The organism is Kitasatospora sp. NPDC127116 (genome assembly GCF_042677365.1).
Classification (GTDB): domain Bacteria; phylum Actinomycetota; class Actinomycetes; order Streptomycetales; family Streptomycetaceae; genus Kitasatospora; species Kitasatospora lactacystinica.
Window position 1 is genome coordinate 1 of sequence record NZ_JBHXTL010000031.1, and the last position, 55,323, is coordinate 55,323.

Sequence of the window (55,323 nt, forward strand, 5' to 3'; positions counted from 1 at the left end):
GGCCCGGCTCGGGGCCGGGCCCGAAGGGTCCCCGGGAGGGAACGCCTCGGTGGAGACCGGTGTGACCGTGCGACCGGTGTGCTCAGCGGGTGCCGAGGCGGTCCGGGGCCGGGCGCGGGGCGGCCACCGGGGCCGCGCCGGTGTCCGGGGCCGTCGTGTCCGGGCCCGTCGTGGTCGGGGCCGTCGTGATCGGAGCGGCCGGGGTGGGGCGCAGGGGCCACCAGAGGGAGCGGCCGAGGAGAGCGGCCAGGGCCGGGACCACGCCGAGCGAGAGGACCAGGGCGGAGAGCAGGATGCCGAGGGTCAGCGAGAAGGCGATCTGCTCGCTGCCCGGGGTGGTCGCCAGGGTGGCGAAGGAACCGGCCAGGACGAGACCGGCCGTGGCGACGGTCGGGGCGGTGTGCCGGACGGCGCGGGCCACGGCGGCGCGGGGCGCACCGGGCCGCCGCATCTCCTCACGGATGCGGTCGGTGACGAGGATGTTGTAGTCGGTGCCCAGGGCGACGACGAACAGGAACAGCACCAGCGGGAGCGTGAAGGCGACGCCCGGCTCGCCCAGGCCGTGCTGGAACAGCAGCGTGGCGGCGCCCAGGGTGGCGGCGAACCCGAGGCCGACGGCGAGCATCAGGACCACCGGGGCCAGCAGGCTGCGCAGGAGCAGCAGCAGGATCAGGGCGATCAGGGCGGCCGCGACCGGGAAGACCACGGTCAGGTCGTGGTCGACGGCGGTGGAGATGTCGGCGAAGACCGCCGCCGTGCCGCCGACGTGGGCGCTGGTCCCGGGCGGGGTGTGCGCGGCGACCGCGGCACGGACCGGGCCGGAGGCCAGGTCGCGGGCCCGCTGGCTCTGCGGGTCGGCGTTCAGGTAGACCTCGATCCGGGCGGCGCGGTGGTCCTCGTTGAGGACGGTCCGGCCCACCTGGCCGACGCCCTCGACCCCGGTCAGGGCCCGGGAGAGGCCGTCGAACCGGCCGGCGTCGAGGGTGCCGCCGTCCTGGGCGACGAGGTAGACGGCCGTCGGGTCGGAGACGCCGGCCGGCAGGGCGCGGGAGATCTCCGCGGCGGTGGCCGCGGCCGCCGTCGTGGAGCCGTCCGCCAGGCTGTAGTCCATCCGCAGCCCGGCCGTGCCGGCGGCCAGCGCGCCGAGCAGGGCGACGGAGGCCGCCAGCAGCGCCAGCGGCCGGCGGGCGACGAGGCCGCCGAAACGGGCGGCGACGCCCTCACGCGGAACCTGCCGCAGACCGCGCGAGGGCCAGAACATCCCGCGGCCGCAGGCGGCGAGCAGGGCGGGCATCAGGGTGAGGCTGCCCAGCAGCATGACCAGCACCGCGACGGCGATGGCCGGGCCGAGCGAACGGAACTGGCCGAAGGTCGCGACGCCCAGGGTGGCGAAGGCGGCGACGATGGTCAGCGCCGCGGAGGTGATCGCGGTGCCCACCCGGCCCGCCACCTCGGCGGCCGCCTCCCGGGCGGGCTGGTCGGGCCGCGCCCGCAGGTGCTCGCGGAACCGGAAGAGCAGGAACAGCAGGTAGTCGACGCCGATGCCGAGCAGGACCACGGAGATCAGGCCCGGGGTGGAGGCATCCAGCTTCAGACCGGCGAGCGCCGCCGCGCCCGCCACGGCTCCGCCGGCCACGCCGCCGATCACGGCGACCGCGAGCAGCGGCAGCACGGCCGCGAGCACGCTGCGGAACACCAGCACGTTGAGCAGGACGATCAGCACCGTCACGAGGGCGCTGCCGATCATCGCGGCGGTCCGGTTGGCGTCGGCGCTGTCGGCGGCCTGGGCCAGGCCGCCGGTGAACCCGGTGCGCATCCCGAGCTCGGCGAAGCGCGCGCGGGCGTCGTCCCGGAAGGCCTTGTAGACGCCCTGCACCCCCTCCTCCGTCGCGTTGCCGGTCAGCTCGACCGAGAGCAGCTCGAAGGTCCGGTCGGGCGCCAGCATGGCGGGCGCGATCCGGGGCGTCTGGGAGTGGTCGGGCACGAGGAACTTCGGCTCGTCCTCCTTCCTCGGCATGACGACCCGGCGCCCGGCGAGCTTCGCCGCCGCGGCCTCGACCTGCTGCTGGTCGGCGGCGGTGAGCGCCCCGCCGTCGGTCCGGGCGACCAGCACCGTGATCGTGGTGGCGTCCGGCTTCACGCCGAAGTTGTCCTCGGCGATGCGCAGCGCGGCGGCCGAGTCGTAGCTGCGCGGCAGGAAGTCCCCGCTCTGGGACCCGGTCACCCGGGACATCAGCATCGGTGCCAGGACGCTCAGCCCCATGCCCAGCACCGCCCAGACGGCGATGACCTTCCACGCGTGTCTGGTGGCGAATCCGGTCAGTGCGCGGATCACGATTCCTCCGGCTGATGGACGCGAACGTCGGTGTCGGCGCCGGGGGTTCCCGGCCTGTCTCCAGACCATCAGGGCGAGGGGGTCCCGGGCGTCCGGGCAGCGGACGATCCGCGCCGGGGCCCGCGGTCCTCCACCTGGGACGGAACCAGGACCGTGGTCCTGGTCCGCCCTCCCGGCGTCGGCCGCGGGGACCACGTCCGGGCTGGAGGGCCGGTGCCAGAATGGCTGCGTCAGTGATCAGCCGGGAGGACCAGATGAACGGGCGTCAGCGCGCCGGGGCGGCCGCGGGTACGGACGGCCCGCCGGGGGAACGGACGGCGAACGGCGTCGACGGGCGGCCGGGGCGGTGGACGGACGGGCTGCCGTGGACCCAGGGCGACGCCCTGGTGGCCGTCGGCGCCGGCACGGTCGACCTGCTCGGGTACCTGCTCCTCGACCGGATCGCCGACGGCCGGGGCATCACCGTGCCGGTCTTCGTCCTGGTCGCCCTCGCGGGCCTGCCGCTGCTCGCCCGGCGCAGCCGCCCGGTGCCGGCGCTCGCCGCCGTCCTGGTGCTCCAGACGGCCGTCGAGCTCTCCACCGCCCCGGCCGGCGCCCGGTTCGGCGCCGTCCTGACCGTCGCCCTGTACTCGGTCGGCCGCAACTGCACCGTCCAGGTCACGGTGGCCGCCGGCGCGGCGACGGCGGTGGTCACGCCGCTGAGCCAGGGCCACTTCCACTCCCTGACCTGGGAGGCGGTCATCGCCGCGCCCTTCTCCGCCGCCCTGGTGGGCGCCGCCGGTCTGGCGGTCTCGCGCTGGCAGCGGGAGGTGGCCGCCAACCGCCGACTGCTGGCAGACCGCGCGGTCGCCGAGGAGCGCCGCCGCATCGCCCGGGAGCTGCACGACATCGTGGCCCACCACATCACCACCATGCAGCTGATGGCCGGCGGTGCCCGGGCCAACCTCGGCAGGCCGGAGGTGGTCCGGGACGCCCTGGTCACCCTGGAGTCCTCGGGACGGCTGGCCCTGCGCGAGATGCGCCAGCTGCTGAACGTCCTGCGGACCGGCGACGAACCGGACGCCGCCCCGCCGTTGCCCCAGCCCGGGGCGGACGAACTCGACCGGCTGGTGGACGAGTCCTGCCTGGCCGGGCTGTCGACCGAGTTCACCGTCGACGGGCCCCGGCGACCACTGCCGCCCACCGTCGGCCTGACCGTGTTCCGGATCGTCCAGGAGGGCCTCACCAACGCCCGCAAGTACGCCGGCCCCGCCCGGGCCTCCGTCCGCCTGGCGTACCACCCGGACCGGGTCACCGTCGAGGTGCGGGACGACGGCGGCGGCGCGCCCCCGCCGGAGTGCGCCCCGGGTGCGGGCCGGGCGGGGTACGGCCTGATCGGCATGCGCGAGCGCGTCGCCCTGCACGGCGGCACCCTGGAGACCGGCCCGCAGCCGGGCGGCGGCTTCGCCGTGGTGGCCGAGCTGCCGCTGAGCTCCGCCGAATCGTCCGAGGCGGCCGTCCAGCACGGCGGGGCGGGCCGATGACCGACCCGACCAGCCGTGCCGACGGCAACGACACCGGCACCGGCACCGACGGCGCCGGGCCCGCCCCGGCGATCAAGGTGCTCATCGTCGACGACCAGCCGCTGGTCCGCCGCGGCCTGTCCCTGATCCTCTTCCCCGACCCGTCCTTCGAGGTGGTCGGCGAGGCCGAGGACGGGGAGCGGGCCGTCGCCGCCGCCCTCCGGCTGCGCCCCGACGTCGTGGTGATGGACATCCGGATGCCCGTCCTGGACGGCGTCGGCGCGACCGGGGAACTGGCCCGCGTCCTGCCCGGCTGCCGGGTGCTCGCCCTCAGCACCTTCGACATGGACGAGTACGTGGTGGCCGCGCTGCGCGCCGGTGCCCACGGGTTCCTGCCCAAGGACGTCTCCCCGGAGGAGCTGGCCACCGCGATCCGGACCGTGCACGCCGGGGAGGCGGTGGTCGCTCCGCGGCTGCTCACCCGGCTGATCTCCGCCTACGTCCGGACTCCGGGCGCCACCGCCGCGCCGCCGGCCGCCGCCACCGGCACGGACGACCTCACGCCCCGGGAGGTCGAGGTGTGGCGGCTGATCGCCACCGGCCTCGACAACACCGCGATCTCACTGGCCCTGGACATCAGCGTGTCGACGGTGAAGAACTACATCACCAGCATCTTCGGCAAGCTCGACGTCCGGGACCGCGCCCAGGCGGTCATCGCGGCCTACGAGTCCGGCCTGGTCACCGCCCGCACCGGGAACGGCGACCAGGCCGGAGGGCGCGCCTAGCCGAACGGCCGCGCGGGCCGCGACCGGCGGCCCGGGGGCTCACCGGGCCGCCGCCTCCGGGAGGCACCGGCCGTCCCGGCCGACGAGGCGCATCCCTTCCAAGTCCACTGGACCGGCAGCGACTTGAGGCCGTTCTGGAAGTTGGAGACCAGGTGCCGCGGCGGCCGGCCCGGGACCAGCGCGAGCCCGGGCAGGCGCTCGATCAGCCGGCGAAGCATCGATCGCAGCTGGAGCCGGGCGAGTTGGGCACCGAGGCAGAAGTGCGGGCCGTGGCCGAAGCTCACGTGGTCGTTCGGGCTGCGGGTGATGTCGAAGCGGTCCGGCTCGGGGAACACCTCCGCGTCCCGGTTGGCGGAGGCGTGGTAGACCACCACCTTGTCGCCCCGCCGGATCGTCCGGCCGCCCAGCTCCACGTCCCGCGTCGCCGTGCGGCGGAAGTCCGTCACCGGCGCCCAGTGGCGCAGCATCTCCTCGACCGCGGAGGGCACCAAGTCGGGATTAGCGCACAGCAGTTGGTACTGCTCCGGGTGGCCGAGCAAGGTGTACAGGCCGCCGGGCAGGCCGTTGCGGACGGTCTCGTTCCCGGCGACGGCGAAGAGGAAGAACATGGTCTCGAACTCCTCGGCCGTCAGGCCCGCTTCGAGCGTCCGGGAGAGCAGGCCGCCCGGGGCGGGCCGCCGGGCCAGGCCGTGGGCGTAGGCGAACATGTCCGCCAGCGCGGCGCGGGAGCGGGGGTTGACCGGGCGGCCGTCCGGGGCGGTCCGGGTGGTGGGGCGGTGGGCGAGCGCGGCACGGCCGAGCTCGGTGAGTGCGGCCGGCTCCACGGTGCTGGAGTGGGCGTAGTCGGCGTCCTGGTAGCCGATCACCCGGTTCGCCCAGTCCAGCAGCAGCAACCGGTCCTGCTCCGGCACGCCCATCACCCGGGCCAGTGTCCACACCGGCAGGTCGGCGGCGAGCTGGACGAAGTCCGCGCGACCGGCCGGCCGCACCTCCTCGATCAGCTCCCGCACCCGGCCGTCGACCGCCTCGGCCAGTTCCGCGAGGGCGCGCGGGGTGAACGCCGCGGCGACGATCCGGCGCAGCCGGGAGTGGTCGGGCGGGTCCTGGTTGAGCATCATCGCCCGGGCGAACTCCAGGTCCGCCGGGGTGTCGGGGTCGCGGATCTGGGTGGCGCCCAGGTGCGAGGAGAACAGCTCGGGGCTGCGCAGCACCTGCTTCACGTCCCCGTGCCGCAGCACCGCCCAGTACCCGGGGCCTCCGGGCCACCCGCCGATCGGAGGCTCCTCGACCCAACAGACGGGAACGGACTCGCGGAGTTTCCGCAAGAGTTCGTGAGGAACGCCGTGGGCGTAGGTGTCCGGGAGGAAGATCTGGTTGACGTACGCCTGATCGAGGGTCACATGGACGGACGGTACGTCAGGGTCATCACGATGTCATGGACGGTGAAAAGGTGTTCGAGTTCAATGGGATGGTCGGTCCGGACGATCGCCGCCTCGACGACGGCGGCGAGCGCTGGACCACGCAGCCGACCGGCGGGGCCACGACGGGCCACACGCCGGCCGACCGGTTCCGGCCCGCCACCGAGGACGAGGCCGGACAGGCACTCGACGGCGGCCGGAGCCGCGAGGCGCGCACGTTCTGCTAGGCACGGTTCGATGTCGGCGCCGAGCGCGGCGAGGAGGCCGGTGACGCGCCGGTGACGAGGGCACGGAGGGCCGGGCCTTCCATAATGGTGCCCATTCGACACGCCGGGCGGTGGGGGCGAGCAGGTGCAGGGCTGGCAGGTCAGGAACGGCATCGAGAACAGCACGGTCAACGGCAGCACCTTCCAGGCGCGCGAACTGACCGTCCACCAGTACGCAGCGCCGGCTGCCGTCGAGGTGCGGTGGCCGGTGGTGATCGGGCGGATCCCGCCCAGGGCGACGGCCTTCCAGCCCCGGGAGGAGCTGCGCCGGGCCATCGACGAGGCCCGCGGGGAGTACGGGACGGTCGTGCTGAGCCAGGTGCTGGCGGGCGGTGGCGGCGTCGGCAAGTCGCAGCTCGCGGCGCACTACGCGCGCGCGGCCGTCGAGGCGGGCACCGACCTGGTGCTGTGGGCCGACGCGGCCGAGCCGTCCGCCGTGACCGAGCTGTACGCCCGGGCCGCCGTGGAGCTCCGGGTGCCCGGGGCGAGCGGTGAGGCCGAGCAGGACGCGGAGCGCTTCCTCGCCTGGCTGGCCGCCACCGACCGGAGCTGGCTGGTCGTCCTCGACAACACCACCGAGCACACGCCCGAGGAGCTGTGGCCCGTCACCAGCCGGGGCGGGCGCGGACGGGTCATCGCGACCACCCGTCACCGGGGAGCCGCCAGTACGGGCGGCGACCGGACCCTCGTGGACGTCACCACGTACTCCCCCGCCGAGTCCGCCGCCTATCTCGCCGAGCGGCTGGAGCGGGCCAAGTGCGCCCGCTTCCTCGACGAGCACGCGGAGGAGCTCGCCGAGGCGCTGGGCCACCTGCCGCTGGCGCTGGCCCACGCGGCCGCCTGCATGGTCAACACCCGGCGCGGTTGCGGCCGTTACCTGGAACTGTTCCGTGACCGCTCGCGCAGCCTGGACGCCGTGCTGCCGGCCCGCTCCGGTGCCGACGGCTACCGGGGGCCGGTCGCGGCGGCGCTGCTGCTGGCCCTCGACGCGGCGCAGCAGGAGGAGCCGGTCGGGCTCGCCGGGCCGGTCCTCCGGTTGGCGGCGCTGCTGGACCCGGCCGGGCATCCGCAGGAGCTGTGGGGCACCGGGCCGGTGCTGGAGCATCTCGGCAGGGTCCGCGGCGCGACCGTCACGGCCGACGACGCGATGGAGGCGCTCGCGCTGCTGCACAACTACAGCCTCGTCACCCTCACCGAGACCTCCCACCGGGAGGTGACCCTCCATGCGCTCACCGCCCGTGCCGCCCTCGACACGGCTCCCGACTCGACGCGGGCGGGCATCGTGGTCGCCGAGGCCCTTCTCGAACTGTGGCCGACCGCGGACTACGGCGTGCAGGGTCTGGCCGCGACGCTCCGGGCCAACACCGACGTGCTCACCAGGCACGGGCCCACCGGCCTGATCCAGCGGCCGCTGGGGATGCACCTGCTGCTGTTCCGCTGCGGCGCGAGCCTCGTGGAGGCGGGCCTGTACGCCACCGGCATCCAGTACTGGACGCATCTCGCCAGCACGAGCGAGCGCGTCCTGGGAGGCGACCATCCCGACACTCTCGCGGCCCTCGGGAACCTCGCGCAGTCGTGCTGGGAGGCCGGACGCACCGACGAGGCGATGAGTCTCCAGGAGCAGGTCCTCGCCGACCTCCAACGCCTCCACGGCAGTGACCACCCCACCGTCCTGATGGCCCGCAACAACCTGGCCGCCACCTACTCGGAGGCCGGACGCGTCGAGGACGCCATCGGCCTCCAGGAGCAGGTCCTCGCCGACCGCCGGCACGAGCTGGGCGCCGACCACCCCGACACCCTCACGTCCCGCAACAACCTGGCCGCCACCTACCTGGAGGCCGGACGCGTCGAGGACGCCGTCGGCCTCCAGGAGCGGGTCCTCGCCGACCGCCGGCGCGTCCTCGGCGGCGACCACCCGGACACCCTCACGTCCCGCAACAACCTCGCGGTCATGTACCTGCACGCCGGAGACGTGGAGCGAGGGGTGGAGATGCTCCGCCGGGCGGCGGCGGACCTCGACCGCGTCCTCGGGCCGGACCATCCGTCGACCGTCCTGGCCAGGGAGAACCTGCTCGAAGTGACGGGGGAACCTCAGCCCGAGGCCGCCCAGGACAGCAGCAGCCGCAGCCCGTCGTCCGACGCCGAGCCCGGGTCGGCGGTGTAGGTCACCAGCGCCTGGCCGGGGTCGTCGGCCGGCCGCAGGGTGTCGTACACGAGGTCCAGCGTGCCGGCCAGGGGGTGGCGGAAGGCCTTGCGGCCCGAGGTCTTGTCGGCGACCGGGTGGTCGGCCCACATCCGCTGGAACTCTTCGCTGCCCAGGCAGAGTTGGCCGATCAGCTCGGCGAGCAGCGGGTCGTCGGGGCGGCGGCCGGCCTCCAGGTGGAGGAAGGCGACGTTCTCCCGGGCGCACGCGGCCCAGTCGGCGTAGAGCTCGCGGGAGGCCGGGTCGAGGAAGGTGATGCGGGCGATGTTGCGCTCCTCGACGGGCAGGGCGCCGTAGTCGCCGAGGAGCGCGACGGCGGCGTGGTTCCAGGCCAGGACGTCCATCCGGTGGCCCATCACCAGGGCCGGGGTGTGCGGGAGCTGCTCCAGCAGGCGCAGCAGCGAGGGGCGGGGCCGCTGGCGCTCGACGGGGCGGCGGGGGCGGGCCGCGGGCCGGGCGAGGCGGTGCAGGTGGCCGGACTCGTCGGGGGCCAGCCGCAGGGCGCGGGCGACGGCGTCGAGGACGGCGTCCGAGGGGTTGCCGACGCGGCCCTGTTCGAGGCGGGTGTAGTAGTCGACGCTGACTCCGGCGAGGTGGGCGAGCTCCTCGCGGCGCAGCCCGGCGACGCGGCGGCGGCCGCCGTAGTCGGGGAGGTCGACGTCCTCGGGCCGCAGGCCGGCGCGGCGGGTGCGGAGGAATTCGCTCAGGGCGCTGCTCGGGTTCACGTCATGGATTGTCACCCGGACGGGTGCCGCCGTGGCGTGGGCACTAAGGGGGCGGCGGCGCCGGGCGCGGGGGGGGGGGCGGGGGGCGCGCCGGACGGTCGGTCACGGGCCGCCTTCCGCCATCGGGCGGACCGAGGGCCTGGAGGAGGAACCGGGCCCGAGCAGTCCGCCGACCAGCGAGCCGGCGCCGTCGTGGTCGCTCCCCGCCGAGCCGCTGCCGTTCTGGAGGTTGGCCGTCCGGTCGATCTCCAGCCAGGAGTCGGCGTTCGAGTTGTCCACGACCGTGATCAGCCCGCCGCCGGCCGCCGCGGGCGACGCGGCTCCCGCGAGCAGGGCGCAGGCTCCGGCCAGCCCCAGCGCGGTGGCCCGCAGGGCCGCGGCCGGCGAGGGCGGGGCGGCCCCGCGCAGCCCGGTCCTCATGCCGTCACCGCCATCAGCCCGCTGGAGCGCGAGATGTTCCGCTCCAGCAGCTCGGTGGACTCCCGCACGCCGACCTGCTCGCGCCCCCCGGCCGGGGCCGGCAGCCGCCCGTCGGCGCTCTTCAGCCCGGCCAGCGCCTCGTCCATCGCCCGGTGCGCGGCGAACAGGCACGGCGTGCTGTAGATGGCCACGTCCACCCCCAGCTCCGACAGCTCCGAGAGCGACAGCCGGGGCGACTTCCCGCCCGCGATCTGGTTGAACAGCAGGGGCTTGTCGCCGACCGCCTGGCGGATCCGGCGGATCCACTCCTCGCTGCGCACACCGTCCACCAGCACCACGTCGGCGTCGGTGGCGGCGAGCGCCCGGGCCCGGCGCAGGATGTCGTCCTCCTCGGTGGCGTCGGTGCGGGCGACCACCACCAGGTCCGTCCGGTTGGCGAGGACGAGCTCCAGCTTCTCCAGGTACTCCTCCAGCGGCAGCACCAGCTTGCCGTCCGCGTGCCCGCAGCGGCGCGGCCGCTTCTGGTCCTCCAGGATCACGCCCGACGCGCCGATCCGTTCGAGCCTGCGCACGACGTGGCAGGCCACCTCCGGATCGACGTACCCGTCGTCGATGTCGACCAGCAGGTGGTGCCGGGGGAAGGCCCCGCGCAGCCGCTCGACGAATCCCACCATGTCGGGCCAGGCGATGAAACCGATGTCGGGCAGCCCGTAGTAGGAGGCCGCGAAGCCGAAGCCGGAGACGAACATGCCGTCGTAGTGCTCGGCCGCGATGGAGGCCGAGTACATGTCGTGGACGCCGATCAGGGGCGTCGTCCCCGGGCCCGCGATCTCCGCGCGAAGCCGCTGTCCGGGGCTGTCCGATGCCGTGTTTCCGTAGTACAAGGCCTACTCCTTGCTAGGGATGACTTTGCCTGAACTTGGTGTTCATCAGACCGAACTGAGGTGTCATCACTATGCGCCCTTTAATGTTCCGTGGGCAAATCTTTAAGAGAGGTTCCCTCGTTAGAGTGAATGCAGGCAGGCAATAGGAAAGCCTTCAAATCTGGTGATCCGACAAATGAGCCGGCGCGTCGGCACGATGGAGGGCGGCCGGGGTGACGTCACGGCCGTCGAGAAGGCGGAGAAGGCGGAGAAGGCGGAGAAGGCGGAGGAGGTGGAGAGAGCGGAGACCTGGAAAGCGTGGAAAGCGGCCGGGGCCCGCCCGGTGGGGGCGGGCCCCGGCGAGGGGTCGGGCGTTCAGGCGCTCGGGACCGGGGGGACCGCGCGGCGTTCGCGCAGCGTCCGGAGCATCCGGCGGGTGGCCTTGGTCGCGACCGGGGGCAGGAGTTCGAGGGCGAGCCGGCGCGGCGTGGAGCGCTGGACCGGGGCCTTGACCTGGTAGTTGAGGCGCAGCACCTTGGTGTCGGCGATGGTGTCCTCGTCGACGGTGTACCCCTCGGCCCACCAGTCGCGCTCCTTCAGGACCGCCCGGACGGCCGCCGCGTCTCCCCAGGTGCCGTAGAACTTCATCGGGGTGAGCAGGACCGGCCGCAGTCCGCCGGTGAAGACCGCCTCCCAGACCGCGGCGGAGACGCCCGGAGTGTGCTCGGAGCGGTAGTCGTCCAGGGCGACCACGCCGTTCTCGGCGAGCGCGGCGCGGGCCACGGCGATGTCCCCGGCGACGTGTTCGTAGAGGTGGGAGGCGTCGACGTGGACGAAGCGGCAGCTGTGCGCCCGGACGCGGCCGTCGGCCAGCACCGAGGTCGGGGCCTGCACTATCTCGGGCAGTTCGCCGTGGAAGGCGAGGTAATTGGCCTCGAAGGCGCTGCGGGTGAGGGTCCTGCGGTAGGACATGTTCATCTCGGCGGCGTTCTCGGCGTCGCCCGCCTCGGAGTCGAACAGGTCGCAGACCGTCAGCCGCTCGCCCGGCCGCAGGTGGTCGCCGAGCAGGACGGCGCTGCGGCCGAGGTAGCTGCCGAGCTCCAGGACGTCGCCGGTGACGCCGGCCGCGCTCTGGGCGGACAGCAGGTGGCCGAAGGCGGCCCGGTCGAGGCTGAAGAACCAGCCGGGAATGTCGTCCCGCTTCAGCGGCGCGGAGTGGACTGCGGCCTCGACCGCGGTCTCGGAATCGGGCACGGCGGCCTCCAGGGGGACGGCGGGGCGCGGTGGCGGATCACGCCCGCGGAGGGGGGACGCCGAGGACGTGAGGCGGATCATCATAGCGACGCCGGGGCCGGGGGGAACCAGGTGCGGAACAGCCTGAATTCGGATTTTCGCTCTGCCGTTCGGCAGGGGCGTGCGCCTTCGGTTTTGCTCTGGATTCGCCTGGTCGGCCTAGCGTTCCGAGGACTGCGGCTCCGTCGGTGCGTCGGGGGCCTCCGACGACTCCGCCCCGGCCGCCCGATCCAGCTCCGCGACGGTCTCGGACAGCCAGGCCCGCTCGGCCGCCGTGGAGGCCCGGGCGACGAGCAGCATCCCGCGCCGGAAGGGGTTCGGCTCGCGCTCGGCGGTCACCGGCTGCCCCGTCCCGTCGTAGAAGAAGCTGCTCGGAGCGTCCAGGAAGGCCAGTCGGCGGCGGAGCACGGCGGCCTGCCGGGGCGGGTCGGCGAGATGGTGCAGGAACGTGGTGACGGTGAAGAAGCGGATCTGGTCGGTGATCTCGGCCTGCTCCGGGTCGGCCAGTCGGCGCAGCAGTTCGGCCCGCCCCCGCGCCGTCAGCTCCAGCGTCTGCCGCGGTGCGGCGCCGCTGCCCGGTTCGGTGCGGCGGTGCAGCAGTCCGGCCTTCTCCAGCCGGGCGATGGCGGGGTAGAGCGCGCCGTCGCTCACCGGTCGGACATGACCGGTCAGTCCGGCGATCCGGGACTTGAGCTCGTAGCCGTGAAGCGGCTGGTCGTACAGGAAGCCGAGGATCGCGAGCGTCAACACGGCTGGAGCCCTTCGGTCGGAGTGCGCCCTGTGGAGCCGTCATGTTACCTCTTGTCGATGTGCCTCGAAACGATGTATCTCTATTCGAGGCAGGTCGAGAGGGCCGCAGCCGATCGAGGGGAGCCGAGGCGGGCCAGGCCGCGCCGGGGCGAGCCGGGGGCGGCCCGGTCACGCACGAGCAGCACAGGGGAAGGGAGAAGGGCATGCGCGGCCAGTTGCGCCGGCTCACGGCATTGGCGGTACCCGTCTACGCGGAGCTGCTGTCCGGGGTGATCGCCTCGGTGATCGGGGCCCTCTGGGTGGCCGGTCTCGGCGGGGCCGCGGTCGCCGCCGTCACCCTGGCCGGCACCGTCGAGAACCTGCTGCTCGGCCTGGTCCTGGTGGTCGCCTCCGGCACCAGCGTCAGGCTCTCCCACGCCCTCGGAGCGGGCGACCACGCCGAAGCCGCCCGGACCACCCGCGCGGCCTGGCGGCTCTGTGCCGCCGTCAGTGCGGCGCTCGCCGTCCCCGGCTTCCTGCTGCGCGACCGGCTGGCAGGCGCCTTCCTGGACGGCGAAGCCGCCGAACAGGCCGCCGGCTACCTCGCCGTCGCGTTCCCGGCCTTCGCGCTCTTCGTCGGCCAGCGCGTCGCCGACGAGCTGTTCAAGGGCGCGGGCGACACCCGCACCCCGATGCGGCTCGCCCTGCTCTCCAACGCGCTGCTGCTCCTCCTCGACCCCCTGCTGATCCTCGGCCCGGGGCCGCTGCCCGCCCTCGGCGTGCCGGGCGCCGCCCTGGCCCTGGTCCTCTCCCGGGCGATCGCCCTCGCCGTCACCCTGCGAGTGCGGCGAGGGCGGCGACTGAGGCAGCCGGTGGGACGCACGGAGCCGCAGCCGGGGCGACGCGAGGGACCGCAGCCGCAGGACCCCGGCGGCACCGGGGGAGCGGGCGCGGCGGCGGTACGGATCCTGCGCGCGGGCGCACCCTTCGGTCTGGACTTCACCGCCCGGATGGCCGTCGGAACCGCCCAACTCGGCCTGGTCGCGAGCTTCGGCGTCGCCGCGGTGGCCGGCTACGGCCTCGGCTACCGCGTCCTGCTCGTCGTCACCATGGCCTTCTACGCGCTGCGCCAGGCCGCCGCGATCGAGGCGGCACGGCTGACCGGCGCGGGAGAGGGCGCAGCGCTGAACAACCTGCGCCGCGCCACCGGACGCCTCGCCGCGCTGCTCGGTGGGGTGGCGGCGGTGCTTGCCGTCACCCTCGCCGTGCCGCTGACCGCGCTCTTCACCGAGGACCGGGCGGTGGCCGCGCAGTCCGTCGGCTTCCTGCGCTCGGCGGCCCTCTACCTGCTGCCGTACGCACTGGTGGTGGCGGTCGGCGGAGTGCACCAGGCGGCGGGCGCCGGGCGCCCGCTGGTGGTCTCCGTCCTGCTCGGTCTCGGGGCCCAACTCACCGCCTCGGCGGCCCTGTCCGGGCCGCTGGGGGTGTCGGGGGTGTGGCTCGGGCCGGCGGTGGGCGCGGCCGTCCAGCTCGCGTTGCTCGCCGCACTGACACGGTCGCGGAGTCCGCGCGGGGCCGCAGCGGGCCTGTGCCAGAGTGGGGGCCATGGCCCCCACCCCGGACGGGCGGCCGATCCCGCCCCCGCACGCCGATGAACGCGCAATGCTGGAGAGCTGGTTGGACTTCCAGCGGGCCACGCTCGTCCGCAAGGTCGACGGGCTCGACGACCGGCAGGTGCGGCTGGCGTCCGTCCCGCCGTCCACGATGACCCTGCTGGGGCTGGTTCAGCATGTCACCGAGGTCGAACGCAACTGGTATCAGCGGGTGTTCGCCGGGCAGGACGCCCCGCCGGTGTACGGCGTGGACAACGCCGACGGCTACGGGCTGGACCCGGTGCGCGGGATGGCCGAGGCGCTGGTGGACTGGAGGAGGGAGATCGACCGGGGCCGGGAACTGACCGCGGACCAGCCGCTGGACGCGGCCGGCCCGCTCTCCCCGCAGGCCGCCGCGGTGATCGGCGCGGACAGCGTCTCGCTGCGCTGGATCCTGGTGCACCTGATCGAGGAGTACGCCCGCCACAACGGCCACGCCGACCTGCTCCGGGAGTGCGTCGACGGCGTCACCGGGGTCTGAACCGAACCTGGGCCCGAACCGAACCTGGGCCCGAACCGGACCCGGGCCTGAACCGAACCGGAGGGTGGACCGGTCCGGAGTGTGACAGCAAGGGCGTTGCTCACCGCCGGCCGGTGGCCTCCGGCCGCGCGCCCGACGCCGGACCGGCGGCCGGATCGGCGGCCCCACCGGCCGTCGGTCCAGCCGCCCGTCCGGGCAGCCGCGCGGCGAGCAGCGTCCCCGCGCCGGCCACCGCCGCCATGGTCAGCGCGGACGGCGCGAGCGCCGCGCCGGGGTCCGTGCGGCCGGCGGCGGTGGTGGCCAGGGCGATGCCCAGGGCCGTGCCGGTGTTCAGGACGGTCTGCTGCAGGCCGCCCGCGACCCCGGCCCGGGCGGCGGGCACACCCCGGACCACCATCGTGGTGGCGGTGGCCATCACCGCACCGAAGCCGGTGCCGAGCAGCGCGAAGCAGCCGCCGATCGCGAGCGTCCCGGAACCGGTGCCGAGCCCCGCGGTGAGCAGCGCCCCCGCGGTGATCATTGCCATCCCCGGCAGCACCACCGCCCGTTCGCCGTGACGCTTCGCCAGCCGGGCGGAGCCGGGCGCCGCGAGGATCATCGCCACGGCGAGCGGCATCGCCCGCAGGGCGCTCTGCAGGGGGTCGAGCCCGAGCACGTCCTGGAGGTAGTAGGTGGCCGGGAAGAGTGCGCCCTGGAGGGCGGCGGAGGCGGCGAGCAGGACGACGAGCGGCGGCGCGACGGCCGTGGAGCGGAGCAGCGCGGGCGGCAGCAGGGGGTCGGGGGTCCGGCGTTCGTGCCGGACCAGGAGGAGGGCGAGGACTCCGGCCGCGGCGAGGCAGAGCAGCGGGACGGCCGGCCGGCCGATGTCCGGCAGCGTCACCAGGCTCTCCACCAGGAAGGCCAGCGCGAGTGCGAGCAGGGCCGCGCCGGGCAGGTCGAGCCCGCTGCCGTGCTCGCTGCCGGGCCCGCTGCCGTGCTGGCCGTCGTGCCTGCTGCCGCGCCCGGCGGCCGGGGACCGGGTGCTGGGCGATCCGGCCCCGGCCGGCACCGCGAGCGCCGCCAGGAGGGCGGCCGCGGCGGGCAGCAGGCCCAGCAGGAAGACCGACCGCCAGCCGAGGTGCGCGGTCAGCGCCCCGCCGACCAGTGGCCCCGCCGCCGCCGCGAGCCCGATGGCGGCGGTGCGGATGGCGATCGGACCGGCCAGGCGGTCGGCGGGCCAGGCGGTCCGGAGCATGCCCAGGGTGGCCGGTTGCAGCAGCGCGCCGGCCGCGCCCTGCAGGACGCGCAGGGCGACGACCCAGCCGATGCCGGGCGCCACGGCGATCCCGAGCGAGGCGGCGGCGAAGCCGGTCACGCCGAGCGCGAAGACCCGCCGGTGCCCGTACCGGTCGCCGAGGCGGCCGGCGAAGACCAGCAGGGCGGCGACGGTGACCAGGTAGCCGGTGCCGGCCCACTGGACGGCGGCGACGGAGGTGTGCAGGTCGTGCTGGAGGGCCGGTCGGGCGACGGTCAGCGCGGTGCCGTCGACGGCGACCAGGACGGCGCCGGTGATGCTCGCGGCCAGGACGAGCCCCCGGCGGTGCCGCGGGTTCACCGCGCGGCCGGGCCGAGGTGGGCGTCCAGCGTCGCGCGCAGCAGCGGCTCGATGGAATCGTCGCCGGTGATGAGCCGCAGGCTGCCCCAGGTGCGCAGCTGGGCGAGGCCGTGCAGGTTGGACCAGAGGGCGGCGGTGGCGGCGGCCGGATCGTCGGAGCGCGGGTGCACCTCGGAGACCAGGCCGACGAAGGTCAGGAAGAGCGGCAGGGTGGTGCGGCGCAGTTCGGCACCGCTGCCCTCCAGCAGGTCGTGACGGAACATCAGCTCGAACATGCCGGGGTTGGCGGCCGCGAAGCCGAGGTAGGCGCGGGCGAGCGCGTCGAGGCGGGTGCGGGCGTCGGCGCCGGTGGTGGCGGTGATGGCGTCGGCTCCCGCGAGGGTGTCGGTGAGCCTGCTGAAGCCCTGCTGGGCGATGGCGGCGAGCAGCTCGCGGTGGGTGGGGAAGTAGCGGCGGGGCGCGCCGTGCGAGACCCCGGCGCGGCGGGCGATCTCGCGCAGGCCGAGCGCCTGGACGCCGCCCTCGGCCACCAACTCGACGCCGGCGGCCACCAGTCGGGCCCGTAGGTCCTGTTCCTGTTCGGTCATGAAGACACTGTCTACCAGGTGCTCGTAGACAGTGTCTACTCGCGTTCGCGGGAGCGCCCCGGGCAGAATCGACCCCATGGACGAAGGCGGCGAGCCGGCCTGCTGGCTGGACCGGGTGTGCCCGGAGTGCGGACGGCTGCGCGAGCGGCCCGGGCCGGGGCCCTGCGAGAACTGCGGCGCCGACGGTGAAGCCGACGGGGAGAGCCGGGGCGGCCCGCCGGACTCGGCGGAGCCCCGGGAGGCCTGACCCGGGCGCCGCACGGACCGGGGTGGCGAGCCGGCCGGACGGCCCCGGGTGGGGCGGCCCGCGGGAGGCAGCAGCCGCTACTGCTGCGGCGGCTGGTCGCGGAACTGGTTCTTGAGCTGCTCCTGGGCGGCGTCCACCTGACCGCTGTACTTGCCCTCGGTGCGCTGGTCGACGGTGTCGCCCGCCTTGTCGACGGCTTTGTCGCCCTGCTCCTCGTGGCCCTTCAGCAGGTTCTTGAGCTTATCCATCATGGACATCTGGTCACACTCCTGGATGAGACGCCCCCACCCCTCCAATATCACCGCGCACGCCACGACCCGCATCTCGCAAGGTCTGCGTAAAGGCTTGGCAACGGGATTCCGGTCATGTCAAATCATGACCCTCATGACCTTCACGGCCCGTCGGATGGAGCTCCCTTGATGCTGCGCACCCGTCGCCCCACCTCCCCGCTCGACCGCTCCGACCCGGAGGACCCCGCCACCTCCACAGGGCGCCCGCGAACCGCGGTCACCCGGCGTGGCGCGGGCGCCGCCCTGACCGTCGCCGCGCTGGTCGCCCCGCTGCTGCTGGCCGGCGCCGGCAGCGCCTCGGCCGACCCGGACCCGGCGCGCAAGGGCGCCAAGCTGGCCTCCCGGCTGGTCGAGGCGAGCAGTGCCCGGGACGCGCGGGCCACGCTGGCCGCGCTCCAGTTGATCGCGGACCGCAACGGCGGTACCCGGGTGGCCGGTTCGAAGGGGCACGACCAGTCCGCGCAGTACGTCTACGAGCAGGCGCGCCGGGCCGGGCTCAAGGTGTCCAAGCAGGAGTTCGTGTACACCTTCTTCGAGGCCCGCTCCGAGCGCCTCGACGTGGTCTCCCCGAAGGCCGAATCGGTGCCGGTGATCGCCATGACGTACTCGGTGGGCGGCCCGGAGGCGGGCCTGACCGCGGACCTGGCGGTCGCCCCGGTCGGCGCCACCACCGGCTGCACGCCCGCCGACTACCCGTCGGGCGCCTTCACCGGCAAGATCGCCCTGATCCGGCGCGGCGGATGCTCCTTCGCCGAGAAGCAGGCCGCCGCGGCCGCCGTCGGCGCGACCGGGGCGATCATCTACAACAACACCGAGGGCACCCTGAACGGGACGCTCAGCGAGCCGACGGCGGGGCGGATCCCGACCGGCGGGATCACCCAGGCCGCGGGCCAGGCCCTGGCCGCCCAGGCCGCCGCCGGGCCCGTCCGGGTGACCCTGGACATCCGGACCTTCATGGAGCAGCGCAGGACCTGGAACGTCATCGCCGAGACCCGCGGCGGCGACCCGGACCACACCGTGATGGTCGGCGCGCACCTCGACTCCGTCCCCGAGGGGCCGGGCATCAACGACAACGGCTCCGGCACGGCCGGCGTCCTGGAGGTCGCGAAGAACCTCAGCGTCCACCCGGTGAAGAACAAGGTCAGGTTCGCCTGGTGGTCGGCCGAGGAGTTCGGCCTCAAGGGCGCCGAGGCGTACGTGAACTCCCTCTCCGACGCGGAGAAGAAGAAGATCGGCCTCTACCTCAACTTCGACATGATCGCGTCCCCCAACTACGCGCAGTTCGTCTACAACGGCTCGGGCAGCGCCGGCGGCGACGCGGGCCCCGAGGGCTCGGCGCAGCTGGAACGGGACATCAACGGCTACCTGGACGGCCGGGGCCTGCCGCACGACCCGACCCTCTTCGACGGCCGCTCCGACTACGGTCCGTTCATCGACGCGGGCATCCCGGCCGGCGGCACCGACACCGGCGCCGAGAAGGTCAAGTCCCCGGAGCAGGCGGCCCGTTACGGCGGCACCGCCGGCGCCGCGTACGACGGGTGCTACCACAAGGCCTGCGACAACCTGGGCAACATCGACATGGGCGTCTTCGACGTCAACATCGACGTGATCGCGAACGCCGTCGGCACCTACGCCTGGGACCTCTCCTCGCTCCACCGGCCCGTCCCGGCCCAGCGCCCGGCCGCCAAGGCGGCGCCCGGCGCCGCGGCGACCGGTATCAGCGGCACGAGCGACGCCCACTCCGGCGGGGTGGCGGCCTGACGCCCGGGTGGGCCCGCGGCCGCTCCCGGCCGGCGGGCCCACCCGACCGCCGTACCCGACCGCTCCGTCCGAGACTGCTCCATCCGGGACCTCCCCGCCTCATCGCCCCTGGTGGCCGTGGGTGCGGTCACCGTAGCGCAGGACACTGACAATCCGGCCACGGACCGGTACGGTGCCGCGCGGAGCGCATCCGCCGAGACCCGGTGGGTGCGCCGGGTCCGGTCCTGACACCATGGGACCGAGATCACGACACGGTGACATCCTCGGAGGAGTCAGCAACATGAGCACGCACTACGACGTCGTCGTCCTCGGCGCGGGCCCCGGCGGCTACACCGCCGCCGTCCGCTCGGCCCAGCTGGGCCTGAAGGTCGCGGTCATCGAGGCCAAGTACTGGGGCGGCGTCTGCCTCAACGTCGGCTGCATCCCCTCCAAGGCCCTGCTGCGCAACGCCGAGCTCGCCCACATCTTCACCAAGGAGGCCAAGACCTTCGGCATCAAGGTCGAGGGCCAGGTGACCTTCGACTTCGGCGAGGCCTTCCGGCGCAGCCGCACGGTCGCCGACGGCCGGGTCAAGGGCGTCCACTACCTGATGAAGAAGAACGGCATCACCGAGTACGACGGCTGGGGCACCTTCGTCGACGAGCACACCCTCCAGGTCGCGCTGAGCGGCGGCGGCTTCGAGGTCGTCACCTTCGACAACTGCGTCATCGCCGCCGGTGCCACCACCCGCCTGCTGCCCGGCACCAGCCTGAGCGACCGCGTGGTCACCTACGAGGAGCAGATCCTCACCGAGCAGCTGCCGGAGAGCATCATCATCGCGGGCGCCGGCGCGATCGGCGTCGAGTTCGCCTACGTGCTCCACAACTACGGCGTGAAGGTCACCATCGTCGAGTTCCTGGACCGCGTGGTGCCGCTGGAGGACGTCGAGGTCTCCACCGAACTCGCCAAGCAGTACCGCAAGCTGGGCATCGAGGTGCTGACCTCCACCCGGGTCGAGTCGATCGACGACAGCGACCCGAACGCCAAGGTCCGGGTCACCGTCACCAAGGACGGGCAGCAGCAGGTGCTGGAGGCCGACAAGGTGCTCCAGGCGATCGGCTTCGCGCCGCGGGTCAACGGCTACGGCCTGGAGAACACCGGGGTCAAGCTCACCGACCGCAACGCCATCGCGGTGGACGGCCGCGGCCGCACCAGCGTCGAGCACATCTTCGCGATCGGCGACGTGACCGCCAAGCTGATGCTCGCGCACGCCGCCGAGACGATGGCCGTGATCGCCGCCGAGACCATCGGCGGGGCGGAGACCATGGAGGTGGACTTCGTCATGATCCCGCGCGCCACCTACTGCCAGCCGCAGATCGCCTCCTTCGGGTACACCGAGGCCCAGGCGCGCGAGCTGGGTTACGACGTCAAGGTCGCCAAGTTCCCGTTCACCGCCAACGGCAAGGCGCACGGCCTCGGCCACCCGATCGGCTTCGTCAAGGTCATCAGCGACAACACGCACGGCGAGCTGCTCGGTGCCCACCTGATCGGCCCCGAGGTCACCGAGCTGCTGCCGGAGCTGACGCTGGCCCAGCAGTGGGACCTGACCGTCCACGAGGTCGCCCGCAACGTGCACGCCCACCCGACCCTGGGCGAGGCCGTCAAGGAGGCCATCCACGGCCTGGCCGGGCACATGATCAACATGTGACGACCGACCCTCGGCACGCGCCGCGCCCCCGTCGAGCGACTGCCCGGCGGGGGGGCGGCCCGGTTCCGGGCCGATCGGCAGGAGCGGCCCCCGGGCTCCGGTCCGGGCCCCTCAGACGTGCCCGGCGATCAGGCCGAGCCGACCGTCGAAGCGACGGTAGAGCACCCGGCCCCGACCGGTGACCGGGTGCGCGAAGAACAGGAACGGCAGCTCCGCGCCCGCCAGCCGGTCGACGGCCTGCGCCTGCGTCAGCCGGGGCGCGCCGTACGGACTGAGGGTGATCGGCGAGGTCCGGCGGCCCGCCGGTCCGGCCGGGACGGTACGGGCGAGGCGGTAGCCGGTCGGTCCGACCCGGTAGACCACGGCGTCGGTCTCGGTCGCCGGATCGGTGAACAGGTGGATGTCGTAGTCCATCGCGTCCATGGTCCGGGCAGCGGCCTCCGGCGAGCACCAGACCAGCGAGGGCTCCTTGTGCCGGACCACCCGGAGCTCGCGGAGCTCGCCGCCGGCCGGCCCGGTGGGGGCCGCGGCGCGGTGGCCCGGCCACGGGCGCGGCGCCCAGGCCCCGGTGACGGCCCTGATCCTGCCGCGCAGCGCGTCGCTCACCCGGTCGAGCGAGTCGCCGAGCCCGGCCGCGGCCTCCTGGACGCGGATCCGCCGGCCGTCCACCTCGGCGTTCACCTGCGCCAGCACGCCTCCGGCCACGGCCGCGAGCCGTACCCGCAGGGCCTCCACCAGCGTCCCCACTCCCGGAGCCGCCGCCGCGGCGCCCACCCGGGCCCGCGCCTCGGCCAGGACCTCGCAGGTCAGCCCCTCGAACGCCCTCACCGTGACCAACTCGCCCATCCCAGGCCCTTCCACTCCCAGCCGGCGCAATACCGGCGACCAGGATTCCCGCCCCCGTTCCGCGCGGCCAGGGCCCAACGGCCCCACCGGGAGGGCCGGGCGGACCAGCCGCGGTCCCGGGGCGGGCCGTCGGGGGCGGGGAGTGGCGGGGCCAGGCGGGGAGTGGGGGCGGCCCCGTTGCGGAGCACCGGGCACTCACCCGCCGCGCCGACGCCGCGCCCTGATCCGACGCGAATGGTCGGACACGTCCTAGCCGCCGGGTGCGCCGCGGGAGCGCAGCTCGCCGAGCACCGCCCAGGCGACCGACACCACCGGCACGGCCACCACCGCGCCCAGGATTCCCGCCAGCACGGTGCCGCCGGCCACCGACACGGCGATGGCCACCGGGTGGATGCGGACGGACCAGCCGAGCACCAGCGGATGCAGCAGGTGGCCCTCGATCTGGCCGATGACCACGATCAGGGCGAGCACCAGCAGGGCGATCACCGGCCCGCGGGCGGCGAGCGCGACCACGGAGGCGATCGCCAGGGCGATCGGGGAGCCGATCAGCGGGACGAGCGTCGCCACGAACTCCAGCAGCATCAGCGGCATGACCAGCGGCACCCGCAGGACCGCCAGCGCGATGCCCACCAGCACGGCGTTGGAGGCCGCCACGATCAGCACGCCCCGGGTGTAGCCCGCGAAGGTGCGCCAGGCGGTACGACCGGCACGGTCCCAGGCCGACCGGCTCCGGGCCGGCATCTGCCGCTGCGCCCAGGACCACATCCGGTCGCCGGAGTGCAGGAAGAACACCGAGCAGAAGACCGCGAGCGCCAGCCCCGTGACCAGCTCGACGATCCGGCCGGCGCCGCTGAGCGCGGTGCTGACCAGGGCGGAGCGGTGGGCCGAGACGAACGCGCCGATCTTGGCCCGCAGGTCGGTGACGGTGCCGGGGCGCAGGTGGAAGGGGGCGCCGGTGAGCCAGCGGTCGATCCGGGAGAGCCCGCCGCGCAGCTCGTTGCCCAGCCGGGTCCACTCGTCGGCGACGGTCGTGCCGACCAGCGCCAGCACCCCGCCGACGAGCACGAGGGTGCAGAGGAAGGCGATCACGACGGCGAGCGAGCGCGGCGTGCCCCGGGCCAGCAGGTCGACCAGCGGGCGCAGCACGGAGGTGATGACCAGGGCCACGAACAGGGCGACGACCACCAGCTGGAGCCTGGCGAGGACGTCGACGACCAGGTAGGCGAAGAGTCCGAGCAGCGCCAGCCGCCAGGTGTACCCGGCCGCCGTCCGCAGGCCGGAGGGGACGTGTTCCCCGGACGGGGACGGGCCCCGGGCCGGCGCCCCCGCGCGGGTCCGGCGGGCCGGCACCCGGGGACGGCGGCTGCCCAGCGGCCCGGGCCGCCGGTCCGGTTCGGCGCCGTTCACTCCCACGGGCGGTCTGCCGGGTGTAAACGCGCGGGGCCGGGGCAGGCGCGAAGCGGCACCGGTCTCCCTCGGGAGGACAGTGGTCCTCCGTGTACAAGCGGTCGGATGTGGGGAGAATCGATGACGCAGGGTGGGGGGAGAAGGAGGCAGACATGAGAAGCCTCACGCGCCGTTACGCGGTGACGCTCCCCGGCCCGATCGGCGGGCACGCCCCACTGTGCTCGGTCGTCGTGCACGAGACGCAGATCGTGGGGCCCGACGGCGGCCTGGTCTGGGAGAGTGCGGACGGCGACCTGCGGGTGGAGATCGCCAGCGGGGTGGCCACCGTCCTGGATTCTCCCGGAGCCGGCAGCCGGCACCCGTGCCTGATGGCGGTGCCGCTGCCCTGAGCACGCGGCCGGGACGCGTGCCGCAACGAAGGCGATGCGTGCCGCAACGAAGGCGATGGAGGAGCGGAGGCGACGCGGGCGGGCGTCGCGACGGACGGTCACCGCGTGGTGGCGGCCAAGGCCTCGCGCACGGTGACCAGGCAGGGGTCGCAGTACCGGTCCGGCCCGGCCGCACCGGCACCGTCCGCTGCCGGGACGACGCGCTGGGAGGGCTCCAGGAACCGCCCGCAGAGCGAGGACGACGCGTCGTCCTTCGCCACCACGTGCCACACCACGGCGGGCGGGGAGACCGCCGGGTCGTGCTCGGCCCACATCTCGTACACGGCGCTACCTCCGGATCGCTGGGGGCTCGGTGAGTCCATGCAAACCCGGGCTCTGCCGAACGGCCACCGGGCCAGACCCGGTGGGATGGTTGTGGGCCGGTGGTGGTCAGGCCCGGCGCGGGCACCGGCTCACTCCCGGCGGTCGGAGCCCCGACGCTCGGCGCCCGGGCGCCCCGGGGCACCGGTCCGGTCGCGGCCCTGGCCGGCGGCCAGGCGGCGCCGGATCACCAGCAGGTCGAGTCCGGCGAGGGCGGCGAACCCGGCGCACAGGGCGGCGAAGAAGGCGTAGGTCCCCCGGTTGGGCGCGGGGCCCGGGCCGGCCAGCGCGGCCAGCACGGCGAAGGCCACCGTCCCGCCGACGAACAGGACCAGGAAGACCCGGGACAGCAGCCGCCGCAGCTCCAGGTCCGAACGGGCGGTCACCGGCTCGGTGCCCCGGCGCACCGATTCCTCGGGCCGCAGCTGCGGCGTCGTCCGGCCGGGGCCCTGCGAGGTGTGCGGGAAGTCGTGGCGCTCGCCGCTCCGGCGACGGGCCCCGCCGCCGTGCTGCACGCTCGGTCTGCGTTGTACGGACATGACGACCCCCGAACGGAGTCGATCGGTGGTGTTCCGTCGGTGCGCCTACCCGCGCCCGGCGCCGGTACACGTCGGCGGGTGCCCACCCGCGCTGGTCGAGCCGCAGCCGGACCGCCGGCCGTCGGCCCGGCCGGAGGTCTCAGGGGGTGACTGCGTACTCGGTGAACCGGCCGCAGGCCTGGAATCCGAGACGGCGGTAGACCGGTTCCCCGTCCGATGACGCCTGCAGGACCGCGGTGCGGTAGCCCGCGTCGTGGGCCGTGCGCAGGGTGGCCAGGGTGATGGCTCCGCCGTACCCGCGGCGGCGGTCGGGGGCGAGGGTCGCGATGTTGTAGATCCCGGCGACACCCGCGAAGAGAAAGACCTCGGCCGAGCAGACCGGTCGTCCGTCCGCGTAGCCGATGAGGTAGCGCGCCGGGCAGTCGGGGGCCAGGGCCCGCTCGGTCGCATCGGCGTAGAAGCGGCGGACGGTGGCGGCCGGCGGGTCCCAGTTCGCGGCCAGGACCATCGCGTAGTCGGCGAGTCGTTCGGGAGTCGTCACGGGACGGATCTCCAGGCCGTCGGCGTGGGGCTCCGGCGGGGCGGTGCGCAGATCCATCCACATGCCGGTCTCGGTCTCGGAGGCCTTGAGGCCGACGTCGGTCAACAGCGCGGCGATGTCCGGGGGTGCGGTGGCGGGGCCGACCCACCAGGAGAAGGGCCGGCCGGTCGCGGTCAGTGTGCGGACCGTCTCCGTCACCCGGTCGCGAGCGGTGTCGTCGGTGAAACGCGCGGCCGCCACGATGTTGAAGGTGTCGTCGTCGAGCCCGCTGTCGGCGATCACGAGATCGGCCGTCTCGGTGACGGTCGAGTGCTTCGTGCGGCGGTGCAGGTGGCAGGCGTGTTCGGCCAGGTTCTGCTCCATCCTGGCCAACAGGTCGGAATCGTCGGACGCGGTATGTCCTGTCTCGTTCATGTCCGGCACGATCTCACCCACAAGCGGGACCGCCGAGTGAATAAGGGTGCTGCAAAGGTTTTCGCTCCCGGCCTTCGGGCGACACCCGGCCCCGGGGCCGGCGGGCTGCGGGGCCCGGCCGGGCGCCGGGCTGCGGTCGCGCTGGTGCCCGCGCGGGATCATCGCGGCGCCGGCGCCCGGTGGATTCGGCCGCTGTTCAACGGGGCGTGGCCCGGCCGATGATCCACGACTGCTCCCGGTGCCTACCGTCGGGGCCCACACCACTTCCGGGAGCGAACATGCACGACATCCAGGCGACCGAGCACGAGTGCGGCTGCCCGCGGACCGCCGACCTCGACGGGGAGGGGACGGCCGCGGCCAGTCGGCGCCGATTCCTGCGCGGGGCCGGTCTGGTGGGCGCCGGGGTCGGCACCGCCGGTCTCGGCCTGCTCGGTGCGGTGCCCGCGCAGGCGGCCGGGCCCGAGCAGGGCGGTGGGGCCGAGCAGGCCGGCGGGGCCGGGAAGAAGCCGAAGAAGGCCGCGGGGAAGGGGCGTTGGCAGCCGGACCCGGACGCCCGGCAGTTCACCGTCGTGGTCATGCCGGACACCCAGTACCTGTTCGACCAGGACCGGATCCACTCGGCGCCGCTGGAGGCCTCGGTCCGCTACGTGCTGGACGGCGGGGTCAACCGGGAGGACGGGACGGACGACAACATCGTCTTCCTGTCCCATCTCGGGGACGTCACCGAGAACGGCCTGGCCGTCGAGTTCGCCGCCGTCACCAAGGTGTTCGGCCTGCTGGACGACGCGGGCGCGGCCTACGGGGTGCTCGCCGGCAACCACGACGTCCGTTCCTCGACCGACGACCAGCGCGGCAGCACCCCTTACCTGGAGACCTTCAGCAAGGCCAGGGCCGCCCGCACCGCCGGGTACCGCGGGTCCAGCCCGGACGGTTACAACACCTGCCACGTGTTCCGGGCGGCCGGCCGCGACTGGATGGTGCTCTCGCTGGACTGGCGGCTCTCCGACGCGGGCTTCGCCTGGGCGAACGGGGTGATCGCGGCCAACCCGAAGGTCCCGGTGATCCTGACCACCCACGACCTGGCGTACGCCGACGACAGCGGCCGCGCCGAGCTGTCCGACAACGGGAAGCGGCTCTGGGAGCGGCTGGTCGACGGCAACGACCAGATCTTCCTGACCGTCAACGGGCACTACTGGCCGCCCGGCCGCACCGTGCTGAAGAACAAGGCCGGCCACGACGTGCACGTCCACATCACCAACTACCAGGACCGCTACTACGGCGGCGCGGCGATGATCCGGGCGTACCGCTTCGATCTCGACCGCAACACCGTCGACGTGTCGACCTTCTCGCCGTGGATCCAGCAGATCGCGGCCGAGGAGCGCAACGCGCTGGCGGCCCAGCACGTCGAGCTGACCTCGGACGTGGACCGCTTCTCGCTCGCGATCGACTTCGACCGCCGGTTCGCCGGCTTCGCGCCCGTCCCGCAGCGCCCGGCGCGCCGGGCGGGCGAGCTGCTGGTGCGCGACACGGTGGCCTACTGGCGGTTCGACGGCGGCGGCGGGGACGGCACGGCCGTCTCCCCGCAGCAGGTCGTCAAGGACCTGAGCGGGCAGGGCAACGACCTGCTCTGGCAGGGCGCCCCCGGCACGCCCGAGGGCGCGCTCAGCTGGTCCGCCGAGCACCACCCGGACCAGCCCGGCCACGGCAGTCTGCTGTTCAAGGGCACCCGCTCGCCGGTGCGCGGCGGCTACCTGCAGACCGTGCCCACCGCGCCGCTGAACCGGGAGACCTTCGAGCGCGGGTTCACCGTCGAGGCCTTCTTCAAGCTGCCCGCCGACTGGGACTCCGCGCGGAGTAGCTGGTCCGCCCTGCTCAGCCGGTGGGGGACGGCCGGTGAGGCGGGCAGGAGCGGGCCGGGGACGGACGCCGACGAGCCGGTCGCCACGCTCAGCGTCTCCGAGGCGCCGGCCCTCCAGTGGTGCGTCTACCCGCTCAACCAGACCGGTGCGTCGACCTGTTGGGGCCACCAGCTGCCGCTGGACCGGTGGTGGCACGTCGCGGTGGTCAATGACGGGAAGCTCAGCCGGATGTACGTCGACGGCTGCGAGGTGGCGCGCAACCCGGCGACGCCCGCGGTCGGGCTGACCACCCTGGGGCGGCCGTGGATGCTGGGCGGGTACGCGTACGCGGGGGTGCTGGACAAGGTCTTCCACGGGTACGTCGGGGATGTTCGGATCGTGCGGCGGGCGCTGCGGGCGGGCGAGTTCATGACCGCCTGACCGCGCTCCACGGTGGTCGACCGCGTTCGACGGCGTTCGATCGCACTCGACCGCGTTCGACCGCGCTCGACCGCGCCACGTCGAAACTCCTCCGAAGCACGGACACCGCCGGGCCCCGGTGCGGGCCCGGCGGTGCCGTCTCCCGGTACGGCGCGGCGGGCGCCGGTGCGTGACGGCGGGGCCGGAGCCGTCAGCCGAGCAGGGTGGCCTCGACCCCGGCGAGGATCGCCGCCAGGCCCTGTTCGAAGCCCTCGTCGAAGTCCTGGAACATCACCCGGCCCGACTCGGCGGCCAGGGGGTGGGCGGCCAGGCGTTCGGCGCGGGCGTCCACGTCGTAGCCCTCCGCGCCGTCGAAGGGGTTGGGGCCCATCGCCTGCTCCTCGATGACGTAGCCGATGGTGAAGCTGTAGGCGGTCTGCCAGGCCCGGGTGGCGGCCGTCGGGGTGAAGCCGGCCTCGACCAGCACGCGCAGCGAGGCGTCCAGGCCGGCCGCGTAGCTGGTGTCGGTGAACCGGGCGCCGCTGTAGACCTTCGCGCCGTCGCGGTAGCGCAGCAGTTCGGCGCGCAGGGTGCGCATCGTCCTCAGGTAGCTCTCCCGCCAGTCGCCCGCAGGCGGGCCTTCCCCCGCCCGGCCGGTCATGCGGCGCATCATCTCGGTCGCCATCTCGTCGAGCAGCGCCTGCTTGTCCTTGAAGTGCCAGTACAGCGCGGGTGCCTTGACGTCGAGCCGGGTGGCGATGGCGCGCAGCGTCAGGCCGTCCAGGCCGGCCTCGTTCAGCAGGTTCAGCGCGGTGTCGACGACCTGGGCGCGGTCGAGCTTGGGGGTTCTCTGCGGGGTCACGGTTGACAGTTTAACGCCGTTAAGTGCAGGCTGTCGGCACGGCTACTTAACAACGTTAAGGAGGTTGCCGTGACTTCTCGCGGCATGCACACGGACGTCCTGGTCGTCGGTGCCGGGCCCACCGGACTCGCCCTGGCGCTGGACCTCGCCCGGCACGGCGTCGCCGCGCTGGTGGTCGAGCGCGGCGCGGAACTCTTCCCCGGCTCGCGCGGCAAGGGCCTCCAGCCGCGCACCCTGGAGGTGTTCGACGACTTCGGCGTGCTCGACCGGGTCCGCGCGGTGGCGGGGCACTACCCGCCCAACCTGATCTGGCAGGACGGCGAACCCCAGGGCGAGCACCGGATGTACGACCCGATCGAGCCCACCGAGGCCGAGCCGTACACCGAGGCGCTGATGCTGCCCCAGTGGCGCACCCAGCAGGTGCTGTACGGGCGGCTGCGCGAGCTGGGCGGCGAGGTCGCGTTCGGCCGGGAGCTGGTCGGCCTGACCCAGGACGAGGAGGGCGTGACCGCCGAGTTCGCCGCCGGCGGCCCGGTCCGGGCGCGGTACGTCGTCGCGGCGGACGGCGGGCGCTCGACGGTGCGGCGGCTGCTCGGCATCGGGATGACCGGCGAGACCGTCGACCCGGACCGGATGCTGGTCGCGGACGTCCGGATCGACGGCCTGGGCCGCGAGCACTGGCACGTGTTCCGGTCCGCCGAGGGGCTGCTGGCGATCTGCCCGCTCGGCGGCACCGAGGACTTCCAGCTGGTCGCCCAGTTCCCGGAGGGCACGGCCGTCGACCTCACCCTCGACGGACTGCGCGAGGTGGTCGCGGCCCGCTCCCACCTGACCGCCGCGCAGGTCACCGAACTGCGCTGGATCTCCGAGTTCCGCCCGCGCGCCGCACTCGCGGACCGCTTCCGCGCGGGCCGGGTGTTCCTCGCGGGCGACGCCGGGCACGTCCACTCCCCGGCCGGCGGGCAGGGCCTGAACACCAGCGTCCAGGACGCCTACAACCTGGGCTGGAAGCTGGCCGCGGTGCTGGCCGGACGAGCGGGGGAGGAACTGCTCGACAGCTACCAGGAGGAGCGCCGCAGCAACGCGGCGGCGATGCTGGAGCTGTCCACCCGGGTCCACCGCGGCGAGGAGCGCCGCGGCCGGGCGACCCAGCAACTCGGCCTCGGCTACCGGGAGTCCACGCTCTCGGTGGAGACCCGCCGGAACCTCCCGGCGGACGCGCTGCGGGCCGGTGACCGTGCCCCGGACGGCCGGCGGGGCGGCGTCCGGCTGTTCGACGCCTTCCGCGGGCCGCACTGGACGCTGCTCACCGTCGGCACGGACGCGCCGCTGCCCGCCGTCACCGCCCCGGTGGTCCGCATCCCGGCCTACGCGGCGTACGGCACCGGCGTCTTCCTGGTCCGGCCCGACGGCTTCGTCGGCTGGGCCGGCGCGACGGCCGACGGCCTCGGGGAGTACGCGGGCCGGCAGGGGCTGCTCGCCCCCTGAGCGGGCGTCCGGAGCCCGTTGGCCGGGCGTCGGTCCGGCCGGGTGTCGGTCCGGCCGGGTGTCGGTCGGCCCGGCTTCGGTCCACCGGAGGACGACCGCCGCTGCAGCGGGAGCGGGCGGACCGGTGGTCACCGTACGGGCCGCGCACCCCGGTTGCTCAGTCCGGCGGCTCGTGCGGGTCCGGGTCGTGGGCCGGCGCGGTGGTCTCGGACTCGGCGCCCTGCCGACGCCTCTTCTCCTCCTCGTTCCCGGACCGCTCGTGCCCGGACCGCGGCGCGCTTTCGCCGGCCATCCGGGACTCGGGGGTCTCGACCGGGACCGGGGAGTCCCTGGGGACGGGTTCGTGCTGGTCGTTCACGGGATCCGACTCCTCTGCGGGGTGCGGTGGATGGGCGGACACCCGGTGGCCGCCCGGGGCGACCGCCGGGTGCCGGGTCAATGCCTGCCCGCGTCCTTGACCTTCTCCGCGGCCTGCTTCAGGTCGCTCTTCACCTGCTCGGTCTTGCCCTTGAGCTCGGTCGAGCGGTCGCCGGTGGCCCGCCCGGCGGTTTCCTTGGCCTTGCCGCTCGCCTTCTCCGCCATGTTGTGCAGCTTCTTCTCGGTACCCACAGCGGGTGCCTCCTCTCGTCGACGGGGGCGAAGTCCGCCCCGGGCGGCGTCTGCCCCGGTCGGGGGCTTCCATGCGCGGTCCGGGGACTTCCGTGCGCGGCCGGGCTCTTCCGGGTCCCGATCCCGCGCGGGGAAGCCCGGCGGTTCGCCGGCGCGGCGGTGCTATCGGGTGGCGCCGGCCTCGGCGGCGGTCTTCAGGTCGTGCAGCCAGCCTTCGAGGCCCTGGCGGAGGATGTCGGTGGCGGCGGGGACGTCGGCGTCGACCTGGGGGCCGGTGTGGGTCTCCTCGGTGCGCACCAGGACGCCGCCGGGCACCTCGGTGAAGTTCCACACGTGCACGCCGTCGATCCGCAGGCCGGTCGCGACCGCCGGGCCGGTCCAGCGGATGCAGGAGCCGGGCCGCAGCTGCCGGACGGTGGAGGTGATCTCCAGGACGGGGTCGGTCGAGGCGGGGTTCGGGGGCAGCGGGGTGGTCCAGTGGAACACCGAACCCGGGCGCAGCGGGCCGCCGTCGAGGCGCTCGGCGCTCCGCACCGGGGCCTGCCAGTCGGGCCAGCGCTCCACGTCGGTCTGGAGCCGCCAGACGGTCCGCAGCGGCGCGTGGATCACGGTCCCGGTCCGGTAGCGGACCCGGGCGTCGGGGTCGACGCCCGCCCCGCGGCAGGTGAGCGAGGAGCCGGGGCGGTGGGCGGTGGCGGCCCCGGCCGGCGCGGCGACGGCCGGCGCTGCGACGGCGCCGAGCAGGCCGAGGGCGAGCGGGACGGTCAGCAGGGCGCTGCGGATGCCGGTGGTGCGGGTGCTGAGGGTGCCGGTGGTGCGGGTGCCGGACATGGAACTCCCCATTCACTGGTCGGCCGTCGGGAACGGCACGACGGTCGCCGCGAGCTAGATGCTCACGCCTTCGTTAGAAGTTGTAACTCCCCGAGTCCTGGGAGGTCAACAGGTTCCGTGATACCTTCTAACGGAAGCGTGAACATGTAGTCGGGCAACTCGGGGAGCGGGGCGAAGCATGGCCGGGACGGGCGCGGACACCCCGCGCGAGCGCTATCGGGCCCAGGTGCGCGAGGAGATCAAGGCGCACGCCTGGGACCAGATCGCCACGGCCGGCGCCTCGGCGCTCTCCGTCAACGCGATCGCCAAGCGGATGGGCCTGAGCGGCCCGGCGCTCTACCGCTACTTCGCCGGCCGCGACGAGCTGATCACCGAACTCGTCCGGGACGCGTACCGGAGCCTCGCCGACACCCTCGGCGCGGCCGCCGCCGAGGGCGCCGACCTGGCCGGGCTCGCCCACGTCCTGCGCGAGTGGGCGCTGGCCGACCCCCAGCGGTACTTCCTGATCTACGGCACCCCCGTGCCCGGCTACCGCGCACCGGAGGACACCACCGCCATCGCCGACGAGGTGATGCGGACGCTGGTCGACGCCTGTGCGGCGCTCGCCCCGGCCGGGCCGGAGACGCCGCAGGCGCCGTTCGCCACCCACCTGCTGGGCCATCGGGGCTGGGCGGGCGATCAGCCGGCCCCGCCCGAGGTGCTGCACCGCTTCCTGGCCTTCTGGACCCGCCTGCACGGCGTGCTGTCACTGGAGCTCGCCGGGCACTTCACCGGCATGGGCTTCCGGCCCGCACTGCTCTTCGAGGCCGAGCTGGAAGGCCTGCTGGCGCCGCGCTTCTGATCGCCCGCGCTTCTGACCGCCCGCCACTGCCGCCCCGACCGGCACCGGCGCTACCGCGCCGCGGCCTCAGTCCTGCCCGGCGTGCGGCTGGGAAAGCGGTGGTGCGTCGGGGTCCGGGAGCGGCTCCGGCTGCGGGAACGGCGGGATCGGCGGCGGCGCGGGATCGGGCTCGCCCGGCCGAGGCGCGGGGTCGGGGCCGGGGCCGGGGGTCGGCCGGGTGTCCGGATCCGGGGGCATCGGGACGGTCATCGGGGCACCTCCTGGGGTGGCACGCCGCTCAGCGGCCGAGCGCGTGCGCCAGCCGGCTCTTGTTCATCGTGGAGCGGCCCTTGATGCCGCGCTGCCTGGCCTCGTTGTACAGCTGGTCGTAGGTCGGGCCCCGGGCGCCCCGGTGCGAGCGCTGTCCGCCGCGCCGGCCGGAGGACATGTCGTGGGTCGAACTCCGGCTGGCGGTCCTCGACTCGCCGTGCCTGGCGCGCTCCTTGTTCACCGTCCGGGCGGCGATCTCCTCGGCCCGCTTCTCGCTCTCGCCCCGGTCGAGCGCGCTGTCCTTGATGTGCTCGTACTGGCGCTCCCGCTCGGGGCTGGATCCTCGGGGCATGGCCGGAGCCCCCGTTCCTCGCTCGGGGTCGTAGCGCCGCTGCGTGTACCCGCGAACGCCGCCGCGAATCCGCCGGTCGGGGCGGTGTGCGGGCCCGTCCGGGAGCCCGGCGGCCGGTCGGCCCCGCCCCCGAGGTCGGCACGCGCGGGGCGACGGGGCGTGTACGGCGGGTCGTGCTCCGGTCCGTACGGGTGTGCCGGGTGTGGCGCGTTCGCCGCAGCGTCACTCCGGGTAATTGAACGGCTGCACGTTGTTGACGGAGGGGGTGGGGTCAGGGAGTCGCGATGACGGAACACGAGCAGCTCGGCGCGCCCGCCGGCCCGGAAGGGCGGCCCACCCGGCCCGAACGGGTGCCGCCGCAGGCCCCCGCGCCCGGACGGCGCGAGACGAGCGCCCGGTCCGGACCGGACGGCGACGGCACCGCGGCCCCATGGCCCGACATGATGCTGCCGCTGCTGCGCACCCCGACGGCCGATCGGCAGCCCGGGCCGGAGGCCGGCGCGGAGCCGCCGGCGGGTGTCGAACCGGCGCAGGTGCTGGAGCTCGCGCTGCTGGTCGGAGAGCTGCTGCTGGCCAGCGGTGAGGCCGCGGAGGACGTCGAGGCGGCCATGCTCGCGGTCGCGCACGCCTACCGGCTCCAGCCGTGCGACCCGCAGGTCACCTTCACCCGGGTGGCGATCTCGTACCAGCCCGGCCCGTCGGAGCCCTCGCTGACGGCCGAGTGCTCGGTCCGCCGCCCGGCGGTCGACTACGCGCGGCTGGCGGCCGTGTTCCGGCTGGTCATCGAGATCACCGTGGGCGGGATGGCCGTCCGGGAGGCGCACGGCCGGCTGGTGGCGGCCCGCCGGCACAGCCGCCGCTACTCGGGCCGGCTGTTCGTGCTCTGCTGCGGGGGGATGGCCGGGGCCGCCACGCTGCTGATCGGCGGCCGGGCCGACGCCCGGGCCTGGCTGGTGTTCGCCAGCGCCGTCGTCGCCGCGCTGGCGGGCGAGCGGCTCTCGGCGCTGGTGGCGCGCCACGACCTCCCGGCCTTCTACCAGTTCGTGGTGGCGGCGGTCCCCGCCGCCGTGATCGGCATCCTGCTGTCGTTCAACGGGCTGCACCTGCGCGGATCGGTGGTGATCACCGGGGGGCTGTACGCGGTGCTGCCGGGGTGGCCCATGGTGGCGGCGGCCCAGGACGGCCTGGCGGGTTTCTACCTCACCGCCGCCGCCCGGCTGCTCGAAGCGCTGTACCTGATGGCCGGGGTGGTGATCGGGGTGATGACGGTGCTCTACGTCGGCGTCAACAACGGCGCCGACCTGGCCGCCCAGGACGTTCCGACCGGCGCGGTGAACCCGCCGTTGCAGCTCGCCGCCGCGGTGCTCCTGACCCTGGCGTTCGCGGTGCTGCTGAACACCGAGCCGGGCACCCTGCCGGCGGTTCTGCTGAACAGCGCGGCCGGCTGGACCACGTACGGGGTGCTGGTGAACGCGGGCGGCGAGCCGATCCTGGCCACCGGCCTGGCGGCGGGGCTGGTGGGACTGTCCGGCCAGCTCATGGCGCGCTGCCGGGGCAGCTCGGCGCTGCCGCACATCACCGCCGCGCTGGGGCCGCTGCTGCCCGGCTCGGTGCTGTACTTCGGGATGCTCGCCTTCGTGCGCGGCGAGCCCGAGGTCGGGCTGAGCGGCATCGGGCGGGCCGGCGCGATGGCGATGGCCCTCGCCATCGGCGTCAACCTGGGCCGCGAGCTGGCCCGGCTCTTCCTGCCCGCGCCCCGGATGGCCGCGCCGCCCCGCCGCCGGCGCGGCCGCCACCGGCGCTGAGAGGGAATGACGGGCCGGTTGTTTGCCCGGGCGGCGGCGCGGTACACGCGTGGGGTGTGGAGCCGGGCCGGGCGGGACCGGCCCGCTCCCCGGGGAAGGCCCAGGCCGGTTCCGGCCGACGAGGCCGCCTCCGTCGTCGCCACCCGTCAACCTTGGAGACCCTCGTGATAGTCCTCGGTGTCATCCTGCTCATCATCGGCTTCGTCACCGGCATCTCGATCCTGTGGACCATCGGCATCGTGCTGGTCGCGATCGGTCTGGTCCTGTGGGTCGCCGGGGCACTCGGGCACGCCGTCGGCGGCCGCCGGCACTACTACTGACCCGGGCTGACCCCTGCTCAGTGCCGTGCGACGGCCACCCGACGCACCGGACCGCCCCGCTCAGGGGCGGTCCTCGTGCAGTCCGCAGAGCCAGGCCAGGGCCCGGTGGACGCCGAGCACGTAGCTGTGGTCCGACCCCTGGGCGCGGACCCGGTGGAGGTGGACGGCGGCGGCCTGGCACTCGGCCAGCAGCTGGGCGTGGCACGGACCGGTGGCGCCGGCCGTCGCGGCGGCCGTGGCCGCGGCGGTGACCGGGGCCGCGACCTGGGCGCCGGCGGCCCACCGGTAGGCGCCGAGCACGCCGTGCTCGAAGCCGGTCCAGGGCCGCGGGCGCCGGTTGACCTTGTCGATCGCGGCGAACACCTCGTCCAGCGGGCGAACTCCCACGCCCGGGACGGTCTCGTCACTGGTCATGTCCGCAACCTACGTCCGCCCGCCACGGCCCGCCCCCGGGGACCACGGCCCGCTACGGCGCTACCGCCCCGCGCCACCCGAGCGGCGGAGGCGACCGAGCCGGCCGGACCCGGGCGCGGCCGGGCGGCGGGGCCGGGACGGGTAGGCTGACCAGGACGTGTCCGGTCGGAGAGGTGGCCGGGCCGGAGGAACGGTGCGGGCCGGCGGCCCGCTGGTGGAGACCCCTGATGACTCGTCGTTTTGACTGCTCGAACCCGTCCGAGCGCGCGGCCGGGCTGCGCGAGGCCGTGGCCGCGGTGCGCCGCGGTGAGCTGGTCGTGCTGCCCACGGACACCGTGTACGGCGTGGGCGCCGACGCCTTCGCACCGGAGGCGGTCGACCGCCTGCTGCGGGCCAAGGGCCGGGGCCGGAACATGCCCTCGCCGGTGCTGGTCGGCTCCCCGGAGGCGCTGGACGGGCTGGTCGAGGTGACGGAGCGCGCCCGGCAGCTGGTCAAGGAGTTCTGGCCGGGCGGGCTGACCGTGGTCGCCCGCCACCTGGAGTCGGTCGAGCTGGACCTCGGCGAGACCAACGGGACGGTCGCGGTGCGGATGCCCGCGCACCCGGTCGCCATCGAACTGCTCAACGCCACCGGGCCGTTGGCCGTCTCCAGCGCGAACCTGACCGGGCACGACTCGCCGCAGGACTGCGACGCCGCCCAGGGCATGCTCGGCGACTCGGTGGCCGTCTACCTCGACGGGGGCCCGACCGCGGCCGCCGTGCCCTCCTCGATCGTGGACGTCACCGGCGAGGTCCCGGTCCTGCTGCGGGCGGGCGCGCTCGGCGCCGAGCGGCTGCGCGAGGTGGTCCCCGACCTGCGGGAGCGCTGAGCCCGAAGCCCCGGACGGCGCCGCGCCCGGTCGAAGGGCCGTACCGCGTGGCGCCCCGGCGGCCGGGGCCGCCGCCGCTAGGGTCGGCGATGGCGTGCGAGGGCGGGCCCTCCGCCGGGCCGGGGAGGGGGTCGGCGCCGCGACCGGGGGCGTCACCGGCTCCGCTGCGGAGGTTCCATGAGCGCTTCGTCCACCGCGCCGCCCCGGGCGCAGGACCGCACCCGGGCGCGGGTCCGGCAGGGCAGCACGCTGCTGCGCTGGCTGTTCACCACGGACCACAAGGTCATCGGGAACCTCTACCTGGCGACGGCCTTCGGCTTCTTCCTGGTAGGAGGCGTGCTCGCGCTGCTGATGCGGGCCCAGCTGATGGGGCCGGACACCGGGCTGCTGTCGAACGAGCGGTACAACCAGCTGTTCACCATGCACGGCACGATCATGCTGCTGCTGTTCGCCACCCCGACCTTCGCCGGGTTCGCCAACGCGATCATGCCGCTGCAGATCGGCTCGCCGGACGTCGCCTTCCCCCGGCTGAACGCCTTCACCTACTGGGCCTTCCTGCTGGGCGGGCTGATGGTGCTGAGCGGCTTCCTCACCACCGGGGGTGCGCCCTCGTTCGGCTGGTTCGCGTACGCGCCGCTGAACGGGCCGCTGTTCTCGCCCGGGGCGGGCGGGGACCTGTGGGCGCTCGGCCTGGTGGTGGCCGGCCTCGGCACCATCCTCGGGTCGGTCAACTTCATCACCACCATCACCTGCCTGCGGGCGCCGGGCATGACGCTGTTCCGGATGCCGATCTTCACCTGGAACGTGCTGTTCACCTCCGTCATGGTGCTGCTGGCCTTCCCGGTGCTGACCGCCGCACTGCTCTGCCTGGAGGCGGACCGCAAGTTCGGCGCGCACGCCTTCGACGCGGCGAACGGCGGGGCGCTGCTGTGGCAGCACCTGTTCTGGTTCTTCGGCCACCCGGAGGTGTACATCGTCGCGGTGCCGTTCTTCGGCATCATCAGCGAGATCATCCCGGTGTTCAGCCGCAAGCCGCTGTTCGGCTACTACGGCATGATCGGCGCGACCATCGCCATCACCGCGCTGTCCATGTCGGTGTGGGCCCACCACATGTTCGCCACCGGCCAGGTGCTGCTGCCGTTCTTCTCGATGATGTCCTTCCTGATCGCGGTGCCCACCGGGGTGAAGTTCTTCAACTGGGTCGGGACGATGTGGAACGGCTCGCTGTCCTTCGAGACCCCGATGCTCTGGTCGATCGGCTTCCTGGTGACCTTCCTGTTCGGCGGGCTGAGCGGGGTGCTGCTGGCCGCGCCGCCGATCGACTTCCACGTCACCGACAGCTACTTCGTGGTGGCCCACCTGCACTACGTACTGTTCGGGACGGTCGTCTTCGCCACCTTCGCGGGCTTCTACTTCTGGTGGCCGAAGCTCACCGGGAAGATGCTCGACGAGCGGCTGGGCAAGGTCCACTTCTGGATCCTGTTCACGGGGTTCCAGACCACCTTCCTGGTGATGCACTGGCTCGGCGCCCAGGGGATGCCGCGCCGCTACGCGAGCTATCTGGCGGTGGACGACTTCACGGCCCTGAACGTCTGCGCCTCGATCGGCTCGTTCCTGCTCGGGATCTCCAACCTGCCGTTCTTCTACAACGTCTGGCGGACCACCAGGTACGGCGAGAAGGTCGCCGAGGACGATCCGTGGGGCTGGGGCCGGTCGCTGGAGTGGGCCACCTCCAGCCCGCCGCCGTCGCACAACTTCCACGCGCTGCCCCGGATCCGCTCCGAGTCGCCGGCCTTCGACCTGCACCATCCTGAGGTGCCGACGGAGGAGCCGTCGAGCGTCAACACCGGTGTGCCGCACGGCCGTTCAGGCGGGCGGGGGAGCGGGCGGTGAAGGCGGAAGGATGGCTGTTCGCCGTCATGACGGCCTTCTTCGCGGTGACCGGACTGGTCTACGGCCTCTGGGCCCGGGAGCCGGCCGGCAAGGCGATCCTGGCGGTGGCGTTCCTGATGTCCGGCCTGGTCGCGCTGTTCTGGTTCGTCCAGCACCGGCGGCTGGGCGGCGGCCGGGCGCAGGACCGCAAGGAGGCCGAGATCGCCGAGGCCGCCGGGCCGGTGGGGTTCTTCCCGGCCCGCAGCGGCTGTCCGGTCCTCGCTGCGGTCGGTGTGACGGTCTTCGCCCTGGGACTGGTCTTCGCCCGGTGGCTGATCGTCGTCGGCGCCCTGGTGCTCGCGTTCGCCGTCGCCGGCTTCATCTTCCAGTACCGCGACCACGACGCGGGCTGAACCGGCGCAGCAGCCGCCGGAGCGGGCCGCCCGGGGCGGGTGCGGGCGCCCGGACGGCCGGGGGAGCGGGGTGCGCCGGGGCGGTGAGGATGGCCGCCATCCGCTCCGACTCCCGCTCGGTGGAGGGGAGTTCGACCCGGTCGCGGTGGAACCAGGAGCTCGCCGCGGCCCGTACCCGCTCGTGCCGCGGCGCCCCCTGAAGGGCCGTGACCGGATCCGCCGCGGAGCGCGCCAGCAGCGCGTACCGCTCGGCCTCGGGTACCGGGCGGCGGTGGCCGGAGAAGCCGCCGTCGTGCGACTGGTCGATCTGGCCGGTCTCGTCGCCGTCCAGCAGCCGGGAGCGGTCCCGGGCCTGCAGGGCCAGGCAGAGGCGCCGGGTGAGCACGAAGACCACCGGCGGCAGCACCACCAGGGCCGTCCGCAGCACCACGGTGAGCGCGTTCACGGAGAGCTCGAAGGCGTACGCGATGACGTCGTTGCCGCCGGCGATCAGCAGCACCGCGTAGACGGTGATCCCGGCGGTGCCCAGCGCGGTGCGGGTGGGCCGGTTGCGCGGGCGGTCGCACAGGTGGTGCTCGCCGGTCCCCGGGTCGAGCCACCGTTCGACGAAGGGGTAGGCGTACAGCGCCGCGAACAGCAGACCGGGCACCACCAGAGCGGGCAGGAACACGTTCCACGACACGGTGTGCCCGAGCAGCCTGGTCTCGGTGGCCGGCATCAGGCGCAGCGCCCCCTCGATGAAGCCGATGTACCAGTCCGGCTGCGCGCCCGTGCCGACCACGTCGGGGCGGTAGGAGCCGTACCGCCAGATCGGGTTGACCTCGGCGAGGAAGGCCGACAGCGCCATCACGCCGCCCACCGCGAACATCAGGCCCACCGTGCGGGTGAGGAACTGGGGGAAGAACGGCATCCCCACCACGTTGCGGTTGGTGCGGCCGGGGGCGGCCCAGTGGGTGTGCTTCAACACCACCACCAGCGTCAGGTGCGCCCCGAGCAGGGCCAGCAGCAGACCCGGGACCAGGAGGACGTGCACGGTGAACAGCCGGGGGATGACCTCGTGGCCGGGGAACTCGCCGCCGAAGGCGAACAGGGTGAGGTAGCTGCCGACCAGAGGCACCGACAGCAGGACGCCCTCGGCGATCCGCAGGCCGGTGCCGGAGAGGGTGTCGTCCGGCAGCGAGTAGCCGGAGAACCCCTCCAGCAGCGCCAGGTTGAACAATGTCACCCCGATCACCCAGTTGAGCTCGCGCGGGCGGCGGAACGCCCCGGTGAAGAACACCCGCAGCAGGTGCACACCGATCGCGGAGGCGAACAGCAGCGCCGACCAGTGATGGATCTGACGGATCATCAGTCCGCCCCGCACCTCGAAGCTGATCCGCAGGGTGGACGCGTACGCCTCGGACACCCGTACGCCGTCGAGCGGCAGGTAGGCGCCCCGGTAGACGACCTCGTTCATGCTCGGTCGGAAGAAGAGCGTCAGGTAGACGCCGGTCAGCAGCAGCACCACGAAGCTGTACAGCGCGAGTTCGCCGAGCAGGAAGGACCAGTGGTCCGGGAAGACCTTGCGCAGCAGCTCCCGGCCCGCCTCGGTGACCGGCAGCCGTGCGTCCAGGCGGGTCACGACGCGCTCGCCGGCGGACGGCTCGCGCCCGTTCGAAGCCCTGGTTTCGTCCACGGCAGGAACCTAGTGGGCCTCGCGGCGCACGGGGCGGCCGAGCGTCGCGGATGTCGCGGCGGGCGGAGGCAGAGCACTCCAACGGCGGAACGGGCATCGGGTGCCCGGGCGTCCGCATCGAACGAGCCTCCGGTGGCGGTGACGGTGGCGGTGGCGGTGGCGGTGGCGGTGGCGGTGGCGCCGGTCCCGGGCAGGCCCACGACCCTTTCCGGCGCCTGTCCGGTGTGCCGCGGCGCGGTCGGCGGGTACGGAATCCACACAACACGCCTGTGCTGCCGGGCAGTTCGACCGGTGCGGCCGCGGAGGTGGCGCGGGTCGGCCGCCCGGGGCATGATCGCGGGATGACGACGATCAGGACCCGGCGGGGGCGCCTCGGCATACCGGCACTGGCGCTACTCGCCGTGCTGGCGGCGGGGTGCGGGACGAAGCACGTGGACACCGCCCAGGACACCGGCGCCGCCGCGCCGACGACCGCCGCGACCACCGCCGCGACCACGGCCCAGGGCGGGCCGGTCGACTTCCCCTGCCCCGGCGAGACCCCGACCCCGACCCCGACACCCACCCGTACGGGGAGCCCCACCGCCCCGCCCGCGCCGCCGCTCGACCACTACGCCGAGAACCACGCCTTCAAGGCGCCCCTCCCGTTGCGCGGCCGGAGCCGCTGCGACGGACTGGCGGCCGTCCGGCGCGTCAAGGAGGCGCTCGAACCGCTGCGCACGGCCAACGACTACACCCCGGAGAGCACCCGTCTCCGGCTCACCGGCCTCGGCTACCCGGCGGACAAGGTGCGGGTGCAGGGCATCGGGCGGACCACGGTCGGCTTCACCGTCGAGGCCGCCGGGATGTGCCTGACCGGGACGATGATCCCCGACTCCACCAGGGCGGAGGCGTTCGGCGGCTACCCGGACGGCCGCGGCTGCGAGGAACCCCGGGGCGGACACTGACGCCCACCGGGCGCGCACCGCACGGCAGTTGACGGTGGGCGGTTGCGGCGAACCGTGCGGGAAAGGATCATGGCCGGCATGGTGCGACCGAGGAACGTCGTCGACTGCGGGTCCTTCGCGCTGCGGCGCTGGCAGGGACAACGGGACTTCGCGGCGGCCTTCACGCTGATCGAGGAGTCCCTGGCGCACTTGCGGCCCTGGGAGCCGTGGGTGGCCCGGCACGACGAGGAGCACACCCGCGCCCTGCTCACCCGGTGCGACACCTGGTGGGCGAGCGGCGAGGTGTACACCTACGCGATCACCGAGGACGGCGCCCCGGTCGGCATGTGCCAGGCCGTCCGCGCGGGCTCGTCCGGCGGCCGGCGCGTCGGCTACTGGCTGCACCCGGCCGCCACCGGCCGGGGCCTCGCTACCCGGGCGGTGGCGGCCCTGGCCGAGGAGATGTTCACCCTGCCGGAGGTGGACCACCTGGAGATCGTGCACGACCGGGCCAACACCGCCAGCGCCGCCGTCCCGCGCCGCCTGGGCTTCACCGAACTCCGGCGGGAGCCGGCCGCGCTGCCGCTCGCCCCGGCCGGCAGCGGGACCGCCGTGGTCTGGCGGCTGAACCGCCCCCAGGACGCCACCGGAGCGTGAGCCGGCCCCCGGGGGTGCTGCCCGGGGCCGGCTCGCCGAGCCGCGGTGCTCAGCCGACCGGCCCCGGCGTCGCGTGCGGCGCTACCGCCGGTTCGAGCAGCGACAGCGTCCGCTGCTGCGCGTCGAGGCCGACACGGATGCCGACCGGCATCGGCAGATTCGGGCCGGCATGCCCGAAATCGACGTTGCCCAGGACCGGGATGTCACGGTCCCCGAGGACGTCGAGGACGATCTCGCGCAGCGTCGGGGACGCGCCGGGTTCGAGTCCGCCGATCTCGCGCGGAACGCCCACGACCATGCCGGCGATCCGATCGAGGATGCCGCTGTGTCGCAGCACCTGCAGGTAGCTCCACACGTACGACGCCAGGCCGCCCATCTCCTCCCAGAACAGCACCGCACCGTCGAACCGTTCGAGGGGCAGCGCGAACGGCGTCGCCTGCGCCAGCACGATGCGATTGATCAGCCCGCCGATCAGCCGCCCCTCGACACGACCGGGACGCCAGCACTCCCACGACGGGCTCGTGGGCAGCGCACCGATCGCCTCGGTGCCGGTCAGCAACCGGGAGTAGAGCTTCTCGAGTTCCGCTCGGCGCGCCACGGACGCGGACTGCCAGTGTCCGCCGAAGCCCGGGACGGCCATGTCGGCGTGGAACCCGACCAGCCCCGTGCGCGCGTGGAGCACCAGATGCAGCAGCGAGATGTCGCTGTAGCCGAGGATTGGCTTGGGGTCGGCCCTGACCGCCTCGACGTCGATCAGGTCGAGGTAGCCGAGCGCCGTCTGGCCGCCGTCACTCGCGACGATCGCGCGCACCTCGGGATCACGCAGAAGACCGTTGAGCTCCCCGGCGATCTCCGCCGGCGTGGCCGCGCTCCACCAACGGCGGCGTCCCGCTTCGAGGAGCGGAGCCCGACGCACGCGGAACCCCATCCGTTCGAGCACGACCACCGTCCGCTCGACGTTGGGCTCGTAAACGGTAGGCAGCGGACCGGACAGCGATGCGATGACCACGAGATCTCCGGGCCCCAGGGCACGCGGTCGAAGCAGCCGAGGCAGGGCGGAACCGGTCATGGCGCCAGTGTCGCCGCTGCCCCGGGCGGGGTCACGCGATTTTCTCCGGTCGTTCGGCTCCACGCGTGGATCGCCCGGAAGGCTGCTAGCCGAAGCGGGACACCGCCGCAATGACGACCTCCGACAAGTGGAGGCCGCATCTTCCGTGACGGCATGGCAAAGGCGGTGCCCCCCGGCGCGGATAGGCTCCGGACGACCGACACCTTGATCACGATCTCCGGATCGGAGAGGGCGCCAGCACGTGAGCATCCAGCAGATCACCCCCAAGCAGCGGGGCTACCTGATCGTCAACTCCCACCCGGCCGGCAGCGCGGCGACCGTCGACCGCCAGTGGCAGCGCATCGCGCCCGCGGCGCCGGCCGGCCGGGCCCCGGTCGCCCTGGTCCTCGGTGCCAGCGCCGGATACGGCCAGGCGCTGCTGCTCGCCGGGCTGCGCCGCCAGGGCATCCGCGGCATCGGCGTCGGCTACGAGGCCGCCGCCACCGAGCGGCGCACCGCCACCGCCGGCTGGTACCGCACCGCCGCGACCTCGGCCCTGGTCGAGCGGAGCGGGGGAGACTTCACCTTCGTCAACGCCGACGCCTACGCGGACGCCACCCGCGCCGAGGTGCTCAAGCTCCTCGCCGAGCGCTACGGCCCGGTCGACTACCTCGTGTACTCGCTCGCCTCGCCCCGGCGCACCGACCCGGCCACCGGCGAGGTCCACCACTCGGTGATCAAGCCCCTCGGCTCGCCGTACACCTCGCCGTCCCTGCTCTTCGAGGACGGCGCCCCGCAGATCGGCACCGTCGGCCTCACCCCGGCCGACGAGGCCGAGCGGGCGGCGACCGTCAAGGTGATGGGCGGCGAGGACTGGCGGCTGTGGGTGCGGGCGCTGGCCGACCAGGACCTGCTCGGCCCCGGCTTCACCACCGTGGCCCTGTCCTACGTCGGCTCCGAGATCACCGCGCCGGTCTACCGGCAGGGCACGATCGGCGCCGCCAAGGAGCACCTGGAGGCCACCGCCCGTCAGCTGCAGACCGAACTGCTCGCCGACCGCGGCCGGGCGTTCACCGTCGTCGCCGGCGCGGCCGTCACCCAGGCGTCCACCGCCATCCCCTCCATCGCCCTCTACACCTCGCTGCTGCGCATCGTCCTCGGCGAGGACGGCTGGCGCACCACCGACGACCAGGCCGTGGACCTGTGGGAGCAGCTGACCGGCGCGAAGGAGCTCACCCTGGACGGGCACGGCCGCATCCGCCTGGACGGCTGGGAGCTCGACCCCGCCGTGCAGGACCGGGTGCGGGAGCTGTGGGCCGACCCGGCGGGCGCGCTGGCCGCCCAGCCGGACGGCGCCGCCTGGTTCTACAACCAGTTCCGGCAGCTGTACGGCTGGGACGTCCCCGGCGTCGACTACACCACCGGCGTCGAGACCTCGGTGCCCTGGCCCGAGTGACCCGACGGTGCGTCCACGGCGGCCCTGATGTGCTCCGGGAGCTGCTCGTAGGCGACGGGTTCGCCGCACAGCGGAAGTCATCGCGCCAGCCTGCCACCCGCCGGGCCGGGGGTGCTTGCCCGGGCCGGGGCGTGCCGACGGCGGTGGATCAGCCGGGTTCCTCCAGGAGCAGTTCCAGCAGCGGCAGGGCCGCCTCCAGCGCACGGCACTGTTCGGGCGTGAGCCGGGAGCTGCGCCGGGCCAGCAGGGCGGTGCGCTCACGGCGGATCCGGGAGAGGGTCTCCAGCCCGAGCGGGGTGGGGGCGAGCAGCTGGGAGCGTCCGTCCTGCGGGTCGGGGCTCTTGGCGACCAGGCCGTCGGCGACCAGCGGGGCGACGGTGCGGACCATGGACGGGACCGCCACGCCCTCGCGGGCGGCGAGTTCACCGAGCCGCAGCGGCCCGTGCTGCTCCACCCGGGCCAGGGCGGAGAGCTGGGCGGCGGTGAGGTCCTGGTCCCCGGAGGCACGGACCAGCTGGCGGTTGAGCCGGCCTATCGCCAGGCGGAGCCGGACCACGGACTCGGCGGAGAGCCCGTCACCGTCGGCGCTCACGGTCCGTGCTCCTTCGTCGGAGGGGTGGCGGGTCGGGTCGGCGTCCGCGGGGCCCGAGGGGCGGTGGCCGGTGGTTCCGCCGCCGCTCGCGGCCCGGCGGCCGTCGACCCGCCGGCGGGAGCCGGGGAAGCAGTCGCCGCGGAAGCGGACCGGGCGCCGGAGCCGGTGGCGTCCACGGCGGCGGGCCGGGGCCGACCGTGGACCAGTGAGGCGGCCGCGGCGACCAGCGACATCGCGATCGCCAGCCAGAACACCACCACCAGCCCGTCGTGGAAGGGCCCCGAGATCAGCTGCGGGAAGAACTCCCGGCCGGTCAGCGTCCGGACGTTGTCCGGCGGCAGTTGGCCGAGCACGTGCGGGCCCAGGAGCTGCTGGATCGGGTTGTAGCCGAGGAAGGCCGCGAACAGGGTGCCCACCGGCGGCAGTGAGGCGATGGTGCGGGCGTCGGCGGCGGGCACGCCCTGGGCGGTCAGTCCGGCGGTGAGGGTGTGCGGCAGCGAACCGGCCAGACCGGCCACCATCAGGGAGAAGAAGACGCCGATGGACAGCACCATGCCGGCGTTCTGGAAGGTGGCCCGCATGCCGGAGGCGGCGCCGCGGGCCGCGGCCGGCACGCTCGACATGATCAGCGAGGTGTTGGGGGCGGCGAACAGTCCTCCGCCCAGGCCGTTGAGGAACACCAGCAGGGCGAACCACGGGTAGCCGAAGTCGGTGGGCAGCAGGAGCAGCCCGGCGAAGGAGAACGCCATCACCACCAGCCCGCCGGTGGCGAAGAACCGGGCCCCGGCGCGGTCCGACAGGTAGCCGGCGATCGGTCCGGCGGCCAGAAAGCCGACGGTCAGCGGGACGAGGTAGATGCCGGCCCACAGCGGGGTGTCGGCGTAGTCGTAGCCGTGCAGCGGCAGCCAGATGCCCTGGAGCCAGATGATCAGCATGAACTGCAGCCCGCCGCGGGCGATCGAGCCCAGCAGGGTGGCCGCGTTGCCGCCCGTGAAGACCGGGTCGCGGAAGAGCGAGAGCGGGAACATCGGCTCGGCGGTCCGGGACTCGACCAGGCAGAAGACGGCCAGCAGCGCCACCCCGCCGAACAGTCCGGCCAGCACCCAGGGGCTGGTCCAGCCCATGGTGTGGCCGCCGTACGGCTGGATGCCGTAGGTGATGGCGGCGAGCAGGGCGGTCAGGCCGACGGCGAAGGTGACGTTGCCCCACCAGTCGATCCGGGCGGGCCTGCGCACGCCGGTGTCGCGGAGCGACCGGTAGGCCCAGACCGTGCCGAGCAGGCCGATCGGCACATTGACCCAGAAGATCGAGCGCCAGTTCCACTCGGCCAGCAGCCCGCCGAGGACCAGGCCGATGAAGGATCCGGCGATGCCCGCGACGATGTTGACGCCGAGCGCGGTGCCGCGCCGGTCGGCCGGGAAGGCGTCGGTGATGATCGCGGCCGAGTTGGCCATCAGCATGGAGCCGCCGACCGCCTGCACCACCCGCCAGCCGATCAGCCAGAGCGCGCCCGCCCCGCCGTGCAGCGGATCGAGGGAGAGCGCCACCGAGGTGAGGGTGAAGATCAGGAAACCGGCGTTGTAGATCCGCACCCGGCCGTGGATGTCGCCCAGCCTGCCGAGGGTGACCACCAGGACGGCGGTGACCAGCATGTAGCCCATCAGCATCCACAGCAGGTAGCTGACGTTGCCCGGCCGGAGCGGGTCCAGACCGATGCCGTTGAAGATCGCGGGCAGCGAGATCAGCACGATCGACGCGTTGATGGTGGCGATCAGGGTACCGAGCGTGGTGTTGGACAGGGCCACCCACTTGTACCGGGGGTGATCCGGTTCCACGGCGGTACGGGCCGGGCGCGGCCGCCCGGTCCTGCCGCCGCCGGAGAGTCGTGTCGCCACCGCTGCCTCCTGCCGGCCGACCGGGCCGGGGCCGGGGCCGGCCGGCGGGTCGGAGTGGGAATTCGATAGCTTCCGCCAACTAACGATAGTCCGACGGCTGTTCGATCGGTAGACCGTCGGCGGGGGAGCGGCGGGGGAGCGGTACGGCGCGCGCGGCCGCGCCCGTCAGCCCGCCCCGCCCGTCAGCCCGCCGCCGTCCCGGACGGCTGCCGCCGGCCGCGGACCCGGTCCAGCAGCAGGACGAGGAGTACGGCCAGCAGGGCCGCGGCCAGCGCGTACACCGGCAGCCAGAGCGTGGTGGTGGCGGACAGGCAGTCGGCGACGGCGTGCCGGGCCTGCCGGTCCTGGGCGGTGGCGAGCGCGGCGCCGTCCCCGGCGGCGAGGTCGCCGAGGGCGGCCTGCGCCTGCAGCCGCGCGTAGTCGCCCAGGTGGGGGCAGTCGCGGCGGGTGCCGGGCATCGGGAACAGCCAGGACCAGCGCTGCATCGCGGGGGCCAGGGCGAGGGCCGCGGTCAGGCCGATGACCAGCGCGTAGGCGGCCAGGCTCCGGGCGTAGCCGGCTCCCGCGTCCGTCGCACGGGTCGGCGGGCGGGTGGAGGAGAGGACCACCGCGAGGAGGGTCAGCCCGAGGTAGGTGGAGAACCACTGCCACGAGCCGGAGGAGAGCGAGAAGGCGAGCACGGCGGCCAGCGCGGTGCCCAGGACACCGGCCCGGGGGCTCACCGCGAGGGTCGGAGCGGGCCCCGGGCCGGCTCGGCGGCTGCGGTCGTCCATGCGCTTGCTCCCCTGGCCGGATGCGGGCCACCAGTCTCCGGGCGCGGTCGCTCCGGGGCCCCCGCACCATGCCGGTCCGCCCGCCGCCTCGCCCGGTTGGCGGGCGGCAGCGGCCGGCGGACCCTACCCGGGCCCGTGCCCGAGGACGGAACCGTCCCCGTGCCCAGGGACGGCCCGGCTCGGGGCTCAGGCCGGCCCGGGGCTCAGGCCGGTTCGGGCGGCCACGGGCCGTGCTCCGCCACCTGGGCGCGCAGCCCGCGCAGCGCCTTGGCGGAGGCGATCCCGACCGCGCCGGTGACCAGGCCGTCGCGGACGCAGACGGCGGCGAAGCGGTGCTCCTCCAGGCTGCCGTCGACGACCTCGAACCGTTCGGCGCCGCCGGGCCGGCCGAACACCTGCACCCGCAGTCCGTACTGGTCGGTCCACAGGTACGGGACCGGCCGGTAGGCCTGCCGGGCGCCGTCCGGTCCGGCCAGCAGGTTCCGGGCCGCGTGCATGGCCTGCTCGGTGGCGTTGGTGCGCTGTTCGAGGCGCCGGTGGCGGCCGGTGCGCGGGTCGGGCCAGGAGGCGGCGTCCCCGGCCGCCCAGACGCCGGGGCCGGCGGCGCAGTAGGCGTCGCAGACCACGCCGTCGTCCAGCGGGACGCCGCTGCCGGCCAGCCACTCGGTGGCGGGCTCGGACCCGACGGCCATCAGCACGGCGTCGGCGGCCAGTTCGGTGCCGTCGGCCAGTCGGACGCCGGCGGCCCGGCCGCGCCGTTCGAGCAGCCCGGTGGCCATGCCCCGGTGGAGCCGCACCCCGTGCTTGCGGTGCAGGCCGGCCAGCAGCGCGGCCGTCTCGGTGCCCAGGACGGCGGCGAGCGGCGTGGCGGTGGAGGTCAGCCAGGTCACCTCGGCGCCGAGCCCGACGGCGGTGGCCGCCGCCTCGGCGCCGAGAAGTCCGCCGCCGACCACCAACAGCCTTGTGCCCGGCCGCAGTTCCTCGCGCAGGGCGAGGGCGTCGGCGAGGGTGCGCAGCACGTGCGCCCCGGGCCGCGGTGCGTCGGCGCCGGGCAGCCGGCGCGGGCGGACGCCGGTGGCCACGACGACGGCCTCGCAGCGCACCCGCCTACCGTCGGAGAGCCGCACGGTGCGCTCCCGGCGGTCCAGGCGTTCGGCCCGGACCCCGAGGCGCAGGTCGAGCCGGAGCTCGTCCAGCGCCTCGGGGCCGCGCAGGGCCAGGCGGTCGGGCTGCCACTGCCCGCCGAGCAGGTGCTTGGACAGCGGCGGCCGGTCGTACGGCGGCTCCGGCTCGGCGCCGATCAGGGTGAGCCGGCCGTCGTAGCCGGACCTGCGCAGCGCCTCGGCGGCGTGCAGCCCGGCCGCGCCGGCGCCGACCACGGCCACCTCCCGCAGTGCGGTCACACCTGCTCCAGGTGGATCGCCGCGGCCGGGCAGACGGCGGCGGCGTCCTGGACGGCCCGGTGGAGTTCGGCGGGCGGTTCGGCGTCGAGCAGGACGACGATGCCGTCCTCGTCGCGCTGGTCGAAGACGTCGGGGGCGGCGAGCACGCAGTGCCCGGCGCCGCAGCACTTCTCCTGGTCGATCCGGACGAGCATGGTCTTCCTTTCGGAGGGGTGCCCCGGGGAGGTGAACTCCGCTTAGGGGCAAGTGGGTTGGTGTGGTTCTGGCGGCTCGCGGGGGAGCCCGGGTCACCAGGCGACGGGCAGCTCGTGAACGCCGTAGATGAGCATCTCGCCGCGGAAGCGGACCTCCTCGAACGGTACGGCCAGGCGCAGTTCGGGCAGTCTGCGCAGGATGGTGGCCAGCGCGATCTGCAACTCCAGGCGGGCGAGCGGCTGTCCCAGGCACTGGTGGATGCCGAAGCCGAAGGCCAGGTGACGGCGGGCGTCGCGGGTCAGGTCGAGCTCGTCGCCGCCGGGGAACTCCCGCTCGTCCCGGTTGGCGGTGTTGACCATGCAGATGACGCCCTCGCCCGCCGCGATCCGCACCCCGTCCAGGTCGACGTCCTCGGTGGCGACCCGGGTCACGCCGGAGTGCACGATGGTCAGGTAGCGCAGCAGTTCCTCGACCGCGCCGGGCACGGCCTCGGGGTGTTCGCGCAGGTGGTCGAGCTGGTCGGGGTTGCGCAGAAGGGCGAGCACGGAGAGCGCGGTCATGTTCGCCGTGGTCTCGTGTCCGGCGATCAGCAGCAGCCGGCCCATGTCGCCGATCTGCTGAGTGCTCAGCTCGCCGCGCTCCACCAGGCGGCTGAGGATGCCGTCGTCGGGGTGGGTGCGCTTGGTCTCGGTGAGCCCGACCAGGTAGTCGATCAGCTGGGCCTGGGCGTCGGCGACGTCCTCGGCGCTGGAGTCGCGGCGCAGCAGGACGCGGCTGCACTCCTGGAAGAAGTCGTGGTCCTGGTAGGGGACGCCGAGCAGCAGGCAGATGACCAGGGACGGCAGCGGCAGGGCGAACTCGTGGACGAGGTCGGCGCCGGAGCGTCCGTCGGTCATCCGGTCCAGCAGCTCGTCGGCGATCCGCTGGATCTCCGGGCGCAGCGCCTCGACCTTCTTGATCATGAACTCGCCGGTCAGCATCCGGCGGAAGTGGGTGTGCTCCGGGGCGTCCATCCGGATGATGGTCGGCCGTCCGGTGCTCAGCTGCCGGGCGCCCGCGCTGATGAACGGGTAGCCGGGCCGGGTGGAGTCGGAGCTGAACCGGGCGTCGGAGAGGACCGTCTTGACGTCCTCGTGGCGGGTGACCAGCCAGCTGGTGGAGCCGTCCCACAGGGTGACGCGGCTGACCGGCTCCTCCCGCCGGGCCTGGTCGTAGGCGGGCGGCGGGGCGAACGGGCAGGTGCCGCGGGCGGCGGGGTGGGTGAATCGGGGGGTCTTCTCGGCGGTGGCCATCGGTGGATCCCCTTCCGGGAGTCGAGCCGTGGGCACCTAGTTACGTGCCCAAAGCAACTAACTGAAAGTCACGCTAACTCGCGTTCCGTGGTGGTGGAAGGGCGGATCGGGTGACGGCCGAATCTGTCCGAAATCCGGCGCCGGCTGCCCGCCCCGGCCGCCGCCCGCACCGTCTCGCTACAGTTCCCCCATGTCGGACGAAGAAGACGCCGAAGACGACCGGACCACCGCCCGCGGGCCGCAGGGCCTGGACGGCCTGGACGGCCTGGAAGACGTCCTGGCCACCCTGGCCTACCTGCTGACACGGTCACAGGAGCACGAGCGCCGCACCGCCAAGGCCGGCATCACCGCCGCCCGCTCGGACGTCTACCTGCTGCGCGCGCTCGCCGAGCGCGCGGAGGCCAGCCGGGTGAGCGACCTGGCCGACCGCCTGATGGTCAAACCCTCCCACGTCACCCGCCAGATCGACCGCCTCCAGGGCCAGCAACTGGTGGAACGCAGCCAGGACACGCAGGACCGGCGGGCCCGCCAGGTCGCCATCACCCCCGGTGGGCGGGAAGTGCTGGACCGTCTGAAACAGGCCAACATCATCGGGCTCGCCGACGCGCTGGACGGCGTCCCCGAGACGGACGTCGTCACCACCGCCACCGTGCTGCGCCACCTCATCGACCGGTACGTGCACCGGGTGCGCACCACGGGAACCGACGACGACCCGCTCCCGGACCGGACGGACGGCGCCGCCGGCGCACCGGCTCCGGCCACGGGGCCCAGAACCGCCGCGTACCAAGGCGGTTGAGCCGGGGGAGCACCCGGGTACGTCACCCGGCATGTCGGACGAGAAGAACCGCGCCGTGGCCGAGGCGATCCTCCCGCTGGTCGGTGGCGCCGCCAACATCCGCTCGGTCGCCCACTGCATGACCCGGCTGCGGCTGGGCCTGGCGGACCGCTCCCTGGTCGACACCGAGGCGCTCCGGGCGCTGCCGGCGGTCCTGGGCACGGTCGAGGACGACACCTACCAGATCGTGCTCGGGCCCGCCGCCGTCGCCGGGGTCACCGCGCGGCTGCGCCTGCTCCTGGAGCCCCCCGGCCCGCAGGACGGGGCGGCCGGGCCGGCGGCCGCCCCCACCGCCGAGGACCTCGCCGGGCGCGGCGAGCGCATCCGGGCCCAGGCCCGGGTACGCAACGCGACCCCGGTGAAGCTGGCGCTGCGCCGGATCGCGAACATCTTCGTCCCGCTGATCCCCGCCCTGATCGGATGCGGGATCGTCGCCGGTCTCGCCGGGGCCCTCGCCAACCTCGGCTGGGCACCGGCGCTGGTCACCGCCCTGGGCCCGGTCTCCTCCGGGTTCATGTCCCTGATCGCCGTCTTCGTCGGCTACAACACCGCGAAGGAGTTCGGCGGCACACCCGTGCTCGGCGGAGCCGTGGCCAGCGTGATCGTCTACGCGGGGGTCACCAGGGTGGAGGCCTTCGGCCACCACCTCACCCCCGGGCAGGGCGGCGTGGTGGGCGCGCTCGGCGCCGCACTGCTGGCCGTCCACCTGGAACGCTGGACCCGCCGACTGGTGCCCGCCGCCCTGGACGTGCTGGTCACCCCCACCGTCACCGTGCTGCTCGGCGGGCTGGCCGCGCTCTTCGGCCTGATGTTCGTCGCCGGGGAGATCTCCACCGCCATCGGCCGCGCCGCCACCTGGCTGCTCGCCCACGGCGGCCTGCTCGCCGGACTCGTGCTCGGCGGCCTCTTCCTGCCGCTGGTCATGCTCGGCCTGCACCAGGCGCTGATCCCGATCCACACCACCCTGATCCAGCAGCAGGGCTCCACCGTCCTGCTGCCGATCCTCGCCATGGCCGGCGCCGGGCAGGTCGGCTGCGCCGTGGCCGTCTACCTGAGGCTGCGCCACAACGCCTCGATCCGGGCCACCATCAGGTCCGCCCTCCCGGCGGGCCTGCTCGGCGTCGGCGAGCCCCTGGTCTACGGCGTCACCCTGCCGCTGGGGCGCCCCTTCATCACCGCCTGCGTCGGCGGCGCGGCCGGCGGCGCCTTCGTCGGGGTGGCCGGCCAACTCGGCAGCACGGTGGGCTCCACCGCCATCGGCCCCTCCGGCTGGGCCCTCTTCCCCCTGCTGGCCGGCCCGCACGGACTCCTCGCGGGCGCCGCCGTCTACGGCGGCGGACTGCTCACCGGCTACCTCGCGGGCTTCCTGGCCACCTACTTCTTCGGCTTCACCCGCGAGACCCTCGCCGAGTACGACGCCCCGGCCGCCGAGCCGGACCGGACGGCGGAGTAGCCCGGTCCGCCCTGCTCCCGACGAGCCCCGGAACGGCGCGCGCCCGCCGGGACGCATCCCGACCGGCCCGCGCCGGGCGGTCGGACCGAGGCCGTGTCACGCGCCCCGAGCAGGACCTGCGACCGCACGGTGCCGGCGGAGTTCAGGAAGGCGGAGACACCCCCGGCACCGACGCCCTCCCCGCTCGGGCGAGCACCTCCGAGGGGGGAGCAGTCCCCTCCCGGCCCCTCGTGCGCACGTGAGCGCCACGATCGGGTGATGTCTCGGCCCGCCGGTTCGCATTCGGAGTGTTGCGGCCGGACGGGGGACGGGGGTCACTACGTTGAGGTCCGGGTCATGCGGCCGTGTCACCGACAGGCACGGCCGGGAGGAGCTGGACCGGTGCGCGGGTCGGCCGTTCACCGAATCGGCCGAGCACCGTTCCGTCATGACATGACGCCACTGACAGCGCCGGGCCGCGCCCCGGGCCTCGTACGAGGGAGAATCCGTGATCTCGAAGACCAAGAGGGCCATCTGTTCCATGGCCATGGCGTTCGCCGCAGCCGCCACGGCCACCGTCGGCCTGCCGAGCGGCGACGCCTTCGCCATCGACCACGTCCAGTGCGACGGGGGCCGCAATGACTTCCTGAAGATCTGGTCGCACCTCGACGGCCGTGACAGCGTCGACTGCTACGCGAACGGGGGGAGGACCGACTTCGGCGGGTGGTGGGTCGACCGGATCTCCACGGGCAACAACGACCTGACGTACTACGACGTGAACGGTGACTCCGTGAGGATCGAACGCTGGACCGACATCACCTTCCCGAACCGACCGCCGAGGGTCGCCGCCATCCAGATCGGGTGACACGGGGGCAGCCGGTCGCTCCACACGCCGATGCCGGTCACGCCTCTCCGGGCGTGACCGGCATCGGCATGTGCGGCAGGTCGGCCACTTCGCGGCCGACCGTGTTCCAACCCTGGCCCCGCGACGCTGGAGGTGGCCCGTTCCTGGCCCGGGTCGCGAGCGGCGCCCCGGCGTCCGCTCCGCCCACGCGGAGCCGCGCCGGATCGCCGCCGCACCAGCGCACTTCGGACCGCGGCGGCAGCTCGTCCTCGCGAACACCGCGTGCGTCCTGCGGTTTCAGGCGAAGCCGCCCCGACTGGCGACCGGCCCGACCAGGCCCGGATGTTGGGGCTGGTCGGGCCGGCGAGGAGATGCCGTGGCAGCCCTGTCCCGGCCGCGGCGATCAGGGTGTCGAGCCGGTCGCCGGGTTGTACAGGTCGACCATCGTGCGTACGGGGAGCGGCAACCAGTCGCCGGTCGACGGGTTCCGGGAGAGCAGTTCGAGTACGTCGGTGGCCGTCGGCCGGCGCCGGGGATCGTGGTCGAGGCACAGGGTGATGACGTCGACGAACCGGGAGGGCAGCAGGCTGAGGGCGGATGCCAGGGTTTCGCCGTCCGGGAGCGGGGCGGCTCCGGCGGCATGGCACAGCACCATGCCGAAGGCGTAGAGATCCACGGCATGCGTGATCGGTCCGCCGATGAGCTGTTCCGGGGCGAGGAACCCCTGGGTGCCGACGACATAGTTGGTACTGGTGAGTCCGGTGCTGTCGAGGGCCCGGGCAATGCCGAAGTCGATGATGCGGGGTCCTGCGCCGGAGACGATGATGTTGCCGGGTTTGAGGTCGCGGTGGATGATGCCGCAGGCATGGATGCGTTCGAGTGCTTCGGCAACGCCGACCGCGAGGGTGTGCAGGGTCCTCGGGGGCAGGGCGCCCTGCTGCCTGAGAACGTCGTGCAGTGACGGGCCGGGGATGTACTCGGTGGCCAGCCAGGGCGGGTCGCCGTGGGGATCGGCGTCGACCACTGACGCGGTGTGGAACCCGCCGACGAGGCTCGCGGCTTCGATCTCGCGGGCGAACCGCCTCCGGAAGGTCGAATCCTCGGTGAGCTCCGACCGAATGACCTTGACCGCCACCAGGCGCTGCCCGGGCGACCGGCCGAGATAGACCGTGCCCATCCCGCCTTGGCCCAGCACCGCCGTCAGGTGGTAGCGGCCGATACGGCGAGGATCATCCTGCCGGAGCGGACGGTGCCCGGGGGCGAGTCCGGCCCGCACGGGCGACCGCGGTGTGCCACGCGCCCCTCCGTTCTCGCCGGCCGGGACGACGGGACCCCCGTGCCGGTCGGCGCCGACCCGCTTCACCGTCGGGCCCTGGAGGGAGGCGGGCGGCGCGCCCACCTTGCACTCGACGCGGTGGACCCGGACACCCCAGCGGGCCGTGTCCCGGTCGAGCGCACCGCGCAGGGCCGTGATGATCTCCTCGCGGGAAGTCAGGGCCCGCTCCAGGTCCATGCCATCGACCATGCCGCGCAGCGTGGCGACAGCGAGCTGCTCGATTGCCTGAACGTAGCTGGTGACGTCGTAGGTGGCGGCCCTGGCATCGGACACCCGGTAGGAGACGGCGATGTCGATGTCGACGCGCCGGTTGTCGTGCGTGACCACCTGCTGCTGCGGAACCGCCATGACCTGTTCACGCAGGTCGACCCGGAACCGAAGGGTGTCGATGAACGGGACGACGAAGTGCAGGCCGGGGGCGAGTGTGCGGGTGTAGCGCCCGAAGCGCTC

At 74.2% G+C, this 55,323-nt stretch carries 54 protein-coding genes (1 of these 54 only partly in view); 24 read left to right on the forward strand and 30 right to left on the reverse strand.

The features are described from left to right. Positions 1-82 precede the first annotated feature (82 nt). Positions 83-2,335, reverse strand: coding sequence for an MMPL family transporter (locus tag ACFVHV_RS15070; protein ID WP_380351485.1), 2,253 nt, complete (start codon positions 2,333-2,335; stop codon positions 83-85). Between the two features lie 254 nt (positions 2,336-2,589). On the opposite strand from ACFVHV_RS15070, the gene ACFVHV_RS15075 reads away from it, so the two are divergent. Both ACFVHV_RS15075 and ACFVHV_RS15080 read left to right on the forward strand, forming a co-directional pair. Beyond that, positions 2,590-3,858: a sensor histidine kinase gene (locus tag ACFVHV_RS15075; RefSeq protein ID WP_380351486.1), complete on the forward strand. Its 1,269-nt coding sequence runs from the start codon at positions 2,590-2,592 to the stop codon at positions 3,856-3,858. Then, entirely contained in the window at positions 3,855-4,622 is a 768-nt protein-coding gene (locus ACFVHV_RS15080; RefSeq protein WP_359898796.1) for a response regulator transcription factor, read from the forward strand. The genes ACFVHV_RS15075 and ACFVHV_RS15080 overlap by 4 nt, the downstream gene beginning before the upstream one ends. On the opposite strand, the gene ACFVHV_RS15085 is transcribed toward ACFVHV_RS15080, so the two are convergent. Continuing rightward, the gene (locus tag ACFVHV_RS15085) at positions 4,619-6,022 is read right to left on the reverse strand and encodes a cytochrome P450 (RefSeq protein ID WP_380351488.1); all 1,404 of its coding nucleotides are present in this window, start codon (positions 6,020-6,022) and stop codon (positions 4,619-4,621) included. The two genes, ACFVHV_RS15080 and ACFVHV_RS15085, sit on opposite strands and share 4 nt — an antisense overlap. 35 nt (positions 6,023-6,057) lie before the next feature. On the opposite strand from ACFVHV_RS15085, the gene ACFVHV_RS15090 reads away from it, so the two are divergent. Beyond that, positions 6,058-6,267: a hypothetical protein gene (locus ACFVHV_RS15090; protein ID WP_359898800.1), complete on the forward strand. Its 210-nt coding sequence runs from the start codon at positions 6,058-6,060 to the stop codon at positions 6,265-6,267. Positions 6,268-6,391: 124 nt separating this feature from the next. Beyond that, the gene (locus tag ACFVHV_RS15095; RefSeq protein ID WP_380351490.1) at positions 6,392-8,470 is read left to right on the forward strand and encodes a tetratricopeptide repeat protein; all 2,079 of its coding nucleotides are present in this window, start codon (positions 6,392-6,394) and stop codon (positions 8,468-8,470) included. Here ACFVHV_RS15095 and ACFVHV_RS15100 read toward each other — a convergent pair. The 5 genes from ACFVHV_RS15100 to ACFVHV_RS15120 form a co-directional block, all read right to left on the reverse strand. After that, positions 8,398-9,234, reverse strand: coding sequence for a helix-turn-helix transcriptional regulator (locus ACFVHV_RS15100; RefSeq protein WP_359898804.1), 837 nt, complete (start codon positions 9,232-9,234; stop codon positions 8,398-8,400). The genes ACFVHV_RS15095 and ACFVHV_RS15100 overlap by 73 nt on opposite strands. A gap of 102 nt (positions 9,235-9,336) precedes the next feature. Continuing rightward, a complete protein-coding gene (locus ACFVHV_RS15105; RefSeq protein WP_380351491.1) occupies positions 9,337-9,654 on the reverse strand; it encodes a hypothetical protein in 318 nt (105 codons plus the stop codon). Further along, positions 9,651-10,538, reverse strand: a complete 888-nt coding sequence (locus tag ACFVHV_RS15110) for an isocitrate lyase/PEP mutase family protein (RefSeq protein ID WP_359903241.1) — start codon at positions 10,536-10,538, stop codon at positions 9,651-9,653. The genes ACFVHV_RS15105 and ACFVHV_RS15110 overlap by 4 nt, the downstream gene beginning before the upstream one ends. A gap of 354 nt (positions 10,539-10,892) precedes the next feature. Then, on the reverse strand, positions 10,893-11,771 hold the full coding sequence (locus tag ACFVHV_RS15115) for a class I SAM-dependent methyltransferase (RefSeq protein WP_359903238.1): 879 nt from the start codon (positions 11,769-11,771) through the stop codon (positions 10,893-10,895). 198 nt (positions 11,772-11,969) lie between these two features. Continuing rightward, positions 11,970-12,560: a PadR family transcriptional regulator gene (locus tag ACFVHV_RS15120; RefSeq protein WP_380351493.1), complete on the reverse strand. Its 591-nt coding sequence runs from the start codon at positions 12,558-12,560 to the stop codon at positions 11,970-11,972. Positions 12,561-12,763: 203 nt separating this feature from the next. On the opposite strand from ACFVHV_RS15120, the gene ACFVHV_RS15125 reads away from it, so the two are divergent. Together ACFVHV_RS15125 and ACFVHV_RS15130 are read left to right on the forward strand one after the other, a co-directional pair. Beyond that, positions 12,764-14,194 carry an MATE family efflux transporter gene (locus tag ACFVHV_RS15125; protein ID WP_380351495.1) on the forward strand — a complete coding sequence of 477 codons (1,431 nt, stop codon included), beginning with the start codon at positions 12,764-12,766 and terminating at the stop codon, positions 14,192-14,194. Then, positions 14,145-14,672, forward strand: coding sequence for a DinB family protein (locus ACFVHV_RS15130; RefSeq protein WP_380351497.1), 528 nt, complete (start codon positions 14,145-14,147; stop codon positions 14,670-14,672). Before ACFVHV_RS15125 ends, ACFVHV_RS15130 begins: the two co-directional genes overlap by 50 nt. 100 nt (positions 14,673-14,772) lie before the next feature. On the opposite strand, the gene ACFVHV_RS15135 is transcribed toward ACFVHV_RS15130, so the two are convergent. Next, the gene (locus tag ACFVHV_RS15135) at positions 14,773-16,266 is read right to left on the reverse strand and encodes an MFS transporter (protein ID WP_380351498.1); all 1,494 of its coding nucleotides are present in this window, start codon (positions 16,264-16,266) and stop codon (positions 14,773-14,775) included. Then, the gene (locus ACFVHV_RS15140; RefSeq protein WP_380351500.1) at positions 16,263-16,853 is read right to left on the reverse strand and encodes a TetR/AcrR family transcriptional regulator; all 591 of its coding nucleotides are present in this window, start codon (positions 16,851-16,853) and stop codon (positions 16,263-16,265) included. The genes ACFVHV_RS15135 and ACFVHV_RS15140 overlap by 4 nt, the downstream gene beginning before the upstream one ends. Positions 16,854-16,929: 76 nt before the next feature. Between ACFVHV_RS15140 and ACFVHV_RS15145 the strand changes: the two genes are divergently transcribed. Next, positions 16,930-17,100 carry a hypothetical protein gene (locus ACFVHV_RS15145; RefSeq protein WP_380351502.1) on the forward strand — a complete coding sequence of 57 codons (171 nt, stop codon included), beginning with the start codon at positions 16,930-16,932 and terminating at the stop codon, positions 17,098-17,100. Positions 17,101-17,177: 77 nt separating this feature from the next. Here ACFVHV_RS15145 and ACFVHV_RS15150 read toward each other — a convergent pair whose 3' ends face one another. Then, positions 17,178-17,357 (reverse strand): antitoxin, encoded by a 180-nt coding sequence (locus ACFVHV_RS15150; RefSeq protein WP_359903219.1) that lies wholly within the window; start codon positions 17,355-17,357, stop codon positions 17,178-17,180. A 162-nt stretch (positions 17,358-17,519) separates the two neighbouring features. Between ACFVHV_RS15150 and ACFVHV_RS15155 the strand changes: the two genes are divergently transcribed. Together ACFVHV_RS15155 and lpdA are read left to right on the forward strand one after the other, a co-directional pair. Then, positions 17,520-19,151, forward strand: coding sequence for a M28 family peptidase (locus ACFVHV_RS15155; protein ID WP_380351504.1), 1,632 nt, complete (start codon positions 17,520-17,522; stop codon positions 19,149-19,151). A gap of 280 nt (positions 19,152-19,431) precedes the next feature. After that, positions 19,432-20,838, forward strand: a complete 1,407-nt coding sequence (lpdA, locus tag ACFVHV_RS15160) for a dihydrolipoyl dehydrogenase (protein WP_359903214.1) — start codon at positions 19,432-19,434, stop codon at positions 20,836-20,838. A 111-nt stretch (positions 20,839-20,949) separates the two neighbouring features. Here lpdA and ACFVHV_RS15165 read toward each other — a convergent pair whose 3' ends face one another. Together ACFVHV_RS15165 and ACFVHV_RS15170 are read right to left on the reverse strand one after the other, a co-directional pair. Next, positions 20,950-21,684: a sigma 54 modulation/S30EA ribosomal C-terminal domain-containing protein gene (locus ACFVHV_RS15165; protein WP_359903212.1), complete on the reverse strand. Its 735-nt coding sequence runs from the start codon at positions 21,682-21,684 to the stop codon at positions 20,950-20,952. 249 nt (positions 21,685-21,933) lie between these two features. Continuing rightward, complete coding sequence (locus ACFVHV_RS15170; RefSeq protein ID WP_359903209.1) at positions 21,934-23,097, reverse strand: AI-2E family transporter; 1,164 nt, start codon at positions 23,095-23,097, stop codon at positions 21,934-21,936. A gap of 146 nt (positions 23,098-23,243) precedes the next feature. Between ACFVHV_RS15170 and ACFVHV_RS15175 the strand changes: the two genes are divergently transcribed. Then, complete coding sequence (locus ACFVHV_RS15175) at positions 23,244-23,480, forward strand: DUF6296 family protein (RefSeq protein WP_359903206.1); 237 nt, start codon at positions 23,244-23,246, stop codon at positions 23,478-23,480. 98 nt (positions 23,481-23,578) lie between these two features. On the opposite strand, the gene ACFVHV_RS15180 is transcribed toward ACFVHV_RS15175, so the two are convergent. From ACFVHV_RS15180 to ACFVHV_RS15190, 3 genes are all read right to left on the reverse strand, one after another. Continuing rightward, positions 23,579-23,803 carry a hypothetical protein gene (locus ACFVHV_RS15180; RefSeq protein ID WP_359903204.1) on the reverse strand — a complete coding sequence of 75 codons (225 nt, stop codon included), beginning with the start codon at positions 23,801-23,803 and terminating at the stop codon, positions 23,579-23,581. Between the two features lie 129 nt (positions 23,804-23,932). Further along, positions 23,933-24,379, reverse strand: a complete 447-nt coding sequence (locus ACFVHV_RS15185) for a DUF6343 family protein (RefSeq protein ID WP_359903201.1) — start codon at positions 24,377-24,379, stop codon at positions 23,933-23,935. Between the two features lie 139 nt (positions 24,380-24,518). After that, the gene (locus tag ACFVHV_RS15190) at positions 24,519-25,283 is read right to left on the reverse strand and encodes a GNAT family N-acetyltransferase (RefSeq protein WP_359903290.1); all 765 of its coding nucleotides are present in this window, start codon (positions 25,281-25,283) and stop codon (positions 24,519-24,521) included. Positions 25,284-25,612: 329 nt separating this feature from the next. On the opposite strand from ACFVHV_RS15190, the gene ACFVHV_RS15195 reads away from it, so the two are divergent. Continuing rightward, positions 25,613-27,613: a LamG-like jellyroll fold domain-containing protein gene (locus ACFVHV_RS15195; RefSeq protein ID WP_380351506.1), complete on the forward strand. Its 2,001-nt coding sequence runs from the start codon at positions 25,613-25,615 to the stop codon at positions 27,611-27,613. Between the two features lie 190 nt (positions 27,614-27,803). On the opposite strand, the gene ACFVHV_RS15200 is transcribed toward ACFVHV_RS15195, so the two are convergent. Beyond that, complete coding sequence (locus ACFVHV_RS15200) at positions 27,804-28,454, reverse strand: TetR/AcrR family transcriptional regulator C-terminal domain-containing protein (RefSeq protein ID WP_359903195.1); 651 nt, start codon at positions 28,452-28,454, stop codon at positions 27,804-27,806. An 84-nt stretch (positions 28,455-28,538) separates the two neighbouring features. Between ACFVHV_RS15200 and ACFVHV_RS15205 the strand changes: the two genes are divergently transcribed. Next, on the forward strand, positions 28,539-29,942 hold the full coding sequence (locus tag ACFVHV_RS15205; RefSeq protein ID WP_359903287.1) for an FAD-dependent monooxygenase: 1,404 nt from the start codon (positions 28,539-28,541) through the stop codon (positions 29,940-29,942). A 157-nt stretch (positions 29,943-30,099) separates the two neighbouring features. Here the strand turns inward: ACFVHV_RS15205 and ACFVHV_RS15210 are convergent, their stop codons facing one another. The 3 genes from ACFVHV_RS15210 to ACFVHV_RS15220 all read right to left on the reverse strand — a co-directional run bounded on the left by ACFVHV_RS15210 (position 30,100) and on the right by ACFVHV_RS15220 (position 31,382). Then, positions 30,100-30,300 carry a hypothetical protein gene (locus ACFVHV_RS15210; protein WP_380351508.1) on the reverse strand — a complete coding sequence of 67 codons (201 nt, stop codon included), beginning with the start codon at positions 30,298-30,300 and terminating at the stop codon, positions 30,100-30,102. A 77-nt stretch (positions 30,301-30,377) separates the two neighbouring features. After that, entirely contained in the window at positions 30,378-30,551 is a 174-nt protein-coding gene (locus ACFVHV_RS15215; RefSeq protein WP_380351509.1) for a CsbD family protein, read from the reverse strand. Between the two features lie 162 nt (positions 30,552-30,713). Beyond that, positions 30,714-31,382 (reverse strand): SRPBCC family protein, encoded by a 669-nt coding sequence (locus ACFVHV_RS15220; protein WP_359903186.1) that lies wholly within the window; start codon positions 31,380-31,382, stop codon positions 30,714-30,716. Between the two features lie 178 nt (positions 31,383-31,560). Between ACFVHV_RS15220 and ACFVHV_RS15225 the strand changes: the two genes are divergently transcribed. Next, positions 31,561-32,223, forward strand: coding sequence for a TetR/AcrR family transcriptional regulator (locus ACFVHV_RS15225; RefSeq protein ID WP_359903184.1), 663 nt, complete (start codon positions 31,561-31,563; stop codon positions 32,221-32,223). A gap of 277 nt (positions 32,224-32,500) precedes the next feature. Here the strand turns inward: ACFVHV_RS15225 and ACFVHV_RS15230 are convergent, their stop codons facing one another. Continuing rightward, entirely contained in the window at positions 32,501-32,824 is a 324-nt protein-coding gene (locus tag ACFVHV_RS15230; RefSeq protein WP_359903181.1) for a plasmid stabilization protein, read from the reverse strand. Positions 32,825-33,108: 284 nt separating this feature from the next. Between ACFVHV_RS15230 and ACFVHV_RS15235 the strand changes: the two genes are divergently transcribed. Next, the gene (locus ACFVHV_RS15235; RefSeq protein WP_359903179.1) at positions 33,109-34,629 is read left to right on the forward strand and encodes a threonine/serine exporter family protein; all 1,521 of its coding nucleotides are present in this window, start codon (positions 33,109-33,111) and stop codon (positions 34,627-34,629) included. Between the two features lie 164 nt (positions 34,630-34,793). Further along, positions 34,794-34,949, forward strand: coding sequence for a DUF6131 family protein (locus tag ACFVHV_RS15240; RefSeq protein ID WP_359903176.1), 156 nt, complete (start codon positions 34,794-34,796; stop codon positions 34,947-34,949). A 60-nt stretch (positions 34,950-35,009) separates the two neighbouring features. Here the strand turns inward: ACFVHV_RS15240 and ACFVHV_RS15245 are convergent, their stop codons facing one another. Beyond that, positions 35,010-35,363, reverse strand: coding sequence for a hypothetical protein (locus ACFVHV_RS15245; protein WP_359903174.1), 354 nt, complete (start codon positions 35,361-35,363; stop codon positions 35,010-35,012). A gap of 227 nt (positions 35,364-35,590) precedes the next feature. Between ACFVHV_RS15245 and ACFVHV_RS15250 the strand changes: the two genes are divergently transcribed. The 3 genes from ACFVHV_RS15250 (at position 35,591) to ACFVHV_RS15260 (ending at position 38,517) form a co-directional block, all read left to right on the forward strand. After that, positions 35,591-36,232, forward strand: coding sequence for an L-threonylcarbamoyladenylate synthase (locus ACFVHV_RS15250; protein WP_380351512.1), 642 nt, complete (start codon positions 35,591-35,593; stop codon positions 36,230-36,232). 177 nt (positions 36,233-36,409) lie between these two features. Then, positions 36,410-38,125 (forward strand): cytochrome c oxidase subunit I, encoded by a 1,716-nt coding sequence (ctaD, locus tag ACFVHV_RS15255; protein WP_359903168.1) that lies wholly within the window; start codon positions 36,410-36,412, stop codon positions 38,123-38,125. Beyond that, positions 38,122-38,517 carry a cytochrome c oxidase subunit 4 gene (locus ACFVHV_RS15260; protein ID WP_359903165.1) on the forward strand — a complete coding sequence of 132 codons (396 nt, stop codon included), beginning with the start codon at positions 38,122-38,124 and terminating at the stop codon, positions 38,515-38,517. Before ctaD ends, ACFVHV_RS15260 begins: the two co-directional genes overlap by 4 nt. On the opposite strand, the gene ACFVHV_RS15265 is transcribed toward ACFVHV_RS15260, so the two are convergent. Continuing rightward, entirely contained in the window at positions 38,483-40,192 is a 1,710-nt protein-coding gene (locus tag ACFVHV_RS15265; protein ID WP_380351513.1) for a cytochrome bc complex cytochrome b subunit, read from the reverse strand. The two genes, ACFVHV_RS15260 and ACFVHV_RS15265, sit on opposite strands and share 35 nt — an antisense overlap. A gap of 341 nt (positions 40,193-40,533) precedes the next feature. Here ACFVHV_RS15265 and ACFVHV_RS15270 point away from each other — a divergent pair, with 341 nt between their 5' ends. Both ACFVHV_RS15270 and ACFVHV_RS15275 read left to right on the forward strand, forming a co-directional pair. Further along, entirely contained in the window at positions 40,534-41,136 is a 603-nt protein-coding gene (locus tag ACFVHV_RS15270; protein WP_380351515.1) for a hypothetical protein, read from the forward strand. 78 nt (positions 41,137-41,214) lie between these two features. After that, positions 41,215-41,772 (forward strand): GNAT family N-acetyltransferase, encoded by a 558-nt coding sequence (locus tag ACFVHV_RS15275; RefSeq protein WP_380351516.1) that lies wholly within the window; start codon positions 41,215-41,217, stop codon positions 41,770-41,772. Between the two features lie 49 nt (positions 41,773-41,821). Here ACFVHV_RS15275 and ACFVHV_RS15280 read toward each other — a convergent pair whose 3' ends face one another. Continuing rightward, positions 41,822-42,841, reverse strand: coding sequence for an LD-carboxypeptidase (locus ACFVHV_RS15280; RefSeq protein WP_380351518.1), 1,020 nt, complete (start codon positions 42,839-42,841; stop codon positions 41,822-41,824). A gap of 241 nt (positions 42,842-43,082) precedes the next feature. On the opposite strand from ACFVHV_RS15280, the gene ACFVHV_RS15285 reads away from it, so the two are divergent. Then, complete coding sequence (locus ACFVHV_RS15285; protein ID WP_380351519.1) at positions 43,083-44,276, forward strand: enoyl-[acyl-carrier-protein] reductase FabV; 1,194 nt, start codon at positions 43,083-43,085, stop codon at positions 44,274-44,276. 148 nt (positions 44,277-44,424) lie between these two features. On the opposite strand, the gene ACFVHV_RS15290 is transcribed toward ACFVHV_RS15285, so the two are convergent. From ACFVHV_RS15290 to ACFVHV_RS15315, 6 genes are all read right to left on the reverse strand, one after another. Further along, on the reverse strand, positions 44,425-44,868 hold the full coding sequence (locus tag ACFVHV_RS15290; RefSeq protein WP_380351521.1) for a MarR family winged helix-turn-helix transcriptional regulator: 444 nt from the start codon (positions 44,866-44,868) through the stop codon (positions 44,425-44,427). Continuing rightward, positions 44,865-46,763, reverse strand: a complete 1,899-nt coding sequence (locus ACFVHV_RS15295; RefSeq protein WP_380351522.1) for an MFS transporter — start codon at positions 46,761-46,763, stop codon at positions 44,865-44,867. Before ACFVHV_RS15295 ends, ACFVHV_RS15290 begins: the two co-directional genes overlap by 4 nt. 182 nt (positions 46,764-46,945) lie before the next feature. Next, the gene (locus tag ACFVHV_RS15300) at positions 46,946-47,536 is read right to left on the reverse strand and encodes a hypothetical protein (protein ID WP_380351524.1); all 591 of its coding nucleotides are present in this window, start codon (positions 47,534-47,536) and stop codon (positions 46,946-46,948) included. 203 nt (positions 47,537-47,739) lie between these two features. Then, complete coding sequence (locus ACFVHV_RS15305) at positions 47,740-48,939, reverse strand: NAD(P)/FAD-dependent oxidoreductase (protein WP_380351525.1); 1,200 nt, start codon at positions 48,937-48,939, stop codon at positions 47,740-47,742. Further along, positions 48,936-49,133, reverse strand: coding sequence for a ferredoxin (locus tag ACFVHV_RS15310; RefSeq protein WP_359903142.1), 198 nt, complete (start codon positions 49,131-49,133; stop codon positions 48,936-48,938). The genes ACFVHV_RS15305 and ACFVHV_RS15310 overlap by 4 nt, the downstream gene beginning before the upstream one ends. Positions 49,134-49,226: 93 nt before the next feature. After that, positions 49,227-50,426 carry a cytochrome P450 gene (locus ACFVHV_RS15315; protein WP_380351527.1) on the reverse strand — a complete coding sequence of 400 codons (1,200 nt, stop codon included), beginning with the start codon at positions 50,424-50,426 and terminating at the stop codon, positions 49,227-49,229. A 190-nt stretch (positions 50,427-50,616) separates the two neighbouring features. Between ACFVHV_RS15315 and ACFVHV_RS15320 the strand changes: the two genes are divergently transcribed. From ACFVHV_RS15320 to ACFVHV_RS15330, 3 genes are all read left to right on the forward strand, one after another. Beyond that, entirely contained in the window at positions 50,617-51,222 is a 606-nt protein-coding gene (locus ACFVHV_RS15320; RefSeq protein ID WP_380351529.1) for a MarR family winged helix-turn-helix transcriptional regulator, read from the forward strand. A gap of 31 nt (positions 51,223-51,253) precedes the next feature. Next, positions 51,254-52,714 (forward strand): PTS transporter subunit EIIC, encoded by a 1,461-nt coding sequence (locus ACFVHV_RS15325; protein WP_359903133.1) that lies wholly within the window; start codon positions 51,254-51,256, stop codon positions 52,712-52,714. A gap of 526 nt (positions 52,715-53,240) precedes the next feature. Continuing rightward, positions 53,241-53,558: a beta/gamma crystallin domain-containing protein gene (locus ACFVHV_RS15330; RefSeq protein WP_380351537.1), complete on the forward strand. Its 318-nt coding sequence runs from the start codon at positions 53,241-53,243 to the stop codon at positions 53,556-53,558. 382 nt (positions 53,559-53,940) lie between these two features. Here ACFVHV_RS15330 and ACFVHV_RS15335 read toward each other — a convergent pair whose 3' ends face one another. Beyond that, a protein-coding gene (locus tag ACFVHV_RS15335) for an SPFH domain-containing protein (RefSeq protein WP_380351530.1) crosses the window boundary here: on the reverse strand, positions 53,941-55,323 show its 3' portion. The gene runs 90 nt beyond the window's last position; only the last 1,383 of its 1,473 coding nucleotides appear in the window; its start codon lies off the right edge, out of view; its stop codon occupies positions 53,941-53,943.

Bases quoted from the DNA above. Each gene is read 5' to 3' on its own strand.
- ACFVHV_RS15075 (WP_380351486.1), top strand. From the start codon at position 2,590: ATGAACGGGCGTCAGCGCGCCGGGGCGGCCGCGGGTACGGACGGCCCG.
- ACFVHV_RS15080 (WP_359898796.1), top strand. From the start codon at position 3,855: ATGACCGACCCGACCAGCCGTGCCGACGGCAACGACACCGGCACCGGC.
- ACFVHV_RS15090 (WP_359898800.1), top strand. From the start codon at position 6,058: ATGGACGGTGAAAAGGTGTTCGAGTTCAATGGGATGGTCGGTCCGGAC.
- ACFVHV_RS15105 (WP_380351491.1), bottom strand. From the start codon at position 9,654: ATGAGGACCGGGCTGCGCGGGGCCGCCCCGCCCTCGCCGGCCGCGGCC.
- ACFVHV_RS15125 (WP_380351495.1), top strand. From the start codon at position 12,764: ATGCGCGGCCAGTTGCGCCGGCTCACGGCATTGGCGGTACCCGTCTAC.
- ACFVHV_RS15130 (WP_380351497.1), top strand. From the start codon at position 14,145: ATGGCCCCCACCCCGGACGGGCGGCCGATCCCGCCCCCGCACGCCGAT.
- ACFVHV_RS15140 (WP_380351500.1), bottom strand. From the start codon at position 16,853: ATGACCGAACAGGAACAGGACCTACGGGCCCGACTGGTGGCCGCCGGC.
- ACFVHV_RS15145 (WP_380351502.1), top strand. From the start codon at position 16,930: ATGGACGAAGGCGGCGAGCCGGCCTGCTGGCTGGACCGGGTGTGCCCG.
- ACFVHV_RS15150 (WP_359903219.1), bottom strand. From the start codon at position 17,357: ATGTCCATGATGGATAAGCTCAAGAACCTGCTGAAGGGCCACGAGGAG.
- ACFVHV_RS15155 (WP_380351504.1), top strand. From the start codon at position 17,520: ATGCTGCGCACCCGTCGCCCCACCTCCCCGCTCGACCGCTCCGACCCG.
- lpdA (WP_359903214.1), top strand. From the start codon at position 19,432: ATGAGCACGCACTACGACGTCGTCGTCCTCGGCGCGGGCCCCGGCGGC.
- ACFVHV_RS15165 (WP_359903212.1), bottom strand. From the start codon at position 21,684: ATGGGCGAGTTGGTCACGGTGAGGGCGTTCGAGGGGCTGACCTGCGAG.
- ACFVHV_RS15175 (WP_359903206.1), top strand. From the start codon at position 23,244: ATGAGAAGCCTCACGCGCCGTTACGCGGTGACGCTCCCCGGCCCGATC.
- ACFVHV_RS15185 (WP_359903201.1), bottom strand. From the start codon at position 24,379: ATGTCCGTACAACGCAGACCGAGCGTGCAGCACGGCGGCGGGGCCCGT.
- ACFVHV_RS15190 (WP_359903290.1), bottom strand. From the start codon at position 25,283: ATGGAGCAGAACCTGGCCGAACACGCCTGCCACCTGCACCGCCGCACG.
- ACFVHV_RS15195 (WP_380351506.1), top strand. From the start codon at position 25,613: ATGCACGACATCCAGGCGACCGAGCACGAGTGCGGCTGCCCGCGGACC.
- ACFVHV_RS15205 (WP_359903287.1), top strand. From the start codon at position 28,539: ATGCACACGGACGTCCTGGTCGTCGGTGCCGGGCCCACCGGACTCGCC.
- ACFVHV_RS15220 (WP_359903186.1), bottom strand. From the start codon at position 31,382: ATGTCCGGCACCCGCACCACCGGCACCCTCAGCACCCGCACCACCGGC.
- ACFVHV_RS15225 (WP_359903184.1), top strand. From the start codon at position 31,561: ATGGCCGGGACGGGCGCGGACACCCCGCGCGAGCGCTATCGGGCCCAG.
- ACFVHV_RS15230 (WP_359903181.1), bottom strand. From the start codon at position 32,824: ATGCCCCGAGGATCCAGCCCCGAGCGGGAGCGCCAGTACGAGCACATC.
- ACFVHV_RS15235 (WP_359903179.1), top strand. From the start codon at position 33,109: ATGACGGAACACGAGCAGCTCGGCGCGCCCGCCGGCCCGGAAGGGCGG.
- ACFVHV_RS15245 (WP_359903174.1), bottom strand. From the start codon at position 35,363: ATGACCAGTGACGAGACCGTCCCGGGCGTGGGAGTTCGCCCGCTGGAC.
- ACFVHV_RS15250 (WP_380351512.1), top strand. From the start codon at position 35,591: ATGACTCGTCGTTTTGACTGCTCGAACCCGTCCGAGCGCGCGGCCGGG.
- ctaD (WP_359903168.1), top strand. From the start codon at position 36,410: ATGAGCGCTTCGTCCACCGCGCCGCCCCGGGCGCAGGACCGCACCCGG.
- ACFVHV_RS15270 (WP_380351515.1), top strand. From the start codon at position 40,534: ATGACGACGATCAGGACCCGGCGGGGGCGCCTCGGCATACCGGCACTG.
- ACFVHV_RS15275 (WP_380351516.1), top strand. From the start codon at position 41,215: ATGGTGCGACCGAGGAACGTCGTCGACTGCGGGTCCTTCGCGCTGCGG.
- ACFVHV_RS15280 (WP_380351518.1), bottom strand. From the start codon at position 42,841: ATGACCGGTTCCGCCCTGCCTCGGCTGCTTCGACCGCGTGCCCTGGGG.
- ACFVHV_RS15300 (WP_380351524.1), bottom strand. From the start codon at position 47,536: ATGGACGACCGCAGCCGCCGAGCCGGCCCGGGGCCCGCTCCGACCCTC.
- ACFVHV_RS15310 (WP_359903142.1), bottom strand. From the start codon at position 49,133: ATGCTCGTCCGGATCGACCAGGAGAAGTGCTGCGGCGCCGGGCACTGC.
- ACFVHV_RS15315 (WP_380351527.1), bottom strand. From the start codon at position 50,426: ATGGCCACCGCCGAGAAGACCCCCCGATTCACCCACCCCGCCGCCCGC.
- ACFVHV_RS15320 (WP_380351529.1), top strand. From the start codon at position 50,617: ATGTCGGACGAAGAAGACGCCGAAGACGACCGGACCACCGCCCGCGGG.
- ACFVHV_RS15325 (WP_359903133.1), top strand. From the start codon at position 51,254: ATGTCGGACGAGAAGAACCGCGCCGTGGCCGAGGCGATCCTCCCGCTG.
- ACFVHV_RS15330 (WP_380351537.1), top strand. From the start codon at position 53,241: ATGGCGTTCGCCGCAGCCGCCACGGCCACCGTCGGCCTGCCGAGCGGC.